Raw genomic sequence first — 57,671 nt, forward strand, 5'->3', positions numbered from 1 at the left:
AAGTGCATATGCACCGTCCGCCAGATTTTTCGTGCCTGCCGCCACTTTCTTTGCACCTGTGTCTAGTTCTGCCGCGCCCTTGTCAGCGCTGTCAATGCCTGTAGAAAGCTGTGATGTGCCTGCCTTAAGGCTGTCAGCGCCGTCTTTCAGCTTACCTGTGCCGTCTGACAGCTTTGCCGAACCCTCTTTCGCGCTTTTAAGACCCTCATCAAGTGCCGCCGCACCGTCTTTCAGGCTCTCACTGCCGCCTTTCAGTTTTTCACTGCCCGCCTTAAGTTCGTCTGCACCCGCCGAAGCTGTATCTGCGCCGTCTTTGAGCGCTTTTGTGCCTGCCGCCAGCTTGCCCGCGCCGTCATCAGCCGCCGCAAGACCATCAGCCAGTGCCGCACTTCCCTCTTTGAGTGCCGCCGCGCCCTCGTTGACCTGTATGAAGCCGCCGCTCAGTTTTGCCGAACCGTTCTTAGCCGCTTTTATGCCGTCCAGCAAAGCCTGTGCGCCGTCGTCGAGAGTCTTTGTGCCCTCCTGCAGCTGCCCTGCGCCGCCTGTCAGCTGACCGATGCCCGCATCAAGATCTGATGCGCCCTTAGCCAGTGCCGCCGCACCGTCGTCCAGCGCCTCAGCACCGTCCTCAGCAGTACCCAGACCGCCCGCCAGCTTTGCCGAACCGTCCTTAAGCTGTGCCGCGCCGCTGTTCACCTGAACAAAACCGCCCACCAGCTTATCGCCGCCGTCCTTAGCAGACTTTATGCCCTCCACCAGAGTGCCTGCGCCCTCATCGAGGGTCTTTGTGCCGTCTGCAAGGGTCTGTGCTCCGCTTGTCAGCTCCTTTGCGCCGTCATCGAGCTGTTTGCCGCCGTCAGCCAGCTTGTCAGCACCGTCTTTCAGGTCTTTTGCGCCCTTGTTGAGGTCTTTTGTGCCGTTGTAAAGTTCTGTTGTGCCGCTTGACAGCTTATCTACCGCATCAGCGAGGTCTGTCAGCTTGCTTTCAAGTTCGTCAAGACTGTCAGTGCCGTCAAAGTCAACATCACTAAACAGGCTGTTCGTGCCTGCGGTGAACACCGTCTTTAACTCGAAGTCTGTCACATCAGCCGTGAACTCGAAATATTCGGGTATGTCTATGTCATCTTTGTCAGCCAGCCCAAGACTTTCTTTAAGACCGGGCAGTGCATAGCCTATGACAGCCTGCCTGTCACCGTCAGAGATGACTTTGCCGTTGGTCACCTGTACATTCTTGAACTTCTCGCCGTCCAGCAGTGCGCCTGTAGCCATCATAAAGGGAGTGTATATATCTTCGCTTTTGCCGTTTATCTTCACAGTGGTCTTCGAGTTGTTCACATAGTCGTATCTCACCGTCACCTTGCCGCTTTTGCCCGCCAGTTCTTCGGGGGTGACTGTTTTGCCGTCCAGCTTGTAGCTTACCTTTATCTCAACAGGCAGCGCCGCATCTGTATAACCCTTGTAGTAGATATCTTCGCCTTTAGCGTCCCATGTCATGCTGTCAGACGACCCTGTGTATCCGTCATCTGTCTTGACATTCTCTATCTCACTCAGTATCGAAGCATCAAGCAATGACTGCGCACCTGTCGGGTTCACCAGATGGTCGCTGACGATGGTCTTTGTGGGCTTGCCGCTCGCATCTGTCAGCACGTATACGGTTTCTTCCTTGCGTGTCACATCGCCCTTTTCGCTCTCGGAACTGTTTCCGCTCTTTTTTTCGCGCTTGTGTATCTCAGGCGACTTGTAGCCGTCCTTTTCCGAACTGTCATCAGCCTTTGAAGAACTGCTGTCAGCCTTAGTATCAGCCTTGTTCTCGTCCTTGTTCGCCACAGCATACAGCCCTGTCGAACCTGCCGAAAGAAGCACTGCCAGAACACCTGCCAAAAACTTAGAATACTTTTTCATGTTGATTATCCCCTTTTTATCTGAAATCATATGTCGTTTACTTTAACTCAGTTGAAAGTCGGCACTTTGAATGCCTTTTCCCGCCTTGCGGTGTCGCGCATGCCTATCGTGCTGTTGATTATCACCTTGTCGAACAGCATCAGCATCGAGGGCAGAGCGCATATAACAGTCACCATCGATATCAGCGCACCCCTCGACATCAGCGTACACAGCTGTGATATCATGTCAACGCTTGAATAAACGCCCACACCGAAAGTCGATGCAAAGAAGCCCAGCGCACTTACCATGATGGACTTCATCGAAGTCGCAAGCGCTATTGTGACAGCTTCGGTCTTGTCCTTGCCGTCTATCCTCTCCTGCTTGTAGCGTGTGGTCATCAGTATCGCGTAATCGACAGTCGCGCCAAGTTGTATCGTACCTATTACTACAGATGCGATGAAAGGTATCGTTGTATGTGTGAAACACGGCACTGCCATGTTTACGGTTATGGCAAATTCTATGACTGCCACCAGAATTATCGGCAGTGAGAATGACCTCAGTGCTATCAGTATGATAACGAATATCGCCGCTATCGATACGGTGTTGACCACCGCAAAGTCACGGTCGGTTATGCGTATCAGGTCTTTGGTAGCCGCCGCTTCACCGATGACCATGCCGCCCTCGTCATAGTTTTTGAGTATGCCTATCAGCTTATCTACCTGCGAGTTAACTTCGGGCGAAGCCACCTTGTAGTCAGAACCTACCAGCATCATCTGCCAGTCGCCCTCTTTCAGTATGCCGCTGACCGATTCGGGTATGACCTCTTCGGGTATCGAAGAACCTATCAGCGTATCGAAAGCCATCGTCATAGAAACGCCGTCCACTTTGCCCATCTCGTCCATCATCTTCACAACGTCCTTGCGGGGCATGTCAGCGCGGCACATAACTATGTGGGTAGATGAGATATTGAACTCTTCTTCCAGCTTTGCATTTGCGATAACGCTGTTGAGGTCGGCAGGCAGTGTGTCTGTCAGGTTGTAGTAGACATCTGTGTGCATCTGCCCGTAGATGCCAGGTATCAGCAGTGCCACGAAAAGCGATATGAACGCCCCGTGATGCTTAACTATAAAGTCCGCCGCCTTGTCCATGCTCGGTATAAAGTCTTTGTGTATGGTCTTTTCAAGCACCTTGTCGAACACAAGTATCATCGCGGGCAGAACAGTCACACAGCAGATAACGCCGATGACAACGCCCTTCGCCATAACGATGCCCATATCAAGTCCCAGCTTGTAACTCATGAAGCACAGCGCCAGGAAGCCTGCAACGGTAGTTACCGAACTTGATACCACCGAAGATATCGTCTGCGCTATCGCCTCAGCCATAGCTTCGTTTCGGTCATCGAACTTCTCTTTCTGTTCCTTGTAGCTGTGCCACAGGAATATCGAGTAGTCTATGGTGACAGCCAGCTGTAACACCGCCGTAAGTGCCTGTGTTATGAAACTTATCTCACCTAAGAATATGTTCGTACCAAGATTGTAAAGTATCGCCAGACCGACACTCAGCATGAAGAATACTGGTATCAGCAGTGAATCCATCGTCACCGCCAGTATTATGCTTGTAAGTATCACCGCTATGCCGACGTATGCGGTAGTTTCTTTCATTGTCAGGTCTTTTATGTCCTCAACTATCGCGGTCATGCCGTTGATGTAGCACTGCCTGCCCGCTATCTTCCGCATCTCCACAACAGCGTCCAGCGCTTCATCGGAAGATGTCGCCTTATCGAAGAAAACCGCCATCATCGTAGCACTGTCGTCATCGTTGTTGAAAAAATCGTATATATCCTGCGGAAGCACTTCCTTCGGTATGGATATATCGGCTATGCTGTCATACCAAAGCACCTCCGAAACAGTGTCAACTTTCTCGAACTTTGATTTAAGTTCGCTCACCTGCTTGTCGTCCATACCCTCTACCACGACGAACGAAAAGCCGCCCTTGCCGAACTCGTCAAGCATTATCTGCTGACCTTTCATCGTGTCGATGTCCTCAGGCAGGTACGAAAGAATGTCGTAGTTTATCCTCGTCTTTATCATGCCCATCAGCGCGGGCACAGCCAGCACCAGCGCCATTATGAATATGACTATGCGGAACTTCACCACGCCCCGTCCGAAACGTTTCATGTTATCCTACCCCTCTCTATAATATGACCATCGGTCACTCATTTAACTATATGCAAGTATACCACAAAAATGACCATTGGTCAACAGTTAAAATGACTCTTGGTCAGAATTTCGTTAGTTTAAACAAAATGACCACAAGTCATTTACTTCGACTGGTTAAAATGACCTATTGACAAAAATATCTAAATATCATATAATTATAGTGAATGGGCAAAGTTAGCTTTCGGTAAAAAAATCACGCTGAGTGCGGAGGTAAAAATGGGTAAGCTGGATATAAACAAAAAAGCAAAGGAAGACTCTCTTCTTGCGACTGCATACAGGCTGTTCACCACTAAAGGTGTCAGCAAGACCTCCGTTTCGGATATCGCTGAAAGTGCAGGTGTCGCAAAAGGCACATTCTATCTGTACTTCAAGGATAAGTACGACCTTAAGAACAGGCTTGTGGCTCACCAGTCATCAAAGCTGTTCAAAAGCGCACTGGAAGCACTTAGGGCAGAAGAACGTGAGATGTCCTTCAATGAGAAGATGATATATGTCATCGACAATATCCTCACCCAGCTTGAAGGCAACCACGCTATGGTGGCATTCATCGCAAAGAACCTCAGCTGGGGCGTTTTCAAGCACGCAATATCTTCCGCACCACATGGTAACGATGTTGATTTTCGTGAGATATACGATGCTATCCTCGCTGATGCCCCCAGTGATATCGAAGAACCTGAGATAATGCTGTTCATGATAGTCGAACTGGTAAGTTCGACCTGCCATTCAGCGATACTCTATTCCGAACCTGTAAGTCTTGAAAAATTAAAACCCTATGTTTACCGCAGTGTCAACGACATTATCGAGCGGCACACAAAGGGTCTGAAATAGCAAAAATATCGCCCCGAAGCGTATCAGCGCGCTTCGGGGCTTTCGTTTTATATGTTCGTCAAAAAAATCCCCCTGCAAAAGCAGAGGGATATCATCATATCTTATGCAAGATCGGCATTCAGCCGCTCAATAAAGTTCAGACAGCCGTTCTCGCCTGTGATGGCGGTCTTTTCAACCGTCATGCCAAGACATTCACCGTCAACATACGCCCAGTAGTTCGCATCATCGATCGGTACCAGCGCCAGTTCGCGCTCAGTACCGTCTGTGAGGGTGTAACGGAAAGTGCAGGTCGGCTCGCCCATCTTTTCGGGGATATCATCGCGGTACTCACCATGTGCCATCTCGCTCACCGATGCGTACAGGTATTCAAAATCTGCCGATGCTTCTTCACTGCCCTTTGCAGTAACATCAATGTCATCGAATACATAGTTCTGTTTCTCATGGTCGATGTTCAGCGTGTGTGTATCGCCGTCAACAGTTATCTCCAGCGTCGCCGCCGACATGAAAGGCACGCTCATCGCCTGCTTTACCGTCAGGTCGCTCCACTTGCCCGTAAGGAAAGCCGCCTCGCCCGAAGTTATCGAGAACACCGCACAGCTTCCCGCATCGTAGCACCATACTTCTTCATCGTCAATGCCGAATTCGGGGAATTCCAGCGTGTAGGTCTTTTCATCGGTCACCACCGTGAAAGTGTAGGCAGGCTTGTCAAGACCGTGTTTTGCAAGCACGCTCTCGTCCTTCGTGAAACATTCAAAGTTTGATGTCTGCACACGCACGATGCTTGTGAGCACGTTGTTTATCTTGACGGCATCTACCGTAACGCCCGTCTGCGGCGCATTGAGTGCCCACATTGAAGTGCTCTCGGTATCACGCGAGAGATCATAGCAGACCTCGCCGTTATGTTCTACCGAGAAATGCTTTATCTCATTGTCATAGCAGTTGAGCAGATAATTACTGCGCAGTGTCGCGATATCTCCGCGCAGTTCAGCACCCATTTCACGGTCAATGCAGTAAATGGTATCATCATCGGGCTTCATCACATAGCAAAACTCGTTGGTGACCGAACTGCCGCCCACCAGCAGAGTGTAGTCGCCGTCCGCAGTGTGGCATACCACCGTCACGGGCTGTTCAAGACCGTATTTGCTCAGATCCTGCGCCTCAGCCTTGTGATCGGCTTTCAGCTTGCTCATAGTCGATGCGATGACGTTGAGGTTGAAGCTGTTCAGCGAAAAATCATAAGGGTAATCAGTTTCCTCCATCTGCCAGTCGCCCGACTGACCGACCGTCATATGAAAATAGCCGTCTTCGTTGGTTATATCTATGCCTTTTACGGTATTTGAATCGAAAGAGAACAGGTTGAGCGAATCAGCTTCCGCCTTTTCAGCGGCTTCCTCGCTCGACTTCTTGTGATCCACATAGTAATATGCACCACCCGCGCCGCCCAGCAGCAGCACAAGTGCGGCACCCGTTGCTATCATTGACTTACGGTTCATTCCGAATACCTCCGCCTGAGCCATACCGCGCCGCCGATAAGTCCCACAACGACAGGTACAGCGATGAATATAACGTTGATGACATTAGCCTTTGAAGTGGACTCTATGTTCATTTCATCAAAAGTACGCTCCTTGCCCGCTATGCCGAAGTCAAGTGCCTTGTCAGAGTCATACATCCATGAGAATACAGACAGCTGCAAATTCACGGGTATGGTCATATAAGCCTGATAGATGTTGTCATCATCAAGGAAATCGCCGTTGCCCATTACCATTATCTTCGCACCTGCGCGTGAACTGTCGGTGGAATACATAGCCAGATCAAGCACCACATCGGTGATGCGGTCGCGGGGCTTTGAACCGCCCATCGGTTCGCCCACAGCAGTCGAAGAACCGTCGCCTATCTTGTCTATGGTCTGGAGAAGTGAACCTGTGGTCACATGCTCATTGTTGTTGCCTTCGTTGTATATCTGCATGAAGCTGCGCGTATTGGTCATAAAAGGCTGCGCACCCTGATCCACGAACTGTGCCAGTTCGCTTGTCAGGTCTATGCTCGAAGTCTGGTCAGCCACAACTATACTGCACATGAAACTGGTGGGGTCATTGGGCGGATACAGATCGGTATCGGTCTCAGCGACGCGGTCATAATCCATGCTTATGCTGAAATCTGCGAGAATGCTCTCGATATTGGTGTATTCCACCGTATCCTCGTTCGGCGCCATCCAGAAGCAGATGTTGCCGCCCTTGTCGAGATAATCATTCAGCACTTTCAGTTCATTATCCGTGATATCGGTCTTTGGTGATGCCACGATGACGATGGAAGCATCTTCGGGAACAGAGCTGCCGGTAGTAAGGTTCAGCGGCTCAGCTATGTAGTTGCGCGAAGCAAGGTTGGTCTTAAGTGTGGTGAAGTCGGTATCTATCTGCTTCTCGCTGTGACCTGTCAGGAAGTATATCTTGACCTCCTTGCCTGTCACAACAGCCTCTATAGCACCTGTGATGATGTTCTCACCGGTGAAATATACCGAACTTGTAGCCTGCTTGCCGCTGTTATCCGAACTTGTGTGTGTTTCAAACATCGTATAAGCGGGTATGTGCTTTGTCCTGCCCTCGCACTCTATGACGATATCGCCCTGCGAAACGGTAAAGCCCATATTTTGAAGTTCTTTTGTCTTGTCAGGGTCGCTGTCGGGGTCAAAAGCCTGAAAATTTATGCAGTCATATTCGGAATATTCTTTCATCGCATTGTACAGCGGCATGCTGTCGGTATCGGTGGAAAGTACATCCATATCGAACAGGAAGTAGAAATTCACCTTCTTGTCCACAGACTTCAGATAATCCCTTGTAGACTGAGTGAGCTTGTACATGCCTGTCGGTGTCATATCCCAGATGACATTCAGGCGCGACACCATCAGATTGAGCAGGATAACTATCGCCAGTGCTATCGCACCGAACACCATTGCAGCTGCGGTAAAGCTGCGTGCCTTCTTTGGTTTTGCGGTTTCTTTTTGTGCCATGTTCTATTCCCTCCAATCAGCGATGGTTCCAGCGGCGCTTTTCGATGTACAGTACGTTCCAGAACAGCACCAGTGCTGTCAGGCTCAGGAAGAACACCAGATCTTCCAGACGGAACATGCCCTGTGCAAAGAATACGAAACGGCGCTGCATCGAGAACCAGGTCACAACGGAATTGAGGTGCGGGTAACTCTGCACCATCTTGGTAGCAGCGAACTGATCGAGGAACAGAAATCCCTCCATCACTATCTCACCGATTATCGCTGCGATTATCGGGCTGCTCTGCATCGAAGAAAACAGCATGCCCAGCGCGATGCAGACAAGTCCCCACAGAAAGAAGCTGGCATAGCCGCATATGAGCGACGACCAGATGACAGTTCCGTGAAGCGCCACATATATCGGGAAAAACAGCGAGAGCAGCAGCATGAACAGGAAGACTGTCACTATCGCAAAGAACTTTGCGAGAACTATCTGAGTTATGGTCAGCGGGCTGGTAAGCAGCTGTACCTCAGTACCGCCGCGCCTCTCATCTGCAAACGAACGCATGGTCAGCAGCGGTATTATGAATATGAAATAGAAGAAATTGTTGTAGAACATATCGGGGAACGAAAATTGCAGCACGCTGGTCTGCATGCTTGCTATCTTGTTCACGAACGCGAAGCCGAAGATCAGCATGAACAGCGCCGACAGCACGTAGGCAAACGGCGAGTAAAAGAACGACTGGATCTCCTTTTTGTATAAAGAAAACATTTTGCACACTCCTTTACTTCTTTTTGCCTGTGAGTTCGAGGAACACCTTTTCCAGATCCGGACGCTCCATCGACATCTCGACTACGTTTATGCCGCCCTCAACCAGTGCAGCCATGATATCCTGTCTGACCTTTTCATCTTCAAGCTGTATTTTGAAGACACTGGTTCCGTCATCATTCTCAATGATATCCTGTATCTCTTTTATGCCCTTGACCTCACCCAGCACAAATGAAGCCGCCAGCTGTTCGCCTTCGACAGTCAGGCTGAGTATCGGTGAACCCGACATCTTACGTTCAAGATTCTCGATGGTATCGACCGCGCGCAGTTCACCCTTGCTGATGATGACAACACGGTCGCAAACAGCACTTATCTCACTGAGTATATGCGAGGATAGGATAACTGAATGATCCTTGCCCAGAGTCTTTATGAACTTTCTCAGTTCAGCTACCTGAGTAGGGTCAAGACCTACTGTCGGCTCGTCAAGTATCAGCAGTTCGGGATCGCCCAGTATCGCCTGTGCCAGCCCCACACGCTGCTTGTAGCCCTTTGAAAGATTGGCTATCAGCCTGCGGCGCATGTCGGTCAGCTGCAAGCGCTTCATTACCTTCTCGACCTCTTTTTTGACCTCACCGCCGCGTATGCCCTTGATGCCCGCACAGTAGCGCAGATATTCCTCAACGCGCATATCGGGATAAAGGGGCGGTATCTCGGGAAGATATCCTATGCAGCGCTTAGCAGCCCTTGCATCCTCCTTTATGTCATGCCCGCAGACATTGACAGTACCGCTCGATGTCGGCAGATATCCCGCGATAATGTTCATCGTGGTGGATTTGCCCGCACCGTTCGGTCCGAGAAATCCGAGAATCTCATTATCCCTGATCTCAAAGCTCAGATCATTGACAGCCGTAACTTTGCCGTAGTGCTTTGTCAGGTTTTTAATTTCAACCATAAAAGGCTCCTTTCATCTTATTAATTGTATGAATAAGATAGGTTTTATAATGTGGTGTACCTCCGCCGTACCGCCCGCCGTTCATACTATATAAAATATAAAAGACAGACCGCAGATCCGACCCTCGCTCACCGTCCCGACACAAACCTATATTGGGATATGTTAAACAAGCAAGAGCATATGATAACGCCGCCGAAACACCCTTCCCGCGCAGCGCAGCGCAGCATCGAGGTCACCCAATACCTGATGTGCTGTGTCAGTCACGCAGACACATACACAGATGCAATTGTATTATCCTATATAAAAGTGAACTTGACATGTATAAAATATGCACATTTCAAGAATACTTGGTAAGAATAAATAAAGCTAAACCACACGCGCTAAAATTTGTAGCAGAAGTGCGGTTTTGCAAATAATTCACAGTCGAGCCACGAAGCATTGCCGTGTCATAATTGCGACACTTTCAATTAACTAAATATTTTAAAATATCAAAAGAAATTAGATAAAGCAGACAATTGCAAGATAGCTCAAGTAGTAAAAGTGCTGAAATTTCAGCTTTAAACGATTAAGTCCCCTAAAATGCTTGAAATTTCAAGATATTAGGTGAAATAGACAAAAGCGAATTAAATTAGGTGGTCAAACCGCCGAAATTATGGCTTTTAATCGATTAAGTGCCCAAAAAGACTTGAAAAATAAAAAAAATAGTGTATAATAATTTGTAGAAACGGTGATATATTTGTGTGGCTTTTGTGCATGGCAAAACACATGGGTGTATGTGTCTTGTAAACGCTGTGCCGAAGCTATCGAGTGTCGATATCACTGTTACGTTCAAAAGCGCAGGCTGAGCCTGCAAACAACACGCGGCTTTAATGCCGAACAAATATTTCAGGAGAGGGGAATTATTAATGCTTCCTAAGAAAATGAAGGCTGCAGTTGCAAGTATCCTTACAGTAGCAATGACTACCAATGTCTTTGCAGCAACTGTAGTTCCCGCATCAGCAGCCGGTACCAGAACTAAGGCAAACACATACGGCGATTCCACTTATGCACAGCGTTTCATGTCCTTGTATGATGATGTCATCACCAATGGTCAGAAAAACGGCTATCTGTCACAGAACAATGGTGGTTCAGGCTCTTTCGGTATCCCTTACCACTCAAGAGAAGAAGTTATCATCGAGGCTCCTGACTACGGTCATGAGACTACATCCGAGGCAATGTCCTACCTGGTATGGGTAGCAGCAATGCACGACAACATCGTTAAGAATTCGGGCGAGAACTTCAGCGGCGCATCTGCAAACGATCTGCAGAAGGCTTGGAAGACAATGGAAGTTATGATACCTGATGTTCAGGACAACTTCTGGCAGTCCTCAAGCGTAAGTGCTCAGTACTGCGGCGAGTATGACACTCCCGATCAGTGCCCCGGCGCTTGGGCAGGCGAGGCAAGCAAGACTGCTGAGAACCCGATCTTCAACAAGTTCACCCGCGTATACAACGGCAAGAACAATCAGGGCGGTCTGTATCTGATGCACTGGCTGGCTGACGTTGATAACTGGTACGGCTTCGGTCAGGGCACCGAGTTCACCTTCATCAACACCTTCCAGCGCGGCGAGCAGGAGTCCTGCTGGGAAACTGTTCCGTTCCCCTGCGTAGAAGAGAAGAAGTATGGTAACTCTCAGCAGGGTCTGAAGGGTATCTTCAACCGCGATACTACTGTAACCAATCAGTGGGCATACACCAACGCTCCTGACGCAGAAGACAGAGCTATCCAGGGTGTATATGACGCTATCCAGTGGAATGTTTCCAACACTACTGTAAACGCTAAGGCATCTGAGATGGGTGATGAACTGCGTAACAACATGTACGATAAGTACTATCAGCAGATCTCACAGAACACCAGCTGGACAAACGGCAACGCTGGTGACAACTCCAAGCACTATCTGATGAACTGGTATACTTCTTGGGGCGGCGCTCTCAAGGGCACAGGTCAGAACTGGTGCTGGCAGATAGGCTGCTCGCACGCTCATGAGTTCTATCAGAACCCGCTGGCTGCTTATGCTCTGCTGACTGATCTGTCAAGCGGCATGAAGGCTGACGGTGCTAAGCAGGATTACCAGAAGTCTCTCGAAAGACAGCTGGAATTCTATCTGTGGCTGCAGTCTAAGGACGGTCCTATCGCAGGCGGTGCTACCAACTCCTACAAGGGTCGTTACGAGACTTATCCTTCGGGCGTTCCTACCTTCTATGGTATGATGTATGTTGAGCACCCTGTATATGCTGACCCGGGTTCCAACCACTGGACAGGTAACCAGGTATGGGCTGTTCAGCGTCTGGCTGAGCTGTACTATTGGGTTAAGCAGAACGGCGACAACACCGGTGTAAGACCCGGCGGTATGTCTATGGAAGCTGCTCTGGAGCAGATCCTTGACAAGTGGTGCGCATGGTTCGTTAACAACACCGTTCTCACTTCTGACGGTGACTTCTATATGCCTTCTAACCTTGATTGGCAGGGTCAGCCTGACAGCTGGAATGGCTCCGCTACTTCCAACAGCGGTCTGAGCTGCACTATCTCCGGCTACGGCAACACCGACCTCGGCTGCGTATCTTCGCTGGCTAACACTCTGCTCTACTATGCAAAGGCTAAGGGCGTTAAGGGCTCTGACATCAACGGCATGACTTACAGCTCTGTTGGCGGTAAGTTCAACTACAACATCGAGGGTGCTTCCAACGTTAAGGCTGGCACTAAGACCTATACTGCTAACGATTCTGCTCTGCCTAAGGCATCTCTGTACCTGGCTAAGGAACTGATCGACCGCTCTTGGGCTCTGGGTCGTGATGATCTGGGTATGTCCAGAACTGAGCACAATCCTTCGCTGGCTCGTTTCTTCAGCCAGACCGTTTGGATTCCTGAGAACTACAACGGCACAATGCCTAACGGCGACAAGCTGGCAAACGGCGCTACATTCGAGAGCATCCGTACAATGTACGAAGGCAACTGCGCAGGCACTCCTACTTCTACTGAGGCTATCAACCTGGTCAAGGAGCTGAAGGCTGCTTACAATAAGGACGTTCAGAACGGCGCTAAGTGGGACAGCAAGTACTCTGCATCTGATCCTGAGGGTCAGGCACAGATCGCAGGCTTCAAGAACGTTGCTAAGGTTGACCTGAACTACCACAGATTCTGGCACGCAGGCGATGACATGATGGCTCTGGGCGTTATGGCTAACCTGTACGGCAAGGAACTGACTCCTCCTCCTACTGATGATAAGACTTATCCTACCAACATCAAGGTAGCTTACAGCGAGCAGTATCACCAGATGCGCTTCACTTGGGACAAGGTAAAGAATGCTGACAAGTACGGCATAGCTGTATACCTGGCTGGTAAGTGGAGAATTCAGACCTCCAACATCACAACCAACAGCTACACTTCGCCTAAGAACATGACTCCCGGCATGAGCTACAAGGTAGCTATCGCTGCAAGAGTTAACGGTACTTGGGACGTTGTAAACGCTCTAAAGTACTCTGTAGTTAACGTTACAGTTAAGTAATTCTTAGCAAGCAGTAATGTAAAAGCATAATAAAGTCCGTGATGGCTGATAAAGCCATCGCGGACTTTTTGTTTTATATGACTATCCCTTTAGCACACCAACTAAAAATGCGGCGAACAAAAGGATAATTGAGCGTTGTATATCTTTCCCCCGCCTGCGGCGGGGGAAAGATATACGCCAAGAATCTTAAGTTCTGTATAGCCGCTGTTTTTGTGGTGTGTCAGCGGGATAACCACATTGTTTTATGATATCTTCCCATATCACCAAAAGAAAAACGGAGTTTCACAGCAGGAAACTCCGTCTTTGTTATCTTTTCTCAGTTTATCACATGCTCTCAGGGCAGTTTATCTTAAGCATACCCAGTATGTTCGCGATTATCTGCTTAACAGCCAGCGAAAGTGACAGTCTTGCCTGCATAACGTTCTCAGGCTCGCCCTTTATGCGGCATGCGTTGTAGAACTTGTGGTACAGTGTCGCAATATCCACCGCGTACTTGGTGACCTTTGCAGGGTCGTAAGCCTTAGCCGCATCGTTTATTGTGGTCGGCAGAGTTGCCATCAGCTTCACCAGTTCCAGTTCTTCCGAAGTGTTCAGCGCCTCAGCCATCTCATCAGTGAAAGCCTTCGCCTCAACGCCCTCTTCTTTCAGCTTCTTTATTACCGAGCAGATACGCGCGTGTGCGTACTGAACATAGTAAACAGGGTTCTGGCTGGAATTTGAGATGGCAAGGTCAAGGTCAAAGTCGAACTGTGAGTTCGGCTCTCTCAGGTTGAAGAAAAATCTTGCCGCATCTATCGGTATCTCCTCCAGCAGAGTGTTCAGCGTTATCGCCTTGCCCGAACGCTTCGACAGCTTGTATGTTTCGCCGTTCTTTACAAGTCTTACCATCTGCATGATGACAATATCCAGCTTCTTCGCATCAACGCCCAGCGCAGTCATAGCCGCCTTTAGTCTTGGTATGTAACCGTGATGGTCAGCACCGAAAATATCTATCGCCTTGTCGAACTTTCTTTCAGCCAGCTTGTTGTAGTGGTAAGCTATATCAGGCACGAAATAGGTCGGTATACCGTTGTCGCGCACCAGCACCCTGTCCTTTTCATCACCGAATTCGGTGGTCTTGAACCACAGCGCACCGTCCTGTTCGTAGGTATAGCCGCTCGCTTTCAGCTGTTCGATGACCTTAGCCACCGAGCCGTCATTGTGCAGTGTGCTCTCCCTGAACCATGTGTCATATTCTATGCGGTACTTTGCAAGGTCGTCATGCAGACCTTGTATGTTCTTGGGCAGTGCATAATCGACCAGAGCCTTCTTGCAGTCCTCTTCGGGCTGTGCGCTGGCTATCATGCCGTACTCATCAAAGAAATTCTTCGCATGTGCGATTATATCCATGCCCAGATAAACATCGTCAGGCATCGGGAATTCGGGACGGTTGCCGTCTTCGCCGTATATCTCCTTGCAAAAAGCGTCCAAATCAAGATTTTTCGCAACTATCGCCTGACCCGCCTCACTGCATATCTGCATGTATCTCAGCCTCAGCGATTTGCCGAACTTCTCTATCTGATTGCCCGCATCGTTTATGTAGAACTCTCTCTCTACCTCGTAGCCCGCATACTCCATAACAGCCGCCAGACAGTCACCTATAGCACCGCCCCTTGCGTTGCCGATGTGCATCGGACCTGTCGGGTTTGCAGAAACGAATTCCACCAGCGCACGCTTGCCCTTGCCAAACTCGGTCTTGCCGTAATCAGCGCCCGCATCGAGCACAGCCTTTACCACCGACGCATACCAGCCCTTGTTATAGAAGAAATTTATAAATCCGGGACCTGCTATCTCGACTTTCTCAAAGCAGCTGCCCTCAGTCACTATCTTGCCGACTATCGCCTCAGCTATCTTGCGGGGCGCATTGCGGAAAGGCTTTGCGCACACCATCGCCGCATTGGTGGAAACATCACCGTTCTTTGAGTCAGCGGGTATCTCTATGTTAAAAGCAGGCACAGCCTCCGCAGGGAAAACGCCCTCTGCCACCAGTGCGCCCATAGCATTCATCACAAGTTCTCTTGCCTGTGTAAATGACTCGTTTATCAGATCATACATTTTCAATTCCTCCCTTTATCTCGGTCTTACTTCTACTTCTATCTCAAAAACTCCCACCAGACTTGAATTAACATCAACCACGTAGGAGAAAGCCAGTTTTCCGCCGTTTTCGTCCAGCTTGACAGCTATCTTCTGCGCCTCGACCCCGACTTCAAAATTGCCGTACTGTGTGCCATAGATGCAGTGATGCTTCTCGCCCATTTCAATGACCATATTCGAGGTAACGTTCCCCGTTCTCGCCATGACCACCTTTGTATCCCCAAAACTTTCAAGCCTTGTCACACAGCCATCAAAGCCCGTAGCTTCGCTCTCTTCATACTCAACAGCAAAGCCGTTCTCAGTAGCTTCCAGCGTCCCCAGCGACATTATCTCTGTCATCTCAGGTTCACTGCCCCGCTCTTCAAACTGTCGGCTCACCAGCCTTATATCGACTTCCCTCTTATCCAACTTCATTTTCCTTTCCCGTCAGTACAGGTCACACTTCTCCACAGTTCCCGCAAAACTCTCGCCCAGAAAACGCTCAACGTTCTCCGCGAAAAGTTCCGCGCTGTCAGTGCAGTAGAGTTTCTGACTGCCCGTTTCTTCCCTCTCTGCCAGTTCGTCCGCGAAAGTCAGCGTCTTCACCGCATATCTTGCCAGTTCCGCACTGGAAGATATCAGCTTCACGCCCTCGCCCATTATGTCCGATATGACATCTGCCAGATGGGGATAGTGGGTACAGCCCAGTATCAGTGTATCCACCTGCTCGCGCTTCATACATTCGAGGTATTCCTCCGCAAAGAACCTTGTAGGCGGGCAGTCAAGCCCCACATAACCGTTCTCCACCAGCGGCACGAACATCGGGCATGCCTTGCCCACCACCTTTGCAGACGGGTCGATGCTGCGTATCACCTTGCCGTAGCTGCCGCTCCTTATGGTGGCACCTGTGGCGATTACGCCTATCTTTCCGTTTTTGGTAGCCGCACATGCCGCATGCGCCGCAGGTATGACCACGCCGCTGTATACAGGTTCCGTCTTTCCCGAAAACTCAGGACTTGACATTATAACGCTCGATGCGGTGCCGCATGCCACCAGTATCATCTTGACATCATGACCACGCAAAAACTCCATATCCTGCGCGGTATATCTCGCTATCGTTTCCTTGCTTCTCGTGCCGTAAGGAACTCTCGCCGTGTCACCCAGATAGACTATATCCTCATGAGGCAGCAGCTTGGTCAGTTCCTTGACACATGTCAGTCCCCCGACACCCGAGTCAAAAACGCCTATCGGTGCATTATTCATAGTCCACTTCCGATCTGTCCAGCGCCAGCTTTATCAGCCTGTCCTCCTGCTCGGCATAGCTTATGCCTGCATGTTCCATCAGCTTCGGGTACATGCTTATCTTTGTGTGACCCGGCAGCGTGTTTATCTCGTTGAGTATCACTTCGCCCTTGTCAGACAGGAAGAAGTCCACCCTCGCAAGACCGCCGCAGCCCATAGCCTTGAATGCCCTTACAGCCACATCGCGCACTTCTTCGATGACCTTTTCATCGACCATTGCGGGTATGTAGGTCTTTGATGCTGCGTTATTGTACTTCGCATCATAATCATAGAACTCATTTGCAGCCGCTATCTGTCCCACAGTCGAAGCGAAAGGCGTGTCATTGCCCATTACGGCACACTCCAGCTCCACACCCTTGACTTCCTGCTCCACAACGACCTTCTGATCGTGGGTGAAAGCAGCCTTGATGCCTGCTTTCAGTTCTTCAAGGTCGTGCGCCTTGGATATGCCCACCGATGAACCGCAGTTCGCAGGCTTCACATACATCGGGTAGCCCAGTTTCTTCTCCATCAGTGCGCACTTTTCGTCCAGTTCAGCCAGATCGCGGTATATCATGCTGATCCACTTGGCAGTCTTTATGCCGTGTGCTTCAAGTATAGTGTGTGTAACATCCTTATCCATGCAGCATGCGGAAGATATCAAGTCACAGCCCACGAAAGGCACCTCTGCCATCTGGAAAATGCCCTGGATAGTTCCGTCTTCACCGTTCTTGCCATGCAGTACAGGGAATACAACATCTACCTTGATATTTGAATAGCTGCCGTCCTCTTCCAGCTGTATGAAACCGCGATGGACAGGATCAGGGCTGAAAATGCAGGCGAGATTGTCGGGGTGGTCTGTCCACTTGCCGTTCTCGATATCCTCAGTACTGCCCATGTATCTCAGCCAGTGACCTTTCTTGGTGATGCCGATGCAAATGACCTCATAGCGGTCAGAATTTTCATTGATACTGCGTATAACATGTGCCGCCGATACTACGGAAACATCATGCTCATTCGACTTACCGCCGAAAACAACGGCGATCTTTAGCTTTGCCATAACAAAACGTCCTTTCATGAAAATATTAACTCAATTTAATATTATACCACATATTTATGTCAATTGCAAACGATTATCCCGAATAATAAAAATTTTACATTTCCGTATACTTCCCCGACCTGCCGATTTAAGAGCATTCATAAACACTTTGCAGAATATTCTCCAACAGCATCATCAAGCATTTATAGCGATCCAACTATTTAAATTCACAAGATCAGGTCGCTAAAGCTCGGATCTATGGGTTTTGTGACCGGATTTTGTCTGAATTTTAAGGCGGATTGATATAGTTAATAATATAAAATATTATGTATACTATTGCTAATTATATAAAAATATGATATAATCCTTTTAAGAGGTGACACCAAATGAAAATTATCCGAGCCGCCACCACTGCCGCGCGGGCAGGCGCATATTACGTGCGCATACAGGCTATGGCAAAGAAATATCACATCACGCTGGAAGAAGAGTTTGACGAGCACGACACTCCCGATACGAAGTACATCGTTATCCTTGATGATGACTTCCCTGTTGCCACCTGCCGCCTTTATGCCGTTAACGAAAATACCGTCATGCTTGGCAGAGTGGTCGTTCTGCCCGAATATCGCGGCAAAGGCATCGGCAGACTTGCCGTCCGCTCCGCAGAAGAATGGTCAGCCGAACTGGGCTTCACCATTGCCACTCTTGAAAGCCGCGAGGAAAAAGTCGGTTTCTACGAAAAACTCGGCTACACTGCCGATTTTTCAAAAGTCATCAGCGGCGGAACTTTCCGCTGTATCCATATGGAAAAAGCACTTACATGATATCCCCGCACCAACAGCACCTAAAATAAGGAGGTCCCACACTATGGCACTATCCACCGAACCGTTCATGCTTGACGGCGACAGCATGATAAATAAATACTACCACAGGCACGACCTGCTGAACGGCGCATGGGTCACGCTGAAAAGCGATTTTTCACTGTACATAAGCGGCTTTGACTACACCATGCGTGCCTACGATAAAGGCGAACTCACAGCCCGCTTCCGGTTTGATACAGAAGGCACACAATCTGATTTTCCGCTTTGCATCATGGGTACTGAAAAACTCACAGACCATAGTGGCGAACCGCTGTTCATACTGAATGATATGCACTTTTCAAACGGCACCATCACAGCCCATCTTTCCCGTCTGCCGGAAAACTCCCCCATCACCATAGAACTTGTCAGGGCAAGCAATGTTCAGGAGTAGCACCTGCTGTAATTGTCAGTATGGCTATTCCTCTGACACACAATATTAAACATCTTTTCAGCGGACATTATAGCAATCCGCCTTAAAATTCAGACAAAATCCAGTCACAAAATCCATAGTTCCGAGCTTTTGCGACCGGATTTTGTGAATTTAAATAGTTGGATCGCTATAATAATAGTTGGTGGTTCTCATTCCCCGCCGCAGGCGTGGAAAGAAAACATCTCAATAAATGTTTCTTGTTGTCCCTTTATTCTTAAATTGTAAGTACTGCATAAAAAATCCCCTGAAAATTTTGTTGTGTTCTTCCTTACGATTTCCTTAACATTCTGCCGTACAGTGTTGCATTTGGTCAAAAGCTGTGTTATTATATTAGTTATAGAACGACATATGACTATCCCTTTAGCACACCAGCTGAAAATGCTGTAAACAAAAGGATAATTGAGCACCATACGCCAACCACCTTAAGTTCTGTAAAACCGCCGTTTTTGTGGTGTGTCAGCGGGATAACCACGTTAAAAAATACGGCTATCCCTTTAGCACACAGGCTTAAAATGCAGTAAAAAGATAGCATCAACACGATTTTTCATTGTTATACGGCACTTTGTATCGGTGTGTTAAAGAGATGACCATGTCATCAGAAAGAAAAAGTATAAGAACAATTTCAGGAGGCGATAAGATGGGAAGCCGTGAAAACGGATACATCAATTACGGCGGATATAACGCCAATTTGCAGGGTACATATCCTTCTCGTCAGAACTACAACATACCACCACAGACATTTGGAAGCGGCAACATCCCGATGATGGTGCATGACACGCACAGCATCGACCTTAAATGCCCTAACTGTATGGGCAACAGGATACTCGACAATGCGAACATGGTGCTGAAATGCCCCTACTGCGACAGCAGAGAGGTCATACCCGCCGAACTTATCTCAGACTAAAGAAGACTCTTCGGCATACCCGAACCCGCACCGCAGTTTGTACAGCCCAACCAGCCCAACAACTGGCAGCCCGTCCAACAGAATTATCCGCCCTATTACTCACGCCCGATGGGTGTTCCGCAAGGCGGCTATGTACCATACACGAAGCCCCGCAAAAGGCGCACATTGCTCTGGATTTTGGGTTGGCTTTTCATCTTCCCGCTGCCGCTGACCATACTTCTTCACCGCAGCAGAAAACTCCCCGCCGCAGTAAGGTATCTGCTTATCTTTATCGCATGGATAATCTATTTTAATTTTAATATGATGAATATGTGATAAAAAAGAATATGGTTATCCCTTTAGCATACCGCCACAAGTGCTGTTTAATATGGAATCACCGTGTTTATATTATTCCCCCCGCCTGCGGTGGGTGGAAGGATGATCGATAACTATTTCAAATTCTGATATAACAATGATCGATTTGGTGTGTCAGCGGGATATCTAAAAAAAGAATATCATCTTCATCAAGACACTTCCTGCCTTTCGGCGGAAGTGTCTTTTTTCCGCTCTGCATGGGGCTTTTATCATAAAATTTTTCAATACATACTGTTTCTTAATAAAATGTTAAACTATTCAGCATTTTAATATGCTATAATTTGTAGGAATAAGTACCTTTCTCCCATTTCAGAACAGGAGGATCTCACATGAAAAAGACAAGTGCAAAATTTCTTGCTGCTGCGGCTGCGCTCTCACTGATGATGCAGACTGCTGTCATCGCAAGCGCGGACAGCGCATCAGCCGAACAGAACGATATATCTGCACAGATAATAACAGAAACAGACAGCCTTGCCACCGATGAGGAAGATATCTCAGATGGCGATACCACCGATGGCGAATATGCACGCGGAGATGTCAATAACGATGGCAGAGTCAATGTCACCGATGTTTCAAGGGCGGCGGCGCACATAAAATCTGTCAAGCCGCTGGACGATAAAGCGCTCAAAGCCGCCGATGTCAACCTTGACGGCTCGGTAAATGTCACCGACCTCAGTACACTCGCCGCACATGTCAAAGGCATGCGTGCTATGGACTGGCTCGAAAAGCTGGAAACTGTCCCCGATGAGGAAATAGTCACAAAAACATCAGCTTATAAAAAACTCGATGATATAATCACCCTCAAAAAAGACCTTACCGTCAGCTGGGGCGAGGTGGACGGTGCCGCCGAATATGATGTAAACATCATAATAAACGGCAGGGAGAGAACTCTCCTGTCAAACGGCAATAAATCTTCCCGCAAAATAACAGCAGACATGCTGGGCAATGCAGACTTCGCCACCGTAAAGGTCAGCCCCTACAAGTATTACAATACTCCCACAAAACAGGGTGTCAGAAGCTACCTCGACGGCTATGAATTCGATATACTGATAAAACCCGCAGACCTCAAAGGCAGTCTTAAAACGGAACATACCCGCCCGCTGTCTGTGTCGCTCAGCTGGCAAGCCGCTGGCGATGCTGAGTTCTATGAAGTCTACTGCACCGTTGACGGTAAGGAGAAACTATTCAAAAGGGTAAACACCACAAACTGCACCATGCAGGTGCTCGCAGATAAAGACTACAGCTTCCGCGTAAAAGCTGTCAACGACATCGCGCGCGATGGCAAGACCACTACGCTCACTTCCGATAACTCGCTGACCGCAGAACTGCATACACTGCCCTATTACGAACTAGCCGCAAAAGTACTCGACCGTGTCGGCTGGGACTTAAGAGCCGCTTTTAACTGGAGCAGTTCGGCTCTGCCCTATTACTCTATGAATCAGGACGGTTCATGGGGCATGGAGGGCTATGCGGATTTCGGCTTCTTAAATGGCAAGGGCAACTGCTACGTAATGGCGGCGACTTTCTGCGAAATGGCTAAAATGCTGGGCTATGATGCCCACCAGATAGCAGGCTACACACTGAACGCCTATAATCAGAACCCTCACGACCATTCATGGGTCGAGATAGATAACTACAACGGTTCGGGCATCACATATATATTCGACCCCGACCTCACCAATGAACGAGGAGCTGAGGGATTTGCGATACTGTACCGTTCACCGGGCTCGTATAATTACGATATAAACCACCTGTTTAATACAAGAAGGATAAGCTGACAATCGTCAGACAAAGTATGGAGGTAAATACAATGAAAGACATGAAAAGATTTTTAGCGCTGGCACTTTCTGCCGCTATGACACTCGGCATGACTGCCTGCGGCGATACCGAAAAGACCGACAGCAAGTCTGCTGACAGTTCAAAGCCTGCCGCATCTTCCGCCGCTGAGGAAAGTGCCCCCGAAAGCACAGCCGAGCCTGAGAGCGCCGCTCCCACCGAAAGCAAGGCTGAATCAAAAGCAGAAGAAAAGCCAGCCGCCGAAGAGGAAAACCTGAAATACATCGGTGAGAAAGATGGCGAGAAGAGCACCTACTCGGTAAAACTCACCAACGGCACCGAAAAGGATATCGTCGGCTTTGCCATCAGATACGGCGATGACGAGTTCGGTGAGAACCTCCTGCCCGACGGCGAAGATTTTGTCGCTGACGAATCAAGGATGCTCAACTACAGCCATGTAGTCAGCGGCGATGTAATGACCATTGGCGATTTTGAGGTCGAGATAACCTTTGATGACGATAAGTCTTTTGTGCTTCACGGCTTCCCTCTCACCAATATGCTTGAAGGCGAGATAAGACTCATGGACGACTACGCTTTCTTGGTCTACACCAACAAGATAGGCGACAGCAAGAATACTATGGAGTCTGAGGCAAACGCAGCCGAAGAAGCACGCAAGGCAGAAGAGGCTAAGACTGCCACCACGACCACCACTACAACTGCCCAGCCCGAAACTGAACCTCAGACAGAAGCTCCGACAGAAACACAGGCGACCGAAGCCCCTGCGGTTACAGAAGCCCCCGCCACCGAAGCACCCGCTGAAACAGATGCCGCACAGTCCCCTGAGGGCGGCTGCATGGGCGACGACGCTTTCACTTTATGATATGGGTAAAACTAAAGAAAATAAGTCAGGCAGGATACTCTATATGTCCCGCCTGAAAGCCCTTGCCTGCCTGTCGATAATCATTTTTCACGGCAGCTATATGGCAACGGCTTTTGCCGTAAAACAGGGCGCAGACGGTCAGCGAGTTCAGGATACCGAACTGATGACAGTTCTTATGTCGGTGCGCAACCTGTTCATGTGGGCAGTACCCGTTTTCGTCATGGTGACGGGCGCACTGCTGCTTGATGAAAAACGCAGTATACCGCTGAAAAAGCTGTTCGGCAAATATCTGCTTAGGGTGGTCATAGCCCTTTTCGCAGCGGGCGAGATATTCACCCTCTACGACCATCTGGTCTATTTCAAGGACTTCACCCCCCACCACCTGCTTGACGGTCTAAAAACTGCACTGCTGAACCGTTTCACCGCCACAGGCAACAGCTGGTCGCACACATGGTATCTCTATCTTATGATAGCCATTTACCTCTCGCTGCCGCTGCTAAGACCCATCGCCAAAGCAGGCAAAAAAGAAGTCCTCTACGCCATAGCCCTCTGCTTTGCATTCGGGGCAGTCGGCAGTACCATCGACTTCTTCTTCGGTGTGCAAAGCCCCGTCTATTACATCTTTATAGACGGCATTTACCCCATGTACCTGTTCGCAGGCTTTGCCATACATAACGGCAAACTGAAGATACCCCGCGCCGCCGCAGTCATGACGACTGTCATCAACGCAGGTGCTATCCTCTGGGCGACCTATTACCGTTTCCACACCACAAACGAAGAACTGGCTTCACAGCTTAAAAATTCGGTGGAAAAATACAGTTTCCCATTCGTGGCACTGGCGGCACTGTCCATATTCGCACTGTTCAAAAGTTCTGACAGCGGTAAAGAGATACCGATACTTGACAAGATAGTTTCAGAGGTCGATAAATGTTCTTTCGGCATCTATCTGATACATATGCTGGTCTACAAGCACATCTTCGCCGTCATGAAAACAGACCCCTTTGCAAACGGCGGCTTTCTCACGCTGTTGCTGATAATGCTTGTGACTTTTGTGATATCCTACGCAGTCACAAGAATTCTCAAATTCATACCTTTTGTAAAGAACATTGTATAAAAATATCCCCGAAGCACCTTTTCAGCGCTTCGGGGATATTTTTAGTAAACGACATTAAAAATTATGGTTATCCCGCTGATACACCACAAAAAACAACGATTTTACAGAACTTAAGGTGGTCGGCATATCTTTCCCTCCCCCTGCGGCAGGTAAAGATATACGCCAGCCACCTTAAATTCCGTTAAGCCACATCATAATATCAACTTTTAAAATGGTGTGCTATTCAGCGCTCACAGCCACAAAAATAACAGCGTCAGTGAGCGCTGAATGTAGAAATAAATATGTCGTTTACTATAAAAATAGCTATAAATCATTTTAACACGGCAAAGCCTTCCTTATCAATATACAAAAGCGGCACTCCCCTTTAAGGGAATGCCGCTGTATCATGTTCACTTGTTATCAGAGTTATACATGTACTTGCCTTCAAAGTCGCTCAGCGGCATAGCCTTGTCAAAAAGCCAGCCCTGTGCCTTCGTGTAACCGCTCTGGCAGAGTATCGCCGCCTGCGCATCAGTTTCAACGCCCTCAAAAATGATGTCCTTGTTTGCCGTGTCTATCAGACTGCACATATTCGCCACAAAATCACGGTCATTCTTGTTGCGCTCGATGTTGTCGATGAAAGACTTGTCTATCTTTACGATATCCACAGGCGCATTCATCAGCACGCTCAGCGTCGAATACCCGATGCCGAAATCGTCAATGCTCACCTTGAAGCCCTCATTCCTCAGCCTTTCCATCACCGAGAACAAAGCCTGCGTATCACCGGAAAAGCATGATTCGGTTATCTCTATCTCCACAAAACTCTTGTCAACATCGAACCTGTTTGCGGTATCGATCAAGTTCTCCACAAACTTAGGCTGAGTTATGTGGTGCTGGCTGAAATTCACCGATATCGGCAGAAGAACTCTGTCATCGCGCTTCCACTTTTCCAGCGTCCTCAGCACCTCTTCATAAATGAAGAAATCCAGTTCATCGATGTAGCCGACCTTTTCCAGCACAGGTATGAACTCGAACGGCATCTTGTAAGTACCGTTGGGATTTCGCCATCTCGCCAACGCCTCAGCACCGATGATGACCCTCTTCTCCAGATGGAACTTTGGCTGTAAGAACATCTCTATCTGCCTGTTTTCCAGCGCCGCATGCAGTTCGTTGCAGATGGACTGTTCATACAGCTTCTGCATTCTCATTCTCTGTGAATAGATGCCGCACAGTATGCTTGACGAATGCTTTACACTGCGCCTTGCAAGATTTGCATTGTCGATAGCGGTGTTAAGTTCCACCTCACCATCAGGCAGTATGTACATGCCGCAGGATATGCGAATGTCGCCCGATGGGAACTTCAGCTTCTGCAAAGCGGTGAAACTGGTGTTTTCCACCTCAACGCTCTTTATCAGTTCTGCCCTTGACTTTGCGCGGCACAGCGTTATGAAGAAATCCGAGTAGATGCGGCAGCCCATCACATAAGTGCTGCCCGCCTTAAGGCATTCCGCGAAATCCCTAAGCATCGTATTGCCCGTTTCGTAGCCGAAATTCTCATTGACATACGAGAAGTCGTTTATGTCAGAATATACCAGTGCATAAATATATCCCTCTTCCCGCCTGCTAAGCAGATTGCCCGCCTGCTGGGTGAACCCCTTGCGGTTGTAAAGCCCAGTCAGCTGGTCTGACTGCAACAGATACTTGATGTACTCCGAGTCGCTGTCAGCCTGACTTGTCAGCGTTTTCAACTTCTGAATGTTCGCCAGCCGCCCGAATACCTCCATGACCTCGCCGTTCTCGTCCGCAAAGCTGATATAAGCATCGCTGTACCAGCAGTAGTCATCATCATACGCCTTAGTGCGGAACTCCATAGTCCCCTTTGTGGGCTTTTTCAGAGCCTTTTCCCACTCATCGAAATAAGCCTTCACATCATCGGGGTGCATGAATTCCTCAGCCGCCCTTCTGCCCAGAAAATTCTCCAGACAATTGTCATAATCCAGCCTGAACCGCGTTATGCTGACCGTCAGGTGCATCAGGTCATGCTTTACATCATACTGATAGTACACATCATCGGTGTTTTCGGCTATCATGTGAAGTTTTTCCTGCTGTTCGGTTATCTGCCTCATGAGTTTTTTCTGTGCCCCGTCCAGACTGTCATGACACCTGCAATCGCTTATCACCATCTCCACGCGGGAACAGTCCCTCACATACCCACAGCAATGTACAAACAGCGAACTTCCGTCACGGCAGTTCATCGGCTGCCTTATGCAGAATACCCTGCCCTCTTTCGCCGCATCGTTCAGTATCGTTTCAGTGTCCTCACGATACGCCCTGTCAAAAAGTGAAAATACCGTAAGTTCATTCTCTCTGACATAGTCCTGACTGTACCCTGTGAACCCGAAAAGGTCATCGTCCACCGAAATTATCCTGCCGCCGTCATTCATATCAAAAATGCACAAGCCGGCTTTAAGTCTGTAATTATCGTCCATCATCTCACCCCCATACCCTAAAGGGAAAACTTCACCTGTTAAGATGATTATATCATATTAGAGTAAATATTGCAATAGGGTGAATTACTTTTTAGCTTTTTTACACAATTTTGACTATTAATTTTTTACAGTTCACCGAAGGTAAACTTCCCGTTCTCAAAAATAAAGTAACTGTGAGCCGAATTTTCCTTAGGTATGGATATCGAGCCGGGATTAATATAAGTAAAATCCCCGCAGTCTTTTATTACAGGCACATGTGTATGCCCATGCAGAAGAATATCACCCTTGCCCAGCGGCGGTAAATTATCGCAGTTGAATTTGTGCCCGTGTGTGGCGAATATTGTTGAACCGTCCGCATATATCAGCGCATATTCTGCCATTATCGGAAAATCCAGCACCATCTGATCGACCTCAGTATCGCAGTTGCCCCGCACACAGAGAATGCGGTCTTTAAGCGGATTTAGCATCGCGATGACCTTTTTGGGCGCATAATCCTGCGGCAGATCGTTTCGTGGACCGTGATAGAGTATATCTCCCAGCAGTACCAGCTTTTCAGCTCCGCTTTTCTCAAAGGCGCTCACCATCTTTTCGCACCAGTATGCCGAGCCATGTATATCAGAAGCTATAAACAATTTCATATTATCACACTTTCTATGGTTATTTCCTGTCAGTAACGGACTGCGAGTATCGCTTGCCATTCTCTTACACATTGCAAGCCCCACCCGCCCGCCCACGAGATCTGAGCCTTGACTACTTGCCGCCCAGCGCCGCTTTCATAGCCGACACCAGATACAGCGACCCGCAGACAAGCGTCAGACCGTAAGCGTTGCCGCATTTCATATCTTCGTATTCTTCTAAAAGACTTCCCACAGCCGCACGAGCCTTGCCGCCCGACTCATTGATAAGCGCCGCCAGCTTGCCCGCATCTTCAGCGCGGTCGGAGAAACCGTCAACAGTCACAAAGCTGTCCACGAACGGTATTATCTCCCCCAGCGCCGACCGCATGTTCTTGTCACCGCACATACCAATTATCGCATGTACAGGCGCTTTGTCGCTTATGACCTTAGCCAGTGCCCGCATGCCGTCAGGGTTGTGACCGCCGTCCAGCATGACAAGCGGCTTGTTCGAAAGTATCTCCGTCCGTCCGGGAAGTACCGCCGCCGCGATGCCCTTTGCTATGTCATCATCACTAAGCCCCAGCTTGTCCGCAAGTAACCTGCACCCCTCAATGACAGAAAGCGCATTCATCACCTGATGCTCCCCCGCCATCGAAGTCCGCACCGCCAGTCCGCCATAGTTGAACAACGTCGTGTGCAGTCCCCTGTGCAGCACCTCCAGTTTGTCTGTATCGGGTATAGCAAGCGCAGCACCCATCTCATCAGCCTTTTTCCGCACTACCTGCCCGACAGCCCCGCAGTTGCCCGCACTCAGCACACAGGGACACCCCCGCTTGATGATGCCCGCTTTCTGCTCCGCAATAAGTTCCACCGTGTCACCCAGTATCGCCGTGTGGTCGAGGTCTACCTTCGTGATTACTGTCAGCAGCGGTTCTTTGATAACATTCGTGCAGTCCAGCAGACCGCCCAGCCCCGTTTCCAGCACGACCACATCACAGACCATTTCCTCAAAGTACAGGAAAGCTATCGCCTGTGTTATCTCAAACTGCGAAAACTCCGCCTTTTCGGGAAGTTTATCCACCACCCCGCGAACCTTATCCACAAGCCGCTCAAGCGCCTCTACGCTGATGTTCTCATCGTTCACCTGTATGCGGTCAGCATACTCGATTATGAACGGCGAGGTAAAAAGCCCCGTTTTCAGCCCCGCATGCACGAACACCCCGTCAAACATTCTCGCCGTCGAACCCTTGCCGTTCGTTCCCGCGATATGCACGAACCTCAGCCGCTCCTGCGGGTCACCCAGCGCCGCCAGAAGCCTGCGTGCTCTCCCCAGATCCTTTACAGGCTTTCCCGAATGCGAAAAGCCGAATATATACTCCAAAGCAGGAGAATTATTGTACTCAAACATTTTTGCCCTCCATAAAAAATCCCCGCAGGACAAGCCTACGGGGAGAATATTTAACTGTTTGTATCGAAACCGCCGCGATTGAAGAACAGTTCTCTGATAGCCAGAGCGCAGCCCGACAGGAAGCGGTGCTTGTCCTCGATGATAGAAGTTTCTATCTTGCCCGCCACAGCAGCACCCGCAATTTCATTCAGCGCATTTCTGATGCGGTTGAAATCGTTCTCGTTGTTGGTGTGGTTGGTGAAGTGGTGCAGTACTATCTTCTGTGGATTAGTCGAGAAGAACAGGTTGTTTATCAGCACAGCTGTGAGCCTTATCTCGCTGTCAACGACCTCTCTTACCGCAGGATCCTCCTTGTCGTAGGCAGCCTGTACCATGTCCATATTAACATTCTTGAAGTTGCCTTTCGATACCTCATACAGATAAGGTGTCTTCTCAGCCGAATATACCTTATCCAGCTTCAACAGCGTAGCCGCAGGAGTTATCTCATTCTCGACACAGCCCCTTCTGCCGCACTTCTCACATGTCCTCTCGCTGTAAGGATTGATTATCATCTTGTCAACGAATCCTGTTCTGTTATCGTATGAAACGATAGGTTCGTTCAGATTGGTCACAACGAAGTTCATGTTGTTGCCGTACTGCAAAAACGCGATGTTCTGTCTGTTGGGATCCTTTGTCTTAAGGAAGTCGATGTTCGCCATCGCTGTGCCCTTTACAGAGTTGTCGAATACCAGCGGCAGATCTGTATAACTCTTGATGATGCCGCGCACCTTTGTGTAATCAGGTATACCGTCCCTCACATCTATGCCCAGCTTGTCATACATAGTCGGGAAAATGCCGAAGCCTATACCCAGTATCGAACTCTTGTCCAGACAGTTGTCTGCCAGAACTTCCTTTATAGACTTTCTTACAAAGTCAAATATAGCATTGTATTCAATGGTATGGTCGATCGAGAGATTTCTCTTATCCAGCACCGCACCCGCCAGAGTAGACAGACCCACGCTGACGATATCCTCCTCGATGGTGACACCGATGACGAACTTGTAGTGGTGGTTTATGTCTATAAGTATCTTCTTTCTGCCGCGAGGTGCTTTTTCAGTGACATGCTTGTACTCGCCTATCTCCTGAATTATGCCCTGCTCTATCATCTCATTGGTGATGATAGTAACAGCCGCTCTCGTCAGTTCGAGGGTGCCTGCGATATCTATTCTTGATGTAGGACCTCTCTGCTTTAGTATTTTGAGGACCTGCATTCTGTTTCGTCTTTTCAGGTCCAGCTTGCTTATACCATGCTGCTCCATATACGTATATCCTCCGATGGTCTGTTTAATATGCTTTCAACGATTTAATTATATCAGATAATTATTAATCTGTTATGAACATTCGATTATCATTTAACCATCAATGCAAGTTTTACATTTTGTTAAAACTCTTATCCCTTTAGTATAAATCACACAAAATCGACACTGCATGTTGTAAAATATGTCCAACACACAGTCATTTTTGGCAGACCAAATAACATATTCTACCATATTTTATATTTCACCGAGCTGTCGCCGCAAAATAAAAACAGCACCCCCGCCTGTAGCGAAAGTGCCGCCTGTCATCATTTTGTCCCGCCGATCAAAGCATCTGCGACTCGTCGATGTCGTCCTCGACCTCGCCGTTAAGTATAGCCTTAAGAGCCTCCAGTTCTTCATCGGTCAGTGTAACGCCCTTAGCCATTCTTGTGTGATCTGGCGACCAATCTCTTATGTCGTACTTAGGTGCATGCTCGCCCCAGCTGACTTTGTTGAGTTCCTTAGTCCAGCCCTTAGCATTCTCTGAAAGCACACCAATGTGCTCCACGATCTCAAATTTCAATTCTGCCATAATAGATCTCTCCTTTATTATCAGCCGTTGATGTCATCATCATCGGCAATGTTGTCATCTTCCGCGCCGCTCTTCCTGCGGTGAGGTATCTTCTCAGCCACCCTGTCAATGGGTCCCAGCGTGCCGTATTCGATGTAATCCAGCACAAAGTCAGCGAGTTTCTTTCTGAAAACTATCATCAGTGCGATAAGTTCTACCAAGAACAGGAAAATGCCCAGTTCAGCCGTTACCAGCGTCCCAAGAAATACATCAAGCGACACCACAGCCGCCGCGATGTATATTTTTCTCCTGTACTTGACTATCGGTGCCGCCCACATTACGAAAAGCAGTCCGCCGCCCAGTTCCGGCGCTATCAGAAAGCCCACCAGCGCCGCACACACCACTCCGCACACGCTGAATATCTTCGGCGCATCTATGTGGAAGCCGAACGCATATCCTGCCGCCAGCAGTATCATCAGCGGTATCGCCCTGAAAAGTATGTTCAGCCCCGCGAAAGCCACCAGCCCCGCCGCTATGAGCGACAGCTTCTTCGTTCCCAGCGAAGTGACCTTCTCCGCGATGCTCTTCGGCAAAAAGCGGAAGAACAAACTGCTTATGGCTTCCATGTTTATCACGAACACCGCACAGAACAGCGCCAGCACTATCATATAGAATATCTTGTGGTGCCACATATCAGGCTCTATAAGCAGTATGCCCGTCATTATGACTATCAGCACATTGCTGACTATCATCTTGCGTATATCTATCCTGAAAGGTATTATCTTTCTCGTGTCAACAGCGCGTATGATGAACACCGTCAGGTAAGCCGCCACCGTCGAAAGAGGCGGACCGTACAGCCCGATGGTCGGTATCAGCACTATGTTAAGACCCACATTGATAACGCCCGATATAACGCTGGTCACCAGTGACCTTTTGGTCTGCTTGCTCGCCAGATATATACTGCCCATGAAAGTTGTCTGGCATGAGAATATCGTCGAATATATCAGCAGCGGCGAATACTTCACGCAATCGCGCACCGATGCGCCTATCCATACGGCAGTTATCGGCTGTACCACCAGCAGACAGCCCGCCGCCAGTATATAAAGCAAACTCTGGTTGAAGTCGAATACCTTCTCATAAAAGGTATCCCTGTCCTCCGAGTCGTTCTCGGTTATGGCAGACATGTTCCAAGCCTGCCCGAACATCATGTACACCGTCGCCACAAGATTCGGTATCTTGTAAGCCGCCGCAAGAACGCCGTTTCTGCCCTCACCCAGATAGTGGGTGGTCATAAAGCTGTCCGAACCGTTGGTTATCAGCCACAAAAGCTGCGCAGGTATCAGCGGCACAGCGTATTGAAGCATCGTCGTAAGCAGTTCGCGGTCGATATCCTTAAAGTCGATATACCTCCACAGCTTCGCCGCTATGGTAACGAACACCGCTGTTATAGCGTCGGAAAGTATCGTACACAGCAGGTACTTCTCTATACCTGTACCCGCCCCCAGAAAATCATCGGGCAGTACCAGATAGAACAGCACCATGAACAGCAGCGTGAAAAACGTCGCGATTATTCCCGCCACTGCGAACAATCGGACTTTCTCCATCGCCCGCACGAAAGTCGTATAAAGCGTTTTTATGCCCGACATGAACACATATAGGAAAAGCAGTATCGTGTACCCGCTTATCCACTTATCCGCGACCCCTATCAGCCGCACCAGCCCCAATATCACCGCAAATGCGAGCATGCCCGCACCGCAGGCAAGGTTGCCCAGTGTAAAGACTTTCTTCTTGTCGTAAGCCTTGTCAAGCCCGAAGCGTATTATAGCTTCGCTGATGGTCAGTGTCGCGAGGGGTATCATCCAGTTGGCTATCATGGTAAGATTGTCGGTCTTGCCCTGCTCCGCACTGGTCAGATGATTTGTATATATCGGCACAAGCAGCAGTACCAGCACTTTTGAACTAAAAGAGCCGATGGCAAAAATGATGGTGTTCATCATCAGTTTGCCGTAGCTTGAGCCTATCTTTTTCTCGTGCATTATAATTTATCCCTCATATCATTGGAAATACATCTATTATTATAACACATCTCTTCTATTAATGCAACTTTTTTAAAGACAAATTTTCCTGCACATTTTAACCGTTTTTTGGATATGTCATTTTTTGCCTGACATTCCCAGCCGCCCGAAACGACCTCACGCCTGTTCATCAAGCGTAAGCCCGTAAGCGGGTATGAATTCCTCCATGAAGACCTCCACTTCGGGCAGACCCAGTGCGTGAATGGCTTCAACGGTGGCTTTCTCGGCAGATGCGAAGTCTGCGTTGCCCATTTTGCGTTCTTCGATGCACTTTATCAGCGCCGACAGCTTGTCAGCCCCCTTGACCAGCTTCCACAGTTCAGCCTCTTCCTCCGTGTGACCCAGCAGAGGTTCATAATACTTTTTCAGGTCATCGGGCAGATAGGAGATAAGCGTGTTCTTCGCCTTTTCCTCCACTTCATCGTAAGCACCCTTTATCTCCTTGCTGTAATACTTTATCGGTGTCGGAAGGTCGCCCGTGATTATCTCGGTGGTATCGTGGTACATCGCCAAAAGAGCGCACCGCTCAGCATTGACATTCCCGCCGAACCTCTCATTCCTTATCAGCGCCAGTGCATGGGCGATAAACGCCGTTTCCAGCGAATGTTCGCTGATATTCTCCTTGATGGTGTTGCGCATCAGCGCCCAGCGGTTTATGTACTTCATACGCGAGATGACCGCAAAAAATCTGTCCATTATTTTACCACCTCTATCTTGTTAAGCTCCTGTATCAGCACGCATACATACTTTGTCAGTTCAAGGTAAATGTTCGGGTCAACTTTCAGTTTCTTGTCCTCATGCTTTACAAGTTCAAAACTAGCTGAAGGGTTTTCAAACAATTCTTTTACACTGTGATGATCCATTATCTTCTCTATAAGACTATTTAACTGTTCATTCTCTTCCTTCTTCTTTTCCTTCAATGTGATGTATTTCTCTATCATTGGTTTTAGTATATTTTTATCATTCTCCGAAGGCATAAACCGATAGTGTTCCCACTTTTTTCCATTAGTGATAATACCCTCGCCAAATGTCAATAAATGCCCAAGGAACTGTATACGGAACTTATCTTTATCTATTGATTTCTTTATTTCTTTGACTTCAACACAAAAACGTATCTTACTTTTCTCTGTGTCTTTATCTTTTTTTGAATTATCATAATCAAGATCATTCCGCACTATCGCAATATCGGATACACCGCCGCATGTACCATAAACCGAGTCTTTCTTCATACGATCAATAATAACAGGCTCATATCCGATGCAGTTTTCAAACAATTCGTCCAGATACATGAACACCAGTGCCTGCACACCGCTTTCCAGCGGAGCCGGAGCTGTTCTATATGTTCTTCTGAGCAGTTCTTCATATTTCCTATAATTCATCTCTGACCTCCCAAATACAAAAGAGCCGCGCATCAACGCGGCTCTTGTCTGTCATTCTACCGATATGATATAGTAATAAACAGGCTGTCCGCCGTTTATCAGGTTTACATCAAGTCCCGAAAATTTCGTGCTTATCTGCTTGTACAGCGCCTCAGCCGCATCATCGGTGACATCAGCACCGTAAATTATGGTGATGTACGAACTGTCACCCTTTACCAGCTTCTTCGTCAGCTTGAAAGCCGCCTTAGCAAGGTCTTTCTCAACAAATGACAGCTTGCCGTTGTCCATCGCCAGTATCTCGCCCTGCTTGATATCTCTGCCCTCATAGTCCGAGTCCCTGGCGGCAAAGGTTATCTGTCCTGTTGAAACTCTCTCTATCGCCGCAGTCATCTCGATGCGGTTCGTGTTGAAGTCAGCTTCGGGGTCAAAAGCCAGCATAGCCGACATGCCCTGAGGTATCGTCCTTGTCTGCAATACGCATACCTTTCTGTCAGCCAGCTTGACAGCCTGTTCAGCCGCCATGATTATATTCTTGTTGTTTGGCAGAACAAACACCGTCTTTGCGGGACAGCTCATTATAGCCTCTAAAATATCCTGTGTAGATGGGTTCATGGTCTGACCGCCCTTGACCACGCAGTCAACGCCCACATCTTTGAACAGCGCCTCAACGCCGTTTCCCGCCGCCACAGCCACAAAGCCGAAATCCTTCTCCTGCTCGGCAGGAACAAAAGTGCTCTTCGCCTTTTTCTGCTCCTTCTCGTGCTGTAACTTCATATTTTCAACCTTTGGGAAGTTTATATACCCGAACTCCAGACCCTTTTCGATAGCCTTGCCGGGATTGTTGGTGTGTACATGTACCTTGATTATCTCGTCATCGTCCACCACCACAACACAGTCACCGATGGTTTCAAGATAAGCCCTCAGCTTGATGGGGTCATCGCAGTCAGGTTTCTTTGTTATCAGCATCTCGGTGCAGTAGGTGAAGTTTATCACCGCATCATACTGACCCACTACCGATGAGAAAGTATCAGTAGTGACAGCATCTTCAACGTGGTTATGCTGGTTCTGTACAGCCGCCTGAACTGTCTGCTCGACTATCTCGCCGCCGTCAAAAACATCGCGCATAGCCTCGAATATTATCACAAGACCCATGCCGCCCGCATCGACAACGCCCGCCTTAGCCAGCGCAGGCAGAAGTGTCGGGGTCTTGTCCAGCGTTTCACGCGCCTGAGTGCATATGTCAGCCATTATCGCCCTTACATCATTGGTAGACCTCAGCGATGCCCTTGCCTTTTCAGCTGCCTCTCTCGCAACAGTCAGTATAGTGCCCTCAGTGGGCTTCATAACAGACTTGTACGCGCCCTGAACGCCAAGTTCCAGTGAATTTACAAGGTCTTCCGCCGACATCTCGTTCTTGCCCGCAAGCCCTTTCGCAAAACCCCTGAATATCAGCGAAAGAATAACGCCCGAGTTGCCCCTTGCCCCCCTCAGCAGGCAAGAAGCCGCAGTGCTTGCAACAGTGCTGCAAGCCACGCTGTCTTCAAGGTTTTCAAGTTCAGCCACCGAGTTATTTATTGTCATGGACATGTTGGAACCTGTATCGCCGTCAGGCACAGGAAAAACGTTCAGTTCGTCCACCGATTTTTTCTTGTTTGTGATACTGTGCGCACCGCTGATGAATGCGCGGCGCAGCATATTTCCGTTTATCACTGTTCTTTCCTCCTATATCATCTATGATCCGAAAGACTGTGCCATGATTCAGTCTGTCATTTCATCAACATAAACGTTGACCGCCTTGACCGACACACCCGCTTCATTGGTCAGCGCATAATTGACTTTATGTATTATGCTGTCCACGATAGCGCCGACATTCACACCATAGGTGACAGTTATGTGCAGGTCAACCACCAGTTCATCTCCGTCCTGCGAAATGATAACGCCTTTGGTCGTATTCTCTCTTTTCAGCATAGCGTAAACGCCTTGTTTTGCGCCGTATGCGTTAAGCCCCGCCACACCGAAGCAGTTTTCTGCCGTAGCAGAGATCAGTTGCCTTAAATAGCCTGTAGATATCCCGATAGTGCCGAGATGATTTTTTATCTTTATCATACAAACGCCTCCCTTTATCAGCTTACGGTTATCAGTGACTATTATAGCACATTACAGCACATTTTTCAAGGGTTTACACAAACTTTTCACGGAAATCGGTTTTCGCGAAATGCAGAGATACGCATAAGTGTAACGATGATAAATAATGGCGCTAGGTGTATTTTCCCCGCCGCAGTCGGGGAAAAATACACAAAAATACAGCATGATGCGATATCCCTGCGGAACAGATCGGCTTTTTATTCGTCCGCTTTCCCACAAAACAGCTCCATACCGTAAACACCGCCCGCATATCCCCGCGAAGCTGCCAAATTTTAGTATATCACGAAAAAAGGTCACCCAAAATACTTGAAATGCCGCGCCTGTTGTGCTATAATACAGTGTAGTTATCCTGCTGACACACCACAAAACAGCGTTTTATTGCAAACGACAAGTATTTCAGTACATTCAGCGCTCACAGCCGCACGCATTCGGCACAGTAAATGCTGAGCACCGTGTCTGCGGGCGCTGAATGCAGAAATATAATAAATGTTTCGTTTACCATAACAGTCAGTGACGGTGGTTTTCACCGAAAAGATGACCTGCCGTTATTTTAAGCGGTGTGCTGAAAGGATGATCTGCAATGTGATACTGCGCGGGCTTATCCCCCGCCGCCGAGTGAAAGGAGAAAATCTATGAAAGTCACATTCAAAAGAATGCTGAGCCTTGCCGCAGCAGGTGCTATGACGCTCTCTGCGATGCCTGTACTGACAGCTTCGGCAAAAGACGTGTCAAAAATGACACCCTTCGAGATAGCCGCCGATATGGGCGTGGGCTGGAATTTGGGCAACACACTGGATTCCCATGACGGCACTAACCACAAGAGTCTGGGTCTTAATGCCGAAACTTACTGGGGCAACCCCAAGACCACAAAAGCGCTGATAGATGCTGTCAAGGCAAAGGGCTTCAACACTATCCGCGTACCTGTTACCTGGTATCCCCACGCTGATGCGAATTTCAATATCGACACCGCATGGATGGACCGCGTAAAAGAGGTCGTTGACTGGTGCATAGACGAAGATACCTACGTTATCCTCAATATCCACCACGAAGAGTGGAACACACCCACCAACGCCAATTACTCCGCCGCTTCAAAAGAACTGAAAGCATTCTGGAAGCAGATAGCAAAAGAATTCGGCGGATATGACCGTCACCTGATATTCGAGGGCATGAACGAACCCCGCAACTACGGCGGCGCTCACGAATGGGACGGCGGCACAGCTGAGATGCGCGAAGTCATCAACAAGCTGAACAAGGATTTCGTAGATACCGTCAGGGCTACAGGCGGCAAGAACAGCGACCGCTGTCTTATGATACCCACTTATGCCGCAAGCAATACCTCTGCGGCGATGAAAGCACTTACTTTCCCTGATGACCCTAACCTGATGGTGTCGGTACACTGCTACTCGCCGTACAACTTCGCGCTGAACAACAAGGGCACTTCAACTTTCGGCAGTTCACAGCAAAGTGAACTTGACAGCGTATTCAGTGCGATAAACAGCACTTTCCTACAGAAAGGTCACGCTGTTGTCATCGGAGAATTCGGTGCGACCAACAAGGATAATGACAATGAGCGGGTAAAGTGGGCTGATGCTTTCGCGAAAAAGGCTAAAACTCTGGGACTGCCCATAGTGATCTGGGATAACGGCATAAAGTCATCTTCCGACCACGCTGAGGCTTTCGGTCTGATAAACAGAAAGACATGCGCATGGAACGAGGCTTCTCTGCCGATGGTAAACAAGCTGATCGAAACCTATTACGGCACTCCCGCACCTTCTGCACCTGTTTCGGGCGACAGAGAAACTATCTACACAGGCAGCCTTTCTGCCAGCGAATGGACACCCTCAGAGGCAGTTGCATTTGACTTCTCAAAGATGACCGCAGGCAGCAGCATAGCAGTCACCTACGACACAAACGGCGTTGCCCCCACACTGATATTGCAGGACGATGACCCCTGGAAAGTCTGGGCTAAGGTCGAGCCTTACTCGATCATGCTGAACGTTGCTTACTACAGCTACAGCGATATCGCCGCAGCTTATGCAGAAGCATACAGGTCTGCCTACGGCAAAGACCCCTCAAAGCCACTCTACAACGCTTTCCAGATGTTCATTTCTGCTGAGAACAACGGCACCGCAGGCGCAAGCAAGATAGAATTTATCCCTGCGCAGGCAGCTTCTTCAAAGGTAGATATAGCCGACTGCTACATCACCCTATCAGAAAAGTCATACATCTATGACGGCACTCAGCACAAGCCCGAAGTAACCGTGACTTACCGTGACAGGATGCTTCACGCGGGCACAGATTACACCGTTGCATACAAAGGCGGCACCGAGATAGGCAACGGCAGTGTGACCGTTACAGGCACAGGCGACTACACAGGCAAGACCACCATCTCATTTGCAGTTGACCCCGCCGACATCAGCGGTTACAAGCTGGGCGATGTGAATTTCGACGGCAAGATAAATGTCACCGATATCACACTCACAGCAGCCCATGTAAAGGGCGTAAGTTCACTTAACGAGAACCGCCGCAAGGCAGCCGACATCAACGGCGACAACTCCATCAATGTTAGCGATATCTCCCGCATAGCAGCCCATGTCAAGAGCATAAAATCGCTCCCCGACAAAACTATTGCAGGATAACATAACAACAGATGCGCAGCCCCGAAAAGGCTGCGCATTTTTTTCTTCTCCAGTGATTTCGGTATTGCGGTGTTTTAAAGGGTTGACTGCGTCATTGATTTGTCGCTTCGCAGGCGACCTCTTCCGATGAAAAATATGTTATCATATAGTCACAGTAAAGGAACAGCCCGAAAAAAGGCTGAACATGATACATATCTCTAAGGAGGAACTACTATGAAAAACAACAGAAACGACCTCACAGAACTGGTTTTCATACTCGACCGCAGCGGTTCGATGTCGGGACTTGAAGCTGATACCATCGGCGGGTTCAACTCGCTGATAAAAGACCAGCGGCAGGCGGAGGGCAGGGCGCTGGTAACAACGGTACTTTTTGACACCGAATTTATCTATGTTCACGACCGCGCAGACATCGGCACGATAGCCCCCATGACCGAACGTGACTACGTTCCGCGCGGCTGTACCGCACTTCTCGATGCGGTAGGCAGGACTATCCGCCACATAGCAGGCATACACAAATATGCCCGCCCCGAAGATGTTCCCGCAAAGACCATATTCGTCATAACCACCGACGGCATGGAGAATGCCAGCCGCGAATTCAGCTACAACAAGGTCAAAGCCCTCATCGAAAAGGAACAGAAGAAATACGGCTGGGAGTTCATATTCTTAGGCGCGAACATAGATGCCGCCGCCACCGCAGGGTCAATGGGCATCGAACACGCTTCAAACTACAAGGCAGACAAAAGCGGCACAAGACTGATGTACGGTGCGGTCAACAAAGCTGTCCGCTGTATGCGCAAATGCGCTCCCATGCCTGCTGACTGGAATGCCGAAATGGAAGAAGATGCCAAGCGCTGACACTTATTCTCCGCAGATGTCAACAAGTCCGTAATCGCCTATCTTTCGCTCGATGACGCACTTTGTCAGGTCGAACCAGCGCCCGCATTCATCGAGAATGATAGCATCTGCCGTGACTACGAGCGGCTTTGTTTTCAATATAGCGTCAACGGGGTTCTCTATAAGCACCTCAAGTTCAAAGGTAAGTTCGCCGCAAACCTCAAAAATACGCTCTTTCAGCCGCCCCGAATTGGAAACGGGCGCGTCCAGATAGATGACAGCTTTCTTTATGCCGAGTTCGCCCAGCGTTTCGCACATTGCTTTTATGGCCAGGTCGGTCTGTTCTATCAGCCGATATGTGCCGTGAAGCCCCGCAAGATCTCTAACGGTGCCGTCCATACAGCGAAACAGCATCGACTGCGAATAGGCTATCTCCAGTGTGATGACGGTGTTGAAGCCGTCGATATACAGCGTTTCGCCCGATAGTTCGTCTGCGCCGACCTCTTTAGCCTTTCGCTTAGCAATATTCTCCTGCGGCGATACCACCCGCGCCAGTGCCAGTCTCTGCCGCTCGCTCAGCAGATAGTGATTTCCCACAAAAGTTGTCACGCTTTTCACGGGGTAGCCCCTGTCCAGCAGGAAACCGACTTCCTCAGCCGCCTTGCGCAGAATGACCTGCGCCTTTTCCGAAAAATCCCGCTCATCGGTCGGCATAAAGCCGCGCTTTGCCTGTTTTGCCATATCATCACCTCATATCTTCTCAAACCTGCACCTGCCGCCCACATCTTCGTTCCACATCTCGGCGGGACGTACCCACACGCCGCCCTCGCCGTAAAGTGCGCGATAGACCACCACAGGTTCCAGCGTTTCGGAATGTTTCGCCACGCAGATGACCTCATACTCGTTTCCCTTATAATGGCGGTATCTGCCCGCAGGTATCGCCTGTACAGCTTCTTCAAATGTCATATTTATCTCCTTTCACAAAAAGACCCCCGACATGCGCCGAGGGTCTTGATATTGAACTTACTTTATCACATCTCGCGGTAATCTATCATGCCGTAAGTAGCTTCGCCTGTTCTGTTGGTCATATCCTTAAGTGCAGATACTACAGATGTATCAGCCGCACTGCTCCTCTTGATGACCGCTATCTTGAACTTAGGATAGATAGCACCCATGTTATCGATCTTCTCAGGTACCATCAGCTGTCTGAACGCTGTGTTTACATCGTTGAGCACCTGTTCGGGTGCGGGCTGACCGTTCTCGGTGGGTATCATGACCACGAACTCGTCCGAACCTGTACGGTATACTGCCCTGTCAGGGAAGATATCGTTGAGAGTTTCAACAGTTCTTACCAGCAGTCTGTCGCCTGCGTCGTTGCCGTATCTGGTATTTATCTCACTGAATCCCAGAATGTTGAACATCATGAAGTAGCATGGCTTATCAGCACTTACATCTGACTTTTCCATATCCATCGAGAAAGATACACGGTTGTTGGCATTTGTAAGCACATCCTTGAACATCGCTGTGTTCAGCGACTGTCTTGTCTGTGCGTTCTTTGCGATGGTGGATACCAGCTTCTGGTTGATCCTTTCCTGACGCTTGTTGATGAAGAAGAATACTGTTGTCAGCACGATGATGATCGCACCGAATGCACCCAGGAACACTCTCATGGCGTATGTCAGCGAATAGATATCCGACTTTGCAACGTTTACGGTAAACAGCCAGTCATACTTGGCTATGTACACGTAGCTGGCAACATAGTCCTTGCCGCCGTCAGTGTACTCTATCTTACCTGTAGCGTCCGTATTTGTCGCACCGTACTTCTCGCACAGCTTTTTCAGTTCATCTACCTCGATAGGAACATCGATCTTTCCCTTATCCTGACCGTTAAACAGTATGTTGCCGCTGTCCGCCTTGATCATATAGTAGAATGCGTTTGTCAGCGCCGACTGTGCCTGCTTTGCCTTGACTTCCTTATCAGCGGCGTTTTTGTTCGCACCCGATATCCTGTCCAGAGTGGTTATCAGACCATCTGTTTCGATACCGATACCGACCAGACCGATAGGCTTGCCGAGCGAATCGTATACGGCTTTGTACATCGAAATTACCTGTTTATCGGAAGCGGGCGATCTCATGATACCGCCGTTGTAGACCTGCTTACCGCTGTTTTTAATGGCTTCCTGCAACAGGATAAGTTCATCGCCGCTTCTGGTGGGCTTGCCTATAGCACCCATCATGGTAGAGTGGACAAGCACTGTGGTATCCCACTTTGAAATATACAGACCCTCGATATAAGGTATATCAAGGTGGAAATCTCTTGCCAGCTTTTGTGCCGCCTGAAGTTTTTCCTCGTTTTCGGGATCCTCCAGCAGTTCAGTGACCTGTGCCGCCCTGCTGAAGTCCTTCAGCTGTCTTTCAGACACCTCAACGTAGTTCAGTATTACCTGCGCACGCTCTTCGGTGGTCATATTCAGGTGGGCATCAGAATTTGCCCTCGTCCTCGAACTGATTATATTTGTTATCGTCAGTACCAGACCCAGCATGATTATCAGCTGGAATATAAGTACCAGATTAAGGGATATGCCGCCCTTCTTCTTTTCCTTCTTTTTTGCCTTAGCCATATCTTAAAACTACCCTTTCTCTGACCGCATGGATATCTGCGGTTTATTTTGCTTCATATGTTCTGAAACGCTTGCAGTGATCAGCCGAAAAGTCCGAAAAGACCTTTCTTCTTTTTCTTGCTGGTAAGTTCTTCCAGAAACTCTTCATCTTCCTCCTCATCTGTTTCCGCCGCACTCAGCAGACTGCTGACACGGTTTTTCAGCAGGTCGTTTTTTGAAGTCCCTCCCGAACCTGCACCGTCAGCCACCTGCGAAGATGTCATAGACTGGAGATTTGAAGACTGCACAGGTGCAGCGCCGAACTGCATTGACTGTACATATCCCGATTGTACGGGCGCCGCCCCGAACGGCATCGACTGGAAGTAACCTGACTGTACAGGTGCCGCTGACGGCATGCCGGCAGGCATACCGCTGAACGCCGAATTCTGCGCACCCATAAGTTCACCGATAGGTATGATCCTGTCGGGCATTACTATACAGCCCGCCGAGTTTTCCGGACTCTTCGATATGATGTGTTCCAGACACCCCGCGCATGGGAGCATCGGACTGCGGGTCATGGCATCTATTAGGACCATCGAATCCACCGAAACTTCGTTGCCGTAAGTCTGCATATTGAGCATAGCATCTATCTCAGCATGTACGCTCACCTGTTTGCCGTTCATCATCTCGGTATGGCTGACGCCGTTATAGACCCTGCCTGTGCGCGATATCATAACGCATATCGTATCACCGGGAGCAACACGCTCACCGCTTTGTGCGCGGGCATTTGCGACCTCCAGTGCGATATTGTAAATGGCGTCAAATGTCATATTCTTTAACCACCTTTCCTTCGTCTGCTGTACCCTTTCACAATTACGCGCAGACCCTCTCGTAAATAATATTGTATACCTTGCCCAACAAATTGTCAATAGCATATGCTACTATTTGAATACATAAAAAAAAACTTCGTACACTTGCACAATTTTCGCCTGCCACGCCATAGCATTATGACAACACTCCGACACAGCTTAAGTGCCTTGATTTTGTTTAATATGCTTTATAATTTGCATCTCCGACAACTGTTTGATAGCTTATTCATACAATTATTTGACTTTTTTGGCAGTGACCATTTTTGACCATCATTCCCTTACCTGCGCAGACTGTCAATTTGCACAATTTCAGTGATAGTTCGCCTCTCAAAACATACTATTTACCCTTTTTTTGCTTCTGTGATGCACAAAAAAGCACTCCCGCAGCTGACAGGAGTGCTTTTACGCTTTTGTGTATTACGGCAAACGATTTGCCGCATGGGTATGAACAGTGGATATCACGTTTTAGCCGAGAGGCTTGATGCCCTTGACATAAGCCGCCAGCAGTGAGATATCAGAAACGTTTACCTTGCCGTCGCCGTTGATGTCAGCGCATTTCATTTCGTCATCGTCCAGCTTCTTGACAGATTTTACGTAAGCCGCTATCCTCGAAACATCGGTGACATTGACTTTACCGTCGCCGTTGACATCGCCCTTTCTGCTCTCATCGGCAGTGGTGTCGCCGTCCTTCGGCTCAGTTTCATCGTCTGTTGGCTGAGTGTCGGCAGGCTTTGGCTCGTCTTCGTCCTCAGTAGGCTCGGTGTCGGCGGGCTTTGGCTCGTCTTCGTCCTTAGTAGGCTCGGTGTCTGTGGGCTTATCCTCGTCAGCGGGCTTATCTTCATCTTCGGGCTTGGTGCTGTAAGTAAAGGTCAGTTCGGTTGTATAGCCTGCCGACTTTACAGCAACTTCAAAGCTGTCGCCCTCAGCAAAGGGTGATGCTTCTGTATCGAGAGTGCCGTCTGCCTTGATTATCACAGTTGCTCTCTTGCCGCTTGCGGAGTACTCGGTACCGTTAACGCTCACTGCGGTGATGTTCCTGATGTAAGCTGCAAGCTGCTCGTCAGTGAAGCCCTCAGCTGTTGTCAGCGATACAGACTCCTTATCGTAAGCCGCAGGCATATCGGCAGTAGTAAGGGCGAATGTTGCTTTTGCAGACTCGTAAACGCCGTTTTTGTCAGACATTACCAGTGTGTATTCGCCCGGCTGTGCATCAGTGAAGAACACTGCGCTGTCGCTGAAACCGCAGTCAAGACCCTCTACAGAGTAAACTGCATCGTAGTCTTCGGGCTTTTCGGTGACAGTTATGGCTGTCTTGCCGGCAGTTGCCTCTGCATCTTCAACAGAAACGGGTGTTTCCTTGTACTTATAGAACTTCTTTGGGAGGTAGGTATCAGTCTTTGCCGAAACCACGCCGTTTTCGGTGATATATACTATCTCGGTGACGGTTGCACCATCAGTTGGCAGGAACGACTGATATTCCAGCGGGTTGCCCTTGCCGTCATCGGTCAGGTAACCTACCGACCACGAAAGTTCGTTTCTCCAGATATTCTGCTCGTGTCTGAGCGCATAGCTGTTGCCGTCTGCGGTCTTGATGATAACGCCGTAGATAACGCCTAAGTCAGATGCTTCCTTGACGGTGAGCATGTAGTCGCCGCGCTTGGTGTCGGTTTCGACTTTTGGTGATATCTCTATGCTTTCAGGCTCACTGTCTGTTACTTCTGCGAAAGTTACAGCACCGTCCTTTACAGTGACTATCTTGTAAGCCGCAGGCTTATCCTCGCTTGCCGCGAAGCTGTACTGCTCACCTATCTCAGCAGCAGCAGACCTTGTAACAGCCACAGGGTAGGTCACGCCGTAAATCTTGCCGACTGTGTCACTGCCTTCTTCGCCTGCGTTGTTGTAGGTGCCTTCAAAAAGTTCGCCCTTGCCGTTTTTGGTGGTCTTGGTAACGGTAGCGGAACTTACAGCGTCAAGGCAGCTGTCATTGGGGGCTTCCTTAAGTTCAGCGGCATAGAACTCGGCATAAGGGATATTCATGGTGCCGTAAACGAACTTGCTGTAGGTGAAACTCAGCTTATTCTCAAAGCCTGTTGCTGTCACTTCTATCTCGTAGCTGTCCTTGTTGTCGGCAAAAGGCGCTGCGCTGTCGATGATAACACCGTCAGTGCCGACTATTTTTGTGGCACCTCTGCCGCTTGCGGAATAAGCCTTTCCTTCAACGCTTACGGAAGAGATGTTCTTTATGAAATTGTTCAGGTCTTCCTCTGTGAAGCCCTCTGCGGTGGTAAGAGCGCCCTTTTCGTCATCATATACCGCAGGCATGTCAGCGGTGGTCAGCTGGAATGATGCTGACAGGTCGGCGTACTTGCCGTTTGCGTCCTTTACAGTCAGTGTGTAACTGCCCGCAGAAGCATTCTCAAAGGTGAAGCTGTCGCCGTAAAACTGTGCTTCAAGACCCTCTACCGAATAATCTGCCTTATAATCGGCAGGTACGCCGTCCTTGACGATATCAGCCTTGCCCGCAGAAACAGCGGTATTTGCCACGCTCACGCCGCCATCGAACTTAACGGGGATATAGACATTGCCCACATCAACGGTAACATAGCCGTCAGCGGTGATGAACTGTACATCGGTGACTGTCTTGCCCATAAGTGTAACAAAGTTCTCGTATTCGAGATAGTTGCCATGAGCTTCGACTGTCTTTATGCCCGATGACCACGAAAATTCGCCGCCGCGCCATATGTTCTGTTCGTGTCTGAGGGCATATTTGCCACCGTCAGCCGTGTCGATGATGATGCCGTAGATGATACCTGACGGCTTGTCTGTAACATTCAGCAGGTAATCGCCCCAGGGAGTAGATGTGCTTAGTTTTGCACTGCCCTCGACTGTTTCGGGCGCACTGTCTATGACCTTTGAAAAAGTCACATTTCCGCCGCTGACAGTTGCCTGCTTATAGCTGACAGGCTGTGCGGTCAGTTCAGCGAAACCATAGTTGTTCTCGCCCAGCGCATCAAGGTCTGCCTTAGTGATGGCAACAGGGTATACAACGCCGTAAATTTTTGCCTTTATCTCGTTGCCTGCGCCGTTCACACCTGCATCGGTGACTGCTTCGCTCCACGCGCCCTCAAACATCTGACCTGCGCCTGTCATCAGCGATTTGCGGTCAGTAGCCGATGACACGGCATCAAGTACATTGACATTTGAAGCGCCCTCAAGTTCAGCCGCATAAAACTCGGCATAAGGTATCTTCATAGTACCGTACAGCACCTCATCGCCTGTTGCCGCATCTGCAATGATATTCATCGGCAGGGCACTCGCAGCCAGTGCTGCGCACACGGTAAGTCCCAGTATTGACTTTGCTTTCTTCATAAAGCATCTCTCCTTACATAATATAATTCTGCCCCCTGCAAGTTAGTATAATCTAACCAAACTATACAGCAGAGGTCATTCACATGAAGCATTATACCATATCCTACCATACAGGTCAACAATATATATGAAAGTTTACAAGTAAGCCAAAGCTAACAGAACAGAGCGTTATTTTCAGCCGCAGACAAAAAATGCGCAGCCGTGAAAGACTGCGCATAAATATTTTTATAGGCTTATTTGAGCGAATCATAGAACGACTTTGCCGCATCTGCCGAACTTGCTTTGTCGAATATATACTCGTTTGCCGCCGCGAAGAAAGCGTCGATGGTATCGCCGTTTTCAAGTGCGGGGTCAAGTTCGGTCATTGGAGTGCCGCTCATCTCCTGACTTGCGTCATATTGCAGACCTCTCATCTGGTCACTAATGGCTTCCTGTGCCGACTTGCTCAGCGGTATGCCCTTTTCAACGCCCTGAAGTTCTGCCATCTCACTGCTGTTGAGCAGGAAGTCCAGCAGCATCGCAGCTTCATCGGGGTGCTCGGTATCCTTGCTTACCGCGTACATTGTCGCGGGTTTAGCATACCAGCCCTCGCCCGCTGTTCCGCCTGCCATAGTCGTGTAAGGTGCGATAACTATCTCCCTGCCCTTATCTATTGCAGAGCCGAAATAGTTGTTCGCATCGCTGACCCATGCTACACTGCCTGCGTATTCCTCGCCGTCCAGCTTCAGACGCTCATAATATTCCACCTGAGGGAGAACTTTCTCGTCCACCAGCTTTTTATAGAACTCTATCATGGTACGGAAATCGTCAGCCGTGAAATTGAAGCTGCCGTCATCAGCCAGTATCTTTTTGCCTGTAGCCTGCTCGGTATAGGTGATAAGATACAGCCACATCGACTTAGATGACGCACTCAGCGGATAAATGCCGTCCTTGCTCATGACTTTTGCCGCACTGAACAGGTCGTCCCATGTGGCGGGCACTGCCAGACCGTAATTGTCATAGATAGTCTTGTTTATATAGACTGTCATGGCATTCATCGCTATGGGAAGAGCATTCAGCTTGCCGCCGCGTCTGCCGTATTTCAGCACTTCTTCGTCAAAATTATCCAGCTTTACGCTATCTTCGAGCGCATCGATATCAAAATAGCCGCTGCCGTCATCGGAATATGTCGAGAGCCAGCCGTAATTTATCTGCATGACATCGCACTCGGTATCAGATATCATCCACACCTTATTGCGCATCTCATAGCCTGCCCATTCCGAATAGCTGACATTTACCTTTATATCGGGGTGCAGTTCCTCAAACTTCTCTATCGCCTCGATGGTGTACTTATTTCGCTTGTCATTGCCCCACCACGAAAAAGATATCTCGGTTTGCGGTTTGCGCTCATTTTTTTCGCTGCTTCCGCAGGCTGTCAGCATGCCTGCCGCCAGCACCGCACTTGTGAGGGCTGCTATTGCCTTAGTAATATTCATATCCACACCCTCCTTACAGCTTTATCTTATAACTGCCGCGATACTGCTTCTTGGCATCTTCAAGGGCAGTCAGCGCGCCGTCAAATATTTCCTGATAATCATTGCCCGAAATGGGGTAGATAGCCGCGCCGACTGTCGCAGAAGTTTTCAGCGTGCCCATAGTATTTGTTGAAAGGCTCTCCCGGAACATCTTGCAGACGAGTTCACAGTTGCGGTCTACTTCAGTGCGGAAATCGTCATCAGCCGCACTTGAGGGCTTGGTCAGCACAGCGAACGTATTCTCGCCCAGTCTGCCCTTGCAGTCAACATCGCGGAATATCTGGTCGATTATCAGCACCATCTTTTCAAGCTGTTTGTTGGCGGTATTGCGGTCTATCTTGTTGATGATATCGGGGAAATTGTCTATCTCCATGATGACCAGCGCACGCTTGTCCTTTTCGGAAGACTTGTTTACGATATTCTTCGACTTGTCGCGGAAGTAGCGGTTGCCCAGCACACCCTCGAAGCCGTCTTCACGTATCTCTGCCGAAAGACCCGAAGTTACCGTACCGATAGGATCAGCGATACGCCTTACGAATACCGAACCTGCACCTACTGCCAGTATAGCAGCGACTACCGCCGCAAATATGATATATATCTTCATGCTGGCAGCTTCTTTAAGGATTATGTTGGTGGGTATCGAACAGATAACGAACCACGAACCGCTGCTGCGGTTGACGCTTACAAGGTTCTCGCTGTCTGCAACAGCCTTGAAATATGCGCCATCAATATTTTTCAGCAGATCTTCGGGCAATGCCGAACCCAGTTCGTCCTTTTTGGAAGAGTAGATCATCTTATAGCGGCTGTCGGTCAGCCTTATCTCCATATCGTCCAGATTATCGGGGTTCTCGAACACATTGTCAAGTTCCGATGTGTAAAAAGATATGCAGAACAGCGCATTTTCATGTATGCGCTTTACGTAGTAGATACGCTCGAAATTATCGCCGTAGCCTGTATACCAGCCGTCATGTGTACGGTCACGGGTGATCATACCCGAAAGATCGGTATACAGCTTCTCACCGAACAGTGCGTTGGTGCCGTTGGATATCTTGCCGACTGTGTGGTTGTTGCTGTACACGATACCGTAGTCAACGAAGTTCTCCATAAGGCACAGCTTGTACAGTTCATCGGATATCTCCTTTTCGGTATTCAGCGCCTCATACTTATCGTTTGAGGGGTCGGTGGCATCGTAGGTGTAGGCATCGTCCACAGAATATGCCAGTGTGCCGACCTGCTCCATCCTGTCCAGATAACTGTCAAGATTGATACGCAGCTGCTAGTTCAGCGACTGCGTCATCGAACTGACTTTCTCGGTCAGCAGTGCGTCATAACGTTTTATGGCGAACATGGTTATGCCCAGTATCGCCACGATAACGATGACCGCGTAACCCACTATCATGAAGATACTGAGTTTCTTGATCTTTTCCAGGCTTTGCGCCTGAATTTCATCTCTAGTCATTTTTACCTCCTGTGATTCCCTTTTTGCGGTGTGTGCCCCGCTTGAAACATAATTCTACACGGTATCCCCCTGACGCACCTGCACAATGCGGTTTCGACCCGAAACATGATGCGGCGATATTATCTTCCCCCGAACGAAAGACAAAAAAGATGACCGCCTGCCATTGTTGACATCAATTACCGAAGTTCTGCATTATCGGTCAGTGAGGATACCATTTGACCCTATAGTTTAGAATTATACCATATGAACATTACGAGTTCAAGGATAATACGGTTTAACTCAGGTAAATTATTATAGCAAATAAAGCATACGAATTGTTAAATCACGACAAATTGTAATATTTTTTTAATAATCAAAGAATACAACTTTCTTGAAAAAGCTGTATTGACTTTTTTTCTCAAATGTGTTATAATACCCGTTAGCTATGACTAATTATTAAGGAGATGCCCATATGCCTGAGATTTCCCGCGTTCTGCCGATGCTGATGTGCCTGACTTTGCTGACTTCGTGCGCATCGGACAAGGCAGTATCTTCGACCGCAGCCGACCCGAATGCAAAGTCGAGCGGTTCTATATTTGCGATGGATACCTACATAACCGTCACCGCATACGGTGAGAACGGCGATGCGGGCATATCTGCCGCAAAGGACGAGATATCCCGTCTTGAAAAGATGTGGTCTGTGACCGATGAGAACAGTGAGATATACGCTGTTGACCATGCGGGCAGTGCTGAAATGTCCATATCAGATGAAACTGCCGAACTGATAGAATTCGCGCTTGATATGCACGAGCGCACAGGCGGTGCGCTGGACATCTCGCTGTACCCTGTGCTGTGCGCGTGGGGGTTCACAACTGGCGAATACCGAGTACCTGATGATGACGAGATAGCGGGACTGCTTGCACGCACAGGTGTCGGGAAGATAAAACTCAGCGGAAACAACATTACTTTGCCCGACGGCATGGAGATAGACTTAGGTGCTGTTGCAAAGGGCTGTGCGGGCGACAAAGCTGCTGCTGCGCTGAAAGAAAGCGGCGTGGAATGCGCACTTCTCGACCTGGGCGGCAACATACAGACTGTCGGTGAAACAAAGCCTGACGGTAAGAAGTGGAAAATAGGCATACGCGACCCTTACGGCGAGGGTTCGGTGGCTACACTGGAGATAGGTGAGAGCGCAGTGATAACCTCAGGGGGATATGAGCGTTATTTTGAAGAGGACGGCGTGGTATACAAACACATACTCGACCCGAAAACGGGCAGACCCGCCGAGAGCGGTCTGGTGAGTGCAACAGCCATAGGAAAAGAGGGGCGCTACTGCGACTCGCTTTCGACTTCGCTTTACGTGCTGGGCGCTGAGGGTGCGGAAAAGCTATGGCGTGAGAGCGAAGATTTCGACATGGTGCTTATCGCTGAAGACGGCAGTTTTATCATAACGGAGGGCATAGAGGACAGCTTTGCGCTGACAGTCCCCGCTGAAATGAAGGTACTGAAACGATGAGCAGGCGCAGCATTTTCATTATCATCACTGCTGTGATAATGCTGGGTGCAGGGGCGTGGAGCGTTTACCTTATGCTTAGACCTGCGGGGGAAACGGTCATAATATCGCAGGACGGCAAGGAACTTTACCGTCTTGACATTACCCGCGAGCCTGACAGGACTATTGAAGCAGAATACGAAGGGCGAAAAAATATCATTGAGATAAAGGACGGCGAGGTATACATGTCACACGCCGACTGCCCCGACCACATCTGTATAGAAACGGGTAAACTCCGCCCCGATACCCCGATAGTCTGCCTGCCGAACAGACTGGTGATAGAGTACGAAAACAGCGGTCTTGACGGCACAGCGAGGTGAGATGATGAAGACCAAAAAGCTGACAAAACTGGGTCTGCTGACCTGCCTTGCGCTGATAATATTCATCATCGAACTGCGTCTGCCCGACCTTGTACCGATACCGGGTGTTAAACTGGGGCTTGCAAATATCGTGACGGTCTACTGCATATACACTTTTACACCTGCCGAAACTGCGATGATGCTTTTTTCGAGGATACTTCTCGGAGCGCTGTTTTCGGGCAACCTGATGGCGCTGTGGTACAGCATAGCGGGTGGAATGCTTTGTTTTGCGGGCATGACACTGCTCAGGCGATTTGCCGATGAAAAGAACATGTGGTTTTTGAGCGTGGCAGGTGCGGTTCTGCACAACATCGGTCAGATAACTGTAGCCATGATAGTACTTAAGAGCACTACTGTGCTGGGGTACCTGCCGTTTCTGCTGATATCGGGGTGCATCGCGGGGCTTTTTACGGGGATATGTGCTCAGCTGGTCACCAAAAGGCTGAATTGACAGCATTCTTTCTATACTATTCAGGGCACAGAAGCCTGTGGGCGGGCGGGTGGGGCGCAGTCCGTGTCAGAGAATGGGCGCGGATACGCAGATTTATCCGTCCGCTTTTTTGCAAATGCAGATATGCCCTTGACATTCACTGAAAAATAGGGTATAATTAAGTCATAGTACAGCCATAGGATTACTAAAAACTTAACAGGAGGGCACTATGAAGATCTCTACTAAGGGTAGATATGCACTCAGACTTATGACAGACCTTGCAGAACACCATCAGGACGGATATGTTCCGATAAAAGTAATCGCTGAAAGGCAAAATATCAGCGACAAATATCTTGAACAGATAATATCGATACTCAGCCGCGCCGGATATGTGAGGAGCATACGCGGTGCGGGCGGCGGTTATATGCTTGCTTACCCGCCTGAGAATTACACTGTCGGCATGATACTCAGGCTGACTGAGGGCAGTCTTGCCCCTGTAGCCTGTCTTGAAACTGATGAAAATCTCTGTGAGAGGGCGGAAAACTGTCCCACTCTTTTTATATGGGAAAAGCTATATGCGGCAATAAACGATGTGGTGGATAACATCACTGTTGCCGATATAGTTGCCAGAAAGACCAACGCAGGGGATTTTTACAACATTTGATAAAAGAATAATATCTCACACCGGGGAGGAACGGTGCGTCCGTTCATGTATCGTCAGGTCAGCGCTCTGTAGCGATCAGCTGTAAATGAGCCCGAAGATACATGGGCGGGCGCTTTTTCTGACAGGAGTGATAACATGAAGATAAAAGAAACTTTTGGGTCACTGAGCGGCTTTGAGCGCGGGCTGTGGGCGGCATCACTGGCGGTGATAGCCATAGCGTATGCACTGACAGGCGGCGGTGCGGCAGAACTGGCGGCTTCGCTGATAGGGGTGACTGCTCTGATATTCGTGGCTAAGGGAATGGTGACGGGACAGGCTTTGACGGTGGTATTTTCTCTGTTTTACGGCATGATCTCCCTCAAAGCCCGCTACTACGGCGAAATGCTCACATATCTCGGCATGACTGCACCCATAGCGGCGGCGGCAGTGGTATCGTGGCTGAGGCACCCTTTCGAGGGAAGCAAAGTGGTGGAAGTCGCACCGATGACCGTTAAAAAACTGGGACTGCTGACCTTGCTTTCTTCCGCAGTGACGGCGGGGGCATACTTTCTGCTGAGGTGGCTTGGCAACGCAAACCTTGTTTTCAGCACTGTTTCGGTATTCACAAGTTTTATGGCTTCGGGGCTGACCTTTCTGCGAAGCCCTTATTACGCACTGGGGTATTCCGCCAACGACATAGTGCTTATTGTGCTTTGGATCGGGGCATCGCGGGAGGACAGGTCGGCTATGCCGATGGTATTCTGCTTTGTGATGTTCCTCGTGAATGATCTATACGGATTTTTCAACTGGCGCAGACTTGAAAGTGCGCAGAAAAAGTGAGATCATAAATGCAGCGGCGGAAAACTTTTCTGCCGCCTTTTTTCAACTACCCGCCTCACTTTTTTTAGGCGTATCGCACATAAAAATTTTCTCAGGCACTTGTTATCTGAGCGGATATGTGTTATAATTAGTTTCAAGGTGAGTTGACAGTGGTGAACTGATGAATGCCGCTGTACCTCACCATTACATAAGGAAACTTACAGCGCAGTGCTTTACGCGCTTTATCAAGGAGGAATAAACATGCAGATAACCGAAAAACAACTGGAACAGGTCAACGACCGCATAAGGGCGCTGATCGAATCGAACAGCTTTTACGGCAAAAAGCTGGAAGAGGCAGGCATAAGCGAGGTAAATTCGCCCGAAGATTTTGCAAAATTGCCTTTCTCGGAGAAAAAGGATCTGAGAGATGCTTACCCGCTGGGGCTGATGACTGCGCCTGAGGACGAGATAGTGCGCATACACTCTTCATCGGGTACAACAGGCAAGCCTGTCATAATACCCTACACTGCAAAGGACGTTGACGACTGGGGCGAGATGTTCAAGAGATGCTACGAAGTTGCGGGCATCACCAAAAAGGACAGGATACAGATAACTCCCGGCTATGGTCTGTGGACTGCGGGAATAGGCTTCCAGAACGGCTGTGAGAAGCTGGGCGCGATGGCTGTGCCGATGGGTCCCGGAAACACCGAGAAACAGCTTGAAATGATGCAGGCACTTGAAACCACTGTGCTTTGCTCGACTTCCTCCTATGCACTGCTGTTGGCTGAGGAGATACAGAAGAGGGGCATAAAGGACAAGATACACCTGAAAAAGGGCGTTATCGGTTCCGAGAGATGGTCGGATAAGATGAGAGAGCGCATCTCCAACGAACTTGGCATCGAACTTTACGACATCTATGGGCTGACCGAGATATACGGTCCCGGTATCGGCATAAACTGCGAGTACAACACAGGCATGCACTACTGGAACGACTATCTCTATCTTGAGATAATCGACCCAAAGACAGGTGAGAACCTGCCTGACGGCGAGTGGGGCGAGATAGTCATAACCACACTGGTCAAGGAGGGTGCGCCGCTGATACGCTACCGCACACACGACCTTTCGAGGATAATACCCGGCGAATGTCCCTGCGGCAGAAAGTTCCCCCGCATAGACACTATAAGGGGCAGAACTGACGACATGATGAAGATAAAGGGCGTTAACGTGTTCCCCTCGCAGATAGAGGAAGTTCTGGCTGAGTTCGATGAGATATCCAGTGAATACCAGATACGCATTTCTCACCTTGACGGCAAGGATACCATGCGCATATACGTTGAAACCAACGGTCATGTTGATTTCGCAGACCTTGCAAAGCGCATCGCTGAAAAGGTCAAGAGCAGGATAGGCTTCACACCCATCGTAAAGGTGGTAGAGATAGGCGTTCTGCCGAGAAGCATGAAGAAGACTGCCCGCGTTATCGATGAAAGATTTGACTGATACAAGGCACATATAGACAGATGGAGCACTTCCGCTTTTGCGGGGGTGCTTTTTTGTGAGGATACACACCGCTGACACGCCGCAAAACAGCAGTTTTACAGAACTTAATGTGGTAAACAAAACTCTCAGCGCTCCTTTTGTTTACCACATTTTCAGCCTGTATGCTATAGCAATCCGCCTTAAAATTCAGACAAAATCCAGTCACAAAACCCATAAATCCCAGCTTTTGCGACTGGATTTTGTGAATTTAAAAAGTTGGATTGCTATAAATGGATAGTCATAAAAGCAAAAAATGCTACTAATTGTTGCGAATTTGCTAATATTGTTGCTTGACAAAATTACGGCAATATCCTATAATATTTGTTGTGGGCTGAAAAAGCCGATAATACGATAATACAGAACAGGAGAGAATAACATGAAAAAGACGATAGCGATTCTGGCGGCGCTGGTAATGACACTGGGCGGTGCGGCTTATCTGCCGATGCAGGAGTTTTCTGCGGGTGCTGTACTGACTGCAAGCGCGGCAACAGGTGAGTTCACTGAGGGTGCTTACCAGTACAATGTCAAGGCTGACGGCACTGTGGTGATAGAAAATTACACAGGCAGTGAAGCAACTGTGAAGATACCCTCGACACTGGGCGGAAAGACCGTGACTGAGATAGGCGAACGTGCTTTCGCGCTTAACCGCAGTATTGTCACTGTAAACATTCCCGACACTGTCAAGGTACTGGGCGACCACGCTTTCTTCCTCTGCTACTCGCTGACCAATATCAGCATACCTGACAGCGTCACAACTGTGAAAAATTCGTGCTTCTGGGGCGATGACAGCCTTGTGAGCGTCAGCATGCCCGATTCTGTAACAGATATGGAAGCACTGGTATTCGCTGACTGCAAGAACCTCAGATATGTTAAACTGCCTGCGGGTCTTGAAGAACTGCCCGGCTACACATTCAACAAGTGCCCGTCACTTACAAGATGCGATATCCCTGAGGGTGTTAAAAGGATAGGCGGAAACGCATTTATAGACTGTACATCGCTGAAAGCACTGTTAGTACCTGCCGGTGCTTCGATAGATGACTATGCTGTAGGTTTTGGATACAACGGCGATACCATACAGAATATCGAGGGTTTCAAGATGTATGTTTATCAGAACTCCCCTGCTGAGGAATATGCAAAGAACTTCTCGGTGCCTTATGTGTACTATGAGGGTCAGCCCATACCTGAGTTTGAAACAAAGGGCGATATCAACGATGACGGCAAGGTGAATGTCACCGATGTTTCAAAGATAGCGGCACATGTAAAGGGCGTTAAGTCGCTGGACAGTGCAGGCATTTCAAAGTCTGATGTGAACGGTGACGGCAAGGTGAATATCACCGATGTATCGAAGATAGCGGCTCAGGTAAAGGGCATAAAGAAGCTGTAACGGTCGCGGAAGAACTTTGTGGAGAAAAAGAAAACGGAGAAAACAGCAAAAAAGCAAGCGGCGGTGATTTCACCGCCGCTGTGCTTTCAAAAAGACAAACGATAATTGGTCACGGGAGTTTCCCGTCAGAAGGAAGGAACATTTTTATGAAGAGAATAGCGGCATTCACACTGGCACTGACTGTAATATTCGGCGGGGCGGCTTATCTGCCATGTGCAGTGGACAGCGGTGCGATAGTGGCACACGCAGAAAATTCAACAGGTGCATTCGTTATAAACGAATTTGGCAACGGAACATGCTCCATCAAAAAGTGTGTCAGCCCCAATACCGAGAACATTGTAATACCCGAAACGATCTTCGGCAACACAGTGGTCGAGATAGATGAGAACGCATTTATGTTCCATAAGAACATGAAAACAGTAGTTATACCCGATACCGTTAAGATAATACATGAGGGCGCATTTTACAGCTGTTATGAACTGACATCAGTGCAGATGAGCAAAAATGTTGAGGTACTGGAAGACCAGGCTTTCTTTGACTGCACTAAGCTCAGCTACATAAACATACCTTCATCTGTCATGTATATTGGCAGGATATGCTTTGCGAACACTGCGTTGAAGAACGTCACCATACCGAGTACACAGACTGTACTGGGCAGTGAACTTTTCTCAGGCTGTAAGGATCTCGAAACGCTGGTACTGCCCTCAAAGCTGGACAGCATACCGCAGTCGATGTGCTATGACTGCCCGAAACTGAGAAGCGTGACCATTCCCGATGGTCTGTGCTATATCTCTGACGAAGCATTTCGCGGATGTACCGGTCTTAAATCGCTCACCATACCCGCAAGTGTGCAGAATGTGGGCTATTATGCCATCGGCTTTGATATCAACACGCAGAAAGACAGCGGCTTTACTGCCAGAGTCACAGCAGGCACAGCGGGCGAAACTTATGTCAAGCAGAACGGACTGAACTACGTTTACGCAGGCGGAAGCAGCGGCGGCGCAGGCGATGTGAACAGTGACGGCAAGGTGAATGTCACCGATGTTTCAAAGACTGCGGCACAGGTAAAGGGCGTTAAGTCGCTGGACAGCGCGGGCAAATCAAAGGCAGATGTGAACGGCGACGGCAAGGTGAATGTCACCGATGTATCGAAGATAGCGGCTCAGGTAAAGGGTATAAAGAAGCTGTGAGGCACACCGCCTTACACGCCGACATAACCGTGTCATTTTTTAGTGGTATGTCGGCGGGATAGCCGTATAAAACAAAAACCATCGTCACGCTTGAGCGGCGATGGTTTTTCTATATCATACAAAGCCCTCTTCGACATAATCGCGCTCGAAGAGTTCATGACATATCTCAGGCTTTAAAAGCTGTTCGTCAATGCAGGCGAGCAGTTTTTTTGTTATGAACTGCCGACTGCAATTGCGATATTTCGGCAGGCTGAACCTGTCGAGAATGTTCCACAGTTCCCTTTTCCATAGAAGCCTCAGCTGGTTTGACAGCTTTGCTTTCGGGTTCGGGCGGGCGCACCTGACTGTTTCTATGCTGTCTTCATCAACGACTATAACGCCCCAGTATTCGGGTATATGGGCTTCGGCAGACTTGCGGTGGCTTCTGCCGACAACAAGGTAATTCTCGTCAAAAAAGCTGTCATAGCTTTTCACCTGCGAGCGCAGGCGTGCATAGCTGTCAGCATCGCTTTTTATCTCGTAGCCTGTCAGCTTATCGGTGACGGCATAGAAATCACACCTCGACTTACCGATAACGACTTCCTCGAAAATGCGTATCTTCGGGGAAGTCGTTTCGATTTCAAAGAACAGC

At 48.9% G+C, this 57,671-nt stretch carries 47 protein-coding genes (2 of these 47 only partly in view); 18 read left to right on the top strand and 29 right to left on the bottom strand.

Annotated features, from left to right (window positions below; all coding sequences use genetic code 11):
• A protein-coding gene (locus CUS_RS06150; RefSeq protein WP_100084544.1) for a hypothetical protein crosses the window boundary here: on the bottom strand, positions 1 to 1,902 show its 5' portion. It extends 1,752 nt beyond the left edge of the window; 1,902 of the gene's 3,654 nt are visible here — the first part of the coding sequence; its start codon is at positions 1,900 to 1,902; its stop codon lies beyond the left edge, outside the window.
• Positions 1,903 to 1,949: 47 nt separating this feature from the next.
• Positions 1,950 to 4,058, bottom strand: coding sequence for an efflux RND transporter permease subunit (locus CUS_RS06155; protein WP_002848481.1), 2,109 nt, complete (start codon positions 4,056 to 4,058; stop codon positions 1,950 to 1,952).
• Between the two features lie 258 nt (positions 4,059 to 4,316).
• Here CUS_RS06155 and CUS_RS06160 point away from each other — a divergent pair, with 258 nt between their 5' ends.
• Positions 4,317 to 4,928 carry a TetR/AcrR family transcriptional regulator gene (locus CUS_RS06160; protein ID WP_002848171.1) on the top strand — a complete coding sequence of 204 codons (612 nt, stop codon included), beginning with the start codon at positions 4,317 to 4,319 and terminating at the stop codon, positions 4,926 to 4,928.
• A 101-nt stretch (positions 4,929 to 5,029) separates the two neighbouring features.
• Here CUS_RS06160 and CUS_RS06165 read toward each other — a convergent pair whose 3' ends face one another.
• From CUS_RS06165 to CUS_RS06180, 4 genes are read right to left on the bottom strand one after another with little or no spacing between them, the layout of a single operon-like run.
• Entirely contained in the window at positions 5,030 to 6,421 is a 1,392-nt protein-coding gene (locus CUS_RS06165) for a DUF4340 domain-containing protein (protein ID WP_002848279.1), read from the bottom strand.
• Complete coding sequence (locus CUS_RS06170) at positions 6,418 to 7,935, bottom strand: GldG family protein (RefSeq protein ID WP_002848608.1); 1,518 nt, start codon at positions 7,933 to 7,935, stop codon at positions 6,418 to 6,420. Before CUS_RS06170 ends, CUS_RS06165 begins: the two co-directional genes overlap by 4 nt.
• 16 nt (positions 7,936 to 7,951) lie before the next feature.
• Positions 7,952 to 8,683 (bottom strand): ABC transporter permease, encoded by a 732-nt coding sequence (locus CUS_RS06175; protein ID WP_002848500.1) that lies wholly within the window; start codon positions 8,681 to 8,683, stop codon positions 7,952 to 7,954.
• A gap of 13 nt (positions 8,684 to 8,696) precedes the next feature.
• Complete coding sequence (locus tag CUS_RS06180; RefSeq protein ID WP_002848286.1) at positions 8,697 to 9,632, bottom strand: ABC transporter ATP-binding protein; 936 nt, start codon at positions 9,630 to 9,632, stop codon at positions 8,697 to 8,699.
• Between the two features lie 905 nt (positions 9,633 to 10,537).
• Here CUS_RS06180 and CUS_RS06185 point away from each other — a divergent pair.
• Positions 10,538 to 13,177, top strand: a complete 2,640-nt coding sequence (locus CUS_RS06185; RefSeq protein WP_002848405.1) for a glycoside hydrolase family 48 protein — start codon at positions 10,538 to 10,540, stop codon at positions 13,175 to 13,177.
• A gap of 324 nt (positions 13,178 to 13,501) precedes the next feature.
• Here CUS_RS06185 and argS read toward each other — a convergent pair whose 3' ends face one another.
• Genes argS through CUS_RS06205 form a run of 4 tightly spaced genes read right to left on the bottom strand, consistent with a single transcriptional unit; the run spans position 13,502 to position 17,630 of the window.
• The gene (argS, locus tag CUS_RS06190) at positions 13,502 to 15,271 is read right to left on the bottom strand and encodes an arginine--tRNA ligase (protein ID WP_002848629.1); all 1,770 of its coding nucleotides are present in this window, start codon (positions 15,269 to 15,271) and stop codon (positions 13,502 to 13,504) included.
• A 15-nt stretch (positions 15,272 to 15,286) separates the two neighbouring features.
• Complete coding sequence (locus CUS_RS06195) at positions 15,287 to 15,724, bottom strand: DUF1934 domain-containing protein (protein ID WP_037276731.1); 438 nt, start codon at positions 15,722 to 15,724, stop codon at positions 15,287 to 15,289.
• Between the two features lie 12 nt (positions 15,725 to 15,736).
• The gene (gene murI, locus CUS_RS06200) at positions 15,737 to 16,552 is read right to left on the bottom strand and encodes a glutamate racemase (protein ID WP_037276733.1); all 816 of its coding nucleotides are present in this window, start codon (positions 16,550 to 16,552) and stop codon (positions 15,737 to 15,739) included.
• Positions 16,545 to 17,630, bottom strand: coding sequence for a D-alanine--D-alanine ligase family protein (locus tag CUS_RS06205; RefSeq protein WP_002848241.1), 1,086 nt, complete (start codon positions 17,628 to 17,630; stop codon positions 16,545 to 16,547). The genes murI and CUS_RS06205 overlap by 8 nt, the downstream gene beginning before the upstream one ends.
• A 365-nt stretch (positions 17,631 to 17,995) precedes the next feature.
• Here CUS_RS06205 and CUS_RS06210 point away from each other — a divergent pair, with 365 nt between their 5' ends.
• From CUS_RS06210 to CUS_RS06245, 6 genes are all read left to right on the top strand, one after another.
• The gene (locus tag CUS_RS06210; RefSeq protein WP_002848486.1) at positions 17,996 to 18,430 is read left to right on the top strand and encodes a GNAT family N-acetyltransferase; all 435 of its coding nucleotides are present in this window, start codon (positions 17,996 to 17,998) and stop codon (positions 18,428 to 18,430) included.
• A gap of 43 nt (positions 18,431 to 18,473) precedes the next feature.
• Positions 18,474 to 18,857 carry a hypothetical protein gene (locus CUS_RS06215; protein ID WP_002848212.1) on the top strand — a complete coding sequence of 128 codons (384 nt, stop codon included), beginning with the start codon at positions 18,474 to 18,476 and terminating at the stop codon, positions 18,855 to 18,857.
• 676 nt (positions 18,858 to 19,533) lie between these two features.
• Entirely contained in the window at positions 19,534 to 19,800 is a 267-nt protein-coding gene (locus tag CUS_RS06225; RefSeq protein WP_002848318.1) for a hypothetical protein, read from the top strand.
• Between the two features lie 683 nt (positions 19,801 to 20,483).
• Positions 20,484 to 21,932, top strand: a complete 1,449-nt coding sequence (locus CUS_RS18550) for a dockerin type I domain-containing protein (protein ID WP_002848562.1) — start codon at positions 20,484 to 20,486, stop codon at positions 21,930 to 21,932.
• Between the two features lie 32 nt (positions 21,933 to 21,964).
• Positions 21,965 to 22,810 carry a hypothetical protein gene (locus CUS_RS06240; protein ID WP_002848419.1) on the top strand — a complete coding sequence of 282 codons (846 nt, stop codon included), beginning with the start codon at positions 21,965 to 21,967 and terminating at the stop codon, positions 22,808 to 22,810.
• Between the two features lies 1 nt (position 22,811).
• Entirely contained in the window at positions 22,812 to 23,924 is a 1,113-nt protein-coding gene (locus CUS_RS06245; RefSeq protein WP_002848223.1) for an acyltransferase, read from the top strand.
• 389 nt (positions 23,925 to 24,313) lie between these two features.
• On the opposite strand, the gene CUS_RS06250 is transcribed toward CUS_RS06245, so the two are convergent.
• From CUS_RS06250 to CUS_RS06295, 10 genes are all read right to left on the bottom strand, one after another.
• Positions 24,314 to 26,392, bottom strand: coding sequence for an EAL domain-containing protein (locus tag CUS_RS06250; RefSeq protein WP_002848475.1), 2,079 nt, complete (start codon positions 26,390 to 26,392; stop codon positions 24,314 to 24,316).
• 125 nt (positions 26,393 to 26,517) lie between these two features.
• The gene (gene yfcE, locus CUS_RS06255) at positions 26,518 to 27,030 is read right to left on the bottom strand and encodes a phosphodiesterase (RefSeq protein WP_037276736.1); all 513 of its coding nucleotides are present in this window, start codon (positions 27,028 to 27,030) and stop codon (positions 26,518 to 26,520) included.
• A 112-nt stretch (positions 27,031 to 27,142) separates the two neighbouring features.
• Complete coding sequence (locus CUS_RS06260) at positions 27,143 to 28,417, bottom strand: bifunctional folylpolyglutamate synthase/dihydrofolate synthase (RefSeq protein ID WP_002848626.1); 1,275 nt, start codon at positions 28,415 to 28,417, stop codon at positions 27,143 to 27,145.
• Between the two features lie 50 nt (positions 28,418 to 28,467).
• On the bottom strand, positions 28,468 to 29,715 hold the full coding sequence (locus CUS_RS06265) for an ROK family transcriptional regulator (protein WP_002848278.1): 1,248 nt from the start codon (positions 29,713 to 29,715) through the stop codon (positions 28,468 to 28,470).
• 322 nt (positions 29,716 to 30,037) lie between these two features.
• Positions 30,038 to 30,286: a YdbC family protein gene (locus tag CUS_RS06270; RefSeq protein ID WP_002848330.1), complete on the bottom strand. Its 249-nt coding sequence runs from the start codon at positions 30,284 to 30,286 to the stop codon at positions 30,038 to 30,040.
• Positions 30,287 to 30,306: 20 nt separating this feature from the next.
• Entirely contained in the window at positions 30,307 to 32,301 is a 1,995-nt protein-coding gene (locus tag CUS_RS06275; RefSeq protein WP_002848659.1) for a polysaccharide biosynthesis C-terminal domain-containing protein, read from the bottom strand.
• 156 nt (positions 32,302 to 32,457) lie between these two features.
• Positions 32,458 to 33,036, bottom strand: a complete 579-nt coding sequence (gene yfbR / locus CUS_RS06280; protein WP_002848524.1) for a 5'-deoxynucleotidase — start codon at positions 33,034 to 33,036, stop codon at positions 32,458 to 32,460.
• A complete protein-coding gene (locus CUS_RS06285; protein ID WP_002848210.1) occupies positions 33,036 to 33,719 on the bottom strand; it encodes a hypothetical protein in 684 nt (227 codons plus the stop codon). Before CUS_RS06285 ends, yfbR begins: the two co-directional genes overlap by 1 nt.
• 51 nt (positions 33,720 to 33,770) lie before the next feature.
• Positions 33,771 to 35,429, bottom strand: coding sequence for a DAK2 domain-containing protein (locus tag CUS_RS06290; protein WP_002848510.1), 1,659 nt, complete (start codon positions 35,427 to 35,429; stop codon positions 33,771 to 33,773).
• Positions 35,430 to 35,477: 48 nt separating this feature from the next.
• Positions 35,478 to 35,825: an Asp23/Gls24 family envelope stress response protein gene (locus CUS_RS06295; protein ID WP_002848201.1), complete on the bottom strand. Its 348-nt coding sequence runs from the start codon at positions 35,823 to 35,825 to the stop codon at positions 35,478 to 35,480.
• Positions 35,826 to 36,496: 671 nt separating this feature from the next.
• Between CUS_RS06295 and CUS_RS20030 the strand changes: the two genes are divergently transcribed.
• Together CUS_RS20030 and CUS_RS06305 are read left to right on the top strand one after the other, a co-directional pair.
• Positions 36,497 to 38,503: a cellulase family glycosylhydrolase gene (locus CUS_RS20030; protein ID WP_002848543.1), complete on the top strand. Its 2,007-nt coding sequence runs from the start codon at positions 36,497 to 36,499 to the stop codon at positions 38,501 to 38,503.
• 213 nt (positions 38,504 to 38,716) lie between these two features.
• Positions 38,717 to 39,358, top strand: coding sequence for a vWA domain-containing protein (locus tag CUS_RS06305; RefSeq protein ID WP_002848326.1), 642 nt, complete (start codon positions 38,717 to 38,719; stop codon positions 39,356 to 39,358).
• Between the two features lie 3 nt (positions 39,359 to 39,361).
• On the opposite strand, the gene CUS_RS06310 is transcribed toward CUS_RS06305, so the two are convergent.
• The 8 genes from CUS_RS06310 to CUS_RS06345 form a co-directional block, all read right to left on the bottom strand.
• The gene (locus CUS_RS06310; RefSeq protein ID WP_002848570.1) at positions 39,362 to 40,078 is read right to left on the bottom strand and encodes a DUF434 domain-containing protein; all 717 of its coding nucleotides are present in this window, start codon (positions 40,076 to 40,078) and stop codon (positions 39,362 to 39,364) included.
• Between the two features lie 9 nt (positions 40,079 to 40,087).
• Entirely contained in the window at positions 40,088 to 40,303 is a 216-nt protein-coding gene (locus CUS_RS06315) for a DUF1653 domain-containing protein (protein ID WP_002848423.1), read from the bottom strand.
• 65 nt (positions 40,304 to 40,368) lie between these two features.
• The gene (locus CUS_RS06320) at positions 40,369 to 41,958 is read right to left on the bottom strand and encodes a sensor domain-containing diguanylate cyclase (RefSeq protein ID WP_002848185.1); all 1,590 of its coding nucleotides are present in this window, start codon (positions 41,956 to 41,958) and stop codon (positions 40,369 to 40,371) included.
• Between the two features lie 80 nt (positions 41,959 to 42,038).
• Entirely contained in the window at positions 42,039 to 42,767 is a 729-nt protein-coding gene (locus CUS_RS06325) for a hypothetical protein (protein ID WP_002848385.1), read from the bottom strand.
• A gap of 504 nt (positions 42,768 to 43,271) precedes the next feature.
• A complete protein-coding gene (locus tag CUS_RS06330) occupies positions 43,272 to 46,175 on the bottom strand; it encodes a dockerin type I domain-containing protein (RefSeq protein ID WP_002848259.1) in 2,904 nt (967 codons plus the stop codon).
• A gap of 233 nt (positions 46,176 to 46,408) precedes the next feature.
• Positions 46,409 to 47,650 (bottom strand): ABC transporter substrate-binding protein, encoded by a 1,242-nt coding sequence (locus tag CUS_RS06335; RefSeq protein WP_002848644.1) that lies wholly within the window; start codon positions 47,648 to 47,650, stop codon positions 46,409 to 46,411.
• Between the two features lie 13 nt (positions 47,651 to 47,663).
• Positions 47,664 to 48,929: a diguanylate cyclase domain-containing protein gene (locus CUS_RS06340; RefSeq protein WP_002848357.1), complete on the bottom strand. Its 1,266-nt coding sequence runs from the start codon at positions 48,927 to 48,929 to the stop codon at positions 47,664 to 47,666.
• Positions 48,930 to 48,965: 36 nt separating this feature from the next.
• Positions 48,966 to 49,148: a hypothetical protein gene (locus CUS_RS06345; RefSeq protein WP_002848633.1), complete on the bottom strand. Its 183-nt coding sequence runs from the start codon at positions 49,146 to 49,148 to the stop codon at positions 48,966 to 48,968.
• Positions 49,149 to 49,599: 451 nt separating this feature from the next.
• Here CUS_RS06345 and CUS_RS06350 point away from each other — a divergent pair, with 451 nt between their 5' ends.
• The 8 genes from CUS_RS06350 to CUS_RS06385 all read left to right on the top strand — a co-directional run bounded on the left by CUS_RS06350 (position 49,600) and on the right by CUS_RS06385 (position 57,040).
• A complete protein-coding gene (locus CUS_RS06350; RefSeq protein ID WP_002848480.1) occupies positions 49,600 to 50,643 on the top strand; it encodes an FAD:protein FMN transferase in 1,044 nt (347 codons plus the stop codon).
• Positions 50,640 to 50,999, top strand: a complete 360-nt coding sequence (locus tag CUS_RS06355) for a NusG domain II-containing protein (protein WP_002848372.1) — start codon at positions 50,640 to 50,642, stop codon at positions 50,997 to 50,999. Before CUS_RS06350 ends, CUS_RS06355 begins: the two co-directional genes overlap by 4 nt.
• Before the next feature lie 4 nt (positions 51,000 to 51,003).
• Positions 51,004 to 51,489 (top strand): Gx transporter family protein, encoded by a 486-nt coding sequence (locus CUS_RS06360; protein WP_002848564.1) that lies wholly within the window; start codon positions 51,004 to 51,006, stop codon positions 51,487 to 51,489.
• Positions 51,490 to 51,697: 208 nt separating this feature from the next.
• Positions 51,698 to 52,132, top strand: a complete 435-nt coding sequence (locus tag CUS_RS06365) for an RrF2 family transcriptional regulator (RefSeq protein ID WP_002848168.1) — start codon at positions 51,698 to 51,700, stop codon at positions 52,130 to 52,132.
• A 135-nt stretch (positions 52,133 to 52,267) separates the two neighbouring features.
• Positions 52,268 to 52,951: a nicotinamide riboside transporter PnuC gene (gene pnuC, locus CUS_RS06370; RefSeq protein WP_002848490.1), complete on the top strand. Its 684-nt coding sequence runs from the start codon at positions 52,268 to 52,270 to the stop codon at positions 52,949 to 52,951.
• A gap of 240 nt (positions 52,952 to 53,191) precedes the next feature.
• Complete coding sequence (locus tag CUS_RS06375; protein ID WP_002848274.1) at positions 53,192 to 54,427, top strand: phenylacetate--CoA ligase family protein; 1,236 nt, start codon at positions 53,192 to 53,194, stop codon at positions 54,425 to 54,427.
• 415 nt (positions 54,428 to 54,842) lie between these two features.
• Positions 54,843 to 55,850, top strand: a complete 1,008-nt coding sequence (locus tag CUS_RS06380; RefSeq protein WP_002848400.1) for a leucine-rich repeat protein — start codon at positions 54,843 to 54,845, stop codon at positions 55,848 to 55,850.
• A 146-nt stretch (positions 55,851 to 55,996) separates the two neighbouring features.
• Positions 55,997 to 57,040 carry a leucine-rich repeat protein gene (locus tag CUS_RS06385; protein ID WP_002848216.1) on the top strand — a complete coding sequence of 348 codons (1,044 nt, stop codon included), beginning with the start codon at positions 55,997 to 55,999 and terminating at the stop codon, positions 57,038 to 57,040.
• 114 nt (positions 57,041 to 57,154) lie between these two features.
• Here the strand turns inward: CUS_RS06385 and CUS_RS06390 are convergent, their stop codons facing one another.
• A protein-coding gene (locus CUS_RS06390; protein ID WP_002848455.1) for a sce7726 family protein crosses the window boundary here: on the bottom strand, positions 57,155 to 57,671 show its 3' portion. It continues 26 nt past the right edge of the window; the window shows 517 of its 543 coding nt (coding positions 27-543); the start codon falls outside the window, past its right edge — the gene reads right to left on this strand; it ends in the stop codon at positions 57,155 to 57,157.

The sequence above is a fragment of the Hominimerdicola alba 8 genome, assembly GCF_000178155.2.
In the GTDB taxonomy this organism is placed as follows: Bacteria; Bacillota; Clostridia; order Oscillospirales; family Ruminococcaceae; genus Hominimerdicola; species Hominimerdicola alba_C.

Coding starts and splice junctions, on each gene's coding strand:
- CUS_RS06155 (WP_002848481.1), bottom strand. CDS start 4,058: ATGAAACGTTTCGGACGGGGCGTGGTGAAGTTCCGCATAGTCATATTC.
- CUS_RS06160 (WP_002848171.1), top strand. CDS start 4,317: ATGGGTAAGCTGGATATAAACAAAAAAGCAAAGGAAGACTCTCTTCTT.
- CUS_RS06165 (WP_002848279.1), bottom strand. CDS start 6,421: ATGAACCGTAAGTCAATGATAGCAACGGGTGCCGCACTTGTGCTGCTG.
- CUS_RS06170 (WP_002848608.1), bottom strand. CDS start 7,935: ATGGCACAAAAAGAAACCGCAAAACCAAAGAAGGCACGCAGCTTTACC.
- CUS_RS06175 (WP_002848500.1), bottom strand. CDS start 8,683: ATGTTTTCTTTATACAAAAAGGAGATCCAGTCGTTCTTTTACTCGCCG.
- CUS_RS06180 (WP_002848286.1), bottom strand. CDS start 9,632: ATGGTTGAAATTAAAAACCTGACAAAGCACTACGGCAAAGTTACGGCT.
- CUS_RS06185 (WP_002848405.1), top strand. CDS start 10,538: ATGCTTCCTAAGAAAATGAAGGCTGCAGTTGCAAGTATCCTTACAGTA.
- argS (WP_002848629.1), bottom strand. CDS start 15,271: ATGTATGATCTGATAAACGAGTCATTTACACAGGCAAGAGAACTTGTG.
- CUS_RS06195 (WP_037276731.1), bottom strand. CDS start 15,724: ATGAAGTTGGATAAGAGGGAAGTCGATATAAGGCTGGTGAGCCGACAG.
- murI (WP_037276733.1), bottom strand. CDS start 16,552: ATGAATAATGCACCGATAGGCGTTTTTGACTCGGGTGTCGGGGGACTG.
- CUS_RS06205 (WP_002848241.1), bottom strand. CDS start 17,630: ATGGCAAAGCTAAAGATCGCCGTTGTTTTCGGCGGTAAGTCGAATGAG.
- CUS_RS06210 (WP_002848486.1), top strand. CDS start 17,996: ATGAAAATTATCCGAGCCGCCACCACTGCCGCGCGGGCAGGCGCATAT.
- CUS_RS06215 (WP_002848212.1), top strand. CDS start 18,474: ATGGCACTATCCACCGAACCGTTCATGCTTGACGGCGACAGCATGATA.
- CUS_RS06225 (WP_002848318.1), top strand. CDS start 19,534: ATGGGAAGCCGTGAAAACGGATACATCAATTACGGCGGATATAACGCC.
- CUS_RS18550 (WP_002848562.1), top strand. CDS start 20,484: ATGAAAAAGACAAGTGCAAAATTTCTTGCTGCTGCGGCTGCGCTCTCA.
- CUS_RS06240 (WP_002848419.1), top strand. CDS start 21,965: ATGAAAGACATGAAAAGATTTTTAGCGCTGGCACTTTCTGCCGCTATG.
- CUS_RS06245 (WP_002848223.1), top strand. CDS start 22,812: ATGGGTAAAACTAAAGAAAATAAGTCAGGCAGGATACTCTATATGTCC.
- CUS_RS06250 (WP_002848475.1), bottom strand. CDS start 26,392: ATGGACGATAATTACAGACTTAAAGCCGGCTTGTGCATTTTTGATATG.
- yfcE (WP_037276736.1), bottom strand. CDS start 27,030: ATGAAATTGTTTATAGCTTCTGATATACATGGCTCGGCATACTGGTGC.
- CUS_RS06260 (WP_002848626.1), bottom strand. CDS start 28,417: ATGTTTGAGTACAATAATTCTCCTGCTTTGGAGTATATATTCGGCTTT.
- CUS_RS06265 (WP_002848278.1), bottom strand. CDS start 29,715: ATGGAGCAGCATGGTATAAGCAAGCTGGACCTGAAAAGACGAAACAGA.
- CUS_RS06270 (WP_002848330.1), bottom strand. CDS start 30,286: ATGGCAGAATTGAAATTTGAGATCGTGGAGCACATTGGTGTGCTTTCA.
- CUS_RS06275 (WP_002848659.1), bottom strand. CDS start 32,301: ATGCACGAGAAAAAGATAGGCTCAAGCTACGGCAAACTGATGATGAAC.
- yfbR (WP_002848524.1), bottom strand. CDS start 33,036: ATGGACAGATTTTTTGCGGTCATCTCGCGTATGAAGTACATAAACCGC.
- CUS_RS06285 (WP_002848210.1), bottom strand. CDS start 33,719: ATGAATTATAGGAAATATGAAGAACTGCTCAGAAGAACATATAGAACA.
- CUS_RS06295 (WP_002848201.1), bottom strand. CDS start 35,825: ATGATAAAGATAAAAAATCATCTCGGCACTATCGGGATATCTACAGGC.
- CUS_RS20030 (WP_002848543.1), top strand. CDS start 36,497: ATGAAAGTCACATTCAAAAGAATGCTGAGCCTTGCCGCAGCAGGTGCT.
- CUS_RS06305 (WP_002848326.1), top strand. CDS start 38,717: ATGAAAAACAACAGAAACGACCTCACAGAACTGGTTTTCATACTCGAC.
- CUS_RS06310 (WP_002848570.1), bottom strand. CDS start 40,078: ATGGCAAAACAGGCAAAGCGCGGCTTTATGCCGACCGATGAGCGGGAT.
- CUS_RS06315 (WP_002848423.1), bottom strand. CDS start 40,303: ATGACATTTGAAGAAGCTGTACAGGCGATACCTGCGGGCAGATACCGC.
- CUS_RS06320 (WP_002848185.1), bottom strand. CDS start 41,958: ATGGCTAAGGCAAAAAAGAAGGAAAAGAAGAAGGGCGGCATATCCCTT.
- CUS_RS06325 (WP_002848385.1), bottom strand. CDS start 42,767: ATGACATTTGACGCCATTTACAATATCGCACTGGAGGTCGCAAATGCC.
- CUS_RS06330 (WP_002848259.1), bottom strand. CDS start 46,175: ATGAAGAAAGCAAAGTCAATACTGGGACTTACCGTGTGCGCAGCACTG.
- CUS_RS06335 (WP_002848644.1), bottom strand. CDS start 47,650: ATGAATATTACTAAGGCAATAGCAGCCCTCACAAGTGCGGTGCTGGCG.
- CUS_RS06340 (WP_002848357.1), bottom strand. CDS start 48,929: ATGGAGCAGGTCGGCACACTGGCATATTCTGTGGACGATGCCTACACC.
- CUS_RS06345 (WP_002848633.1), bottom strand. CDS start 49,148: ATGACTAGAGATGAAATTCAGGCGCAAAGCCTGGAAAAGATCAAGAAA.
- CUS_RS06350 (WP_002848480.1), top strand. CDS start 49,600: ATGCCTGAGATTTCCCGCGTTCTGCCGATGCTGATGTGCCTGACTTTG.
- CUS_RS06355 (WP_002848372.1), top strand. CDS start 50,640: ATGAGCAGGCGCAGCATTTTCATTATCATCACTGCTGTGATAATGCTG.
- CUS_RS06360 (WP_002848564.1), top strand. CDS start 51,004: ATGAAGACCAAAAAGCTGACAAAACTGGGTCTGCTGACCTGCCTTGCG.
- CUS_RS06365 (WP_002848168.1), top strand. CDS start 51,698: ATGAAGATCTCTACTAAGGGTAGATATGCACTCAGACTTATGACAGAC.
- pnuC (WP_002848490.1), top strand. CDS start 52,268: ATGAAGATAAAAGAAACTTTTGGGTCACTGAGCGGCTTTGAGCGCGGG.
- CUS_RS06375 (WP_002848274.1), top strand. CDS start 53,192: ATGCAGATAACCGAAAAACAACTGGAACAGGTCAACGACCGCATAAGG.
- CUS_RS06380 (WP_002848400.1), top strand. CDS start 54,843: ATGAAAAAGACGATAGCGATTCTGGCGGCGCTGGTAATGACACTGGGC.
- CUS_RS06385 (WP_002848216.1), top strand. CDS start 55,997: ATGAAGAGAATAGCGGCATTCACACTGGCACTGACTGTAATATTCGGC.